Origin of the sequence: Rahnella sp. PD12R, assembly GCF_019200965.1 — a bacterium.
Lineage (GTDB): Bacteria > Pseudomonadota > Gammaproteobacteria > Enterobacterales > Enterobacteriaceae > Rahnella > Rahnella laticis.
The window spans coordinates 57,672-115,342 of sequence record NZ_JAHTMS010000007.1 but is presented as its reverse complement, the minus strand read 5'-3'; the positions used below and the strand labels follow the sequence as shown (position 1 = coordinate 115,342).

Sequence of the window (57,671 nt, the reverse complement as noted above, 5' to 3'; positions counted from 1 at the left end):
CGAAAGTGGAAGCGGCTGATGACATCAATGCAGTCAATGCAGTCAAAAAACCATAACTTTCTCTCTGCAAAGCCGGAATGTTGCGGGATATCGTTATTTATTTGCAGCTATTGAAAAAAATCCCGCCATGAACGATAAATAAATGTGAAACAACTCACGGTTATGAACGCCTGTGTTGGCGATTTTTCGCAGTCAGGTTAATTTCCTGTCATCAGAATATTATGCTTTGTTTTGTCGTGGAGTGGAGTCGATATGCGTGTGGTGATTTTAGGCAGTGGTGTGGTCGGTGTCGCCAGTGCATGGTATCTGGCTAAGGCGGGACATGATGTGACGGTTATCGATCGTCAGTCCGGGCCTGCGGAAGAAACCAGTGCGGGGAATGCGGGGCAGATCTCACCGGGCTATGCTGCACCGTGGGCGGCTCCAGGCGTTCCTGTAAAAGCAATCAAATGGATGTTCCAGAAGCATGCGCCGCTGGCAATTCGTCTGGACGGAACCCAGTTCCAGCTGAAATGGATGTGGCAAATGCTGCGTAACTGCGACATGAACCATTATCAGACCAATAAAAGCCGCATGGTCCGTCTGGCGGAATACAGCCGCGATTGCATGAAGGCGTTGCGCGAAGAAACCGGTATTCAGTACGAAGGCCGTCAGGGCGGTACGTTGCAATTGTTCCGTACGGCGCAACAGTTTGAGAGCGCGGCGAAAGATATCGCGGTACTCGAGGACGCCGGTGTCCCGTATCAGTTGCTGGAATCGAGCCAGCTGGCGACGGCAGAACCGGCTCTGGCGCAGGTCGCGCACAAGCTGACCGGCGGCCTGCGTTTGCCTAACGATGAAACCGGCGACTGTCAGTTGTTCACCCGCACGCTGGCGGACATGGCGCGGCAGGCTGGCGTGAAATTCGAATTTAACCTGACGGTCGATAAACTGCATGTTGAAAACGGCGAGATTACCGGCGTGCAATGTGGCGACGAGCTGGTGAAGGCGGAGGCTTATGTGGTGGCATTCGGTTCTTATTCCACCGCTCTGCTGGCAGATCTGGTTTCCATTCCGGTGTATCCGCTGAAAGGCTATTCGCTGACAATTCCGATCACTGATCCGGCTTCTGCACCGGTTTCTACCGTGCTGGATGAGACCTATAAAATTGCGATTACGCGTTTTGATAACCGTATCCGTGTCGGCGGGATGGCAGAAATTGTTGGTTTTAACCTGAAGCTGGCGCAGGCGCGTCGCGAAACGCTGGAAATGGTGGTTAAAGATCTCTATCCGAACGGCGGCAACGTGGAGGCGGCGACTTTCTGGACAGGCTTGCGCCCGATGACGCCTGACGGCACGCCGATTGTGGGCCGTACGCGCATCAAAAATCTGTATCTGAATACCGGCCACGGCACGCTCGGCTGGACAATGGCCTGCGGTTCCGGTCAGCTGTTATCGGATATTATGTCCGGCGTGACACCGGCTATTCCGTCTGATGATTTATCGGTTGAGCGTTACAGCCCCGGTTTTATCGCCCGTCCGGCTGGCCCGCATAAAATGCACCCGGTGGCTTAAAAACCGGTTTTCCTTCCCCCGCGCGGTGGCTGACGCCGTGCGGGCGTTACTTTGCACTTTGCCGGAGCTGGTATGCCTCGCCCGATTTCAGCCACATTATCTCTGTCTGCGTTATCCCAAAATCTCAATGTTATCCGCGGTTTTGCCCCCAACAGCAAAGTCTGGTCGGTGGTGAAAGCCAACGGATACGGCCACGGAATCTCCCGTATCTGGAAAAGCCTGTCGGCCACGGAGGGTTTCGCATTACTCGATTTCAACGAAGCAATATTACTGCGTGAATCCGGCTGGCAGGGGCCGATCCTGCTGCTGGAAGGCTTCTTTTCTCCCGCTGATTTAATCACAATTGACCACTATCGCCTGACGACGTCTGTACACAGCGACTGGCAAATTCAGGCGCTGGCACAGGCAAACCTCAGCCAGCCGGTGAATGTTTATCTGAAAGTGAACAGCGGTATGAACCGTCTGGGATTTGCACCGGCGCGCGTCAGCGATGTCTGGCATCAGCTGCGTGAGCTGAAGCAGGTCGGGGAAATCACGCTGATGAGTCACTTCGCCACGGCGGACAGCGTTGAAGGCGTTGATGCGCAGATGGCGGCCGTAAATCTGGCCGGGCAAAATATTTCCGGCCCGCGCTGTCTTGCCAATTCGGCGGCAACACTCTGGCATCCGTCGACGCATTATGACTGGATCCGCCCGGGGATTATTTTGTACGGCGCATCACCGAGCGGGCAGTGGCAGGACATCGCCCAAACCGGGCTGCAACCGGTGATGACGCTGAAAAGTGAACTGATCGCCGTGCAGGCGCTTAATGCAGGTGACCGCGTCGGGTATGGCGGGCGTTATCGTGCCGGACAATCTCAGCGTGTGGGCGTGGTGGCCTGCGGTTATGCCGATGGCTATCCGCGGCATGCGCCTTCCGGCACGCCGGTTTGGGTGGATGGCGTGAGAACAGAAACAGTAGGAACGGTTTCGATGGATATGCTGGCGCTGGATTTAACGCCGTGTCCGCAGGCACAAATCGGTGCGCCGGTCGAACTGTGGGGGAGTAATTTGCCGGTAGATGATGTGGCGACGGCTGCCGGTACGCTGGGCTACGAGTTGCTGAGTGCGCTCGCACCACGCGTACCGGTAAACACCGTCGGGTAAGGTATTTTAGTTTTCCAGACGGGTCAGCTGGCCCGTCGATTTCTTACTGGCACGACGCGCCAGCATTGCCAGACATCCTCCCGCCAGCATTACCAGCGCAAGGCTCAGCTTAGGTTGTAACGGCAACGCCATCGCAATAAAGCCGAGCAGTGCGCCACCGGCCATCTGCACCGAACCGACCAGCGCAGACGCCACACCGGCTTCACTTGAGAACGGCTCCAGCGCGTAGCTGGTGGCTGGCCCCATCAGGAACGCTAAACCTGCACAGGCGCTGGCAACCGGCAGCATATATAACCAGGTCGCGGTTTGTTCTGCCGGTGGCACCAGCGTGATCCCGGCAATCAGCCCCAGACAACCGATAAACATCAGGATACCGCCGGCTTTCAGACACACCGGGCGTCCCACTTTGCGGATAATACGGTTGGCAATAAAACTCACTGCCATAATCCAGAAGCCGTTTGCACCGAACACAATGGAAAATTCTAACGGTGTGAGGCCTGCGACGTTCATCAGCACGGTCGGCGCGAGCGAGACGTAGGTCAGCGCCATGCCCATCGCACCGGCGTTAACTGCGGCAAAAGTGATGAAACGTGTATCCGACAGGATCCGCGCGTACTGGCGAAACGGCAGGCCGGAGTTGGTTTGGGTATCCGCCGGGCGGGTTTCCGGCAGTTTGAAAATGACCAGCAGCATGACCGCAACGGTGTAACCGGCCAGCGCCCAGAACGGCGCACGCCAGCCATAATATTGCGCAATCAGGCCGCCAATCAGCGGTGCAAGCGCGGGGATAATATTGAGCGTTCCGTTGAGGAAACCGTAGGCGCGGGCGGCATCGTTGCCGCTCATGCGGTCACGCACACCGCTGAAAATTACCACCGACGTACAGCACACGGCCAGCCCCTGAACCACACGGGATAACAGGAACATCCACGGCGCAACCGACGTTGCCGCGATAATTGCGCCCGCCAGATAAACCACGATGCCGATAATCGCGATCGGGCGACGTCCAAACTTATCCACCAGCGGACCGGCGACCAGTTGCCCTAATCCCATCACCAGTATGAATAACGAAATCGAAGACTGAATTACCGCTTCGGTGCTTTGCAAACCGAGGGCAATCGCCGGGATGGCGGGCAGGTACAGGTCGATACCCAGAGGGCCGAGCAATACCAGGCTCAGCAGCAGAAAAAGGAATTTTTGCATTGGAAACATCACTGTCAGTCAGTCCGGAAGGGGACTAAGGGTAATGATTTCGTTAATGAATGGAAAGTAACTTGTGATTTCAGAGCCGAAAGGGAGACACCGGTAGAATAAACGGACACGGAATACGTGCCCGTTACAGAGATTGCCGACAGAAATTACTTTTTCTTCCAGAAATCATCGAACACCGTGATCGGCGGCTGACGTTTATGTTCAGTGCGCAGATACCAGCCTTCGATAATCGCCGCGACGCTGTCATCCACTTTTTTGCCTTCAAGATAATCGTCGATCAGCTCGTAGGTCACGCCCAGCGCAACTTCATCCGGCAGGGAAGGACGGTTTTCTTCCAGATCCGCAGTCGGTGCTTTGGTGTACAGATGCTCCGGGCAGCCCAGCGTTTTGAGCAGTGCTTTGCCCTGACGTTTGTTCAGGCGGAAAATCGGGTTGATATCCGTGCCGCCGTCGCCGTATTTCGTGAAGAAACCGGTAACGGCTTCGGCTGCGTGATCCGTCCCGACGACAACGCCATTTTTCATCCCGGCGATGCTGTACTGGGCTTTCATTCGCTCACGGGCTTTCTCATTACCTTTGATAAAATCGCTCAGCTCAATGCCAATTTCACGTAACGTCGCTTCGCTCGCCAGCACCGCATTTTTAATATTTACGGTCAGAACCAGATCGGGCTGAATAAAAGTGATGGCGTCCTGACAATCGGACTCGTCAGCCTGCACGCCGTACGGCAAACGCACGGCGATGAACTGGTAATCATCTTCTTTCGTTTCCGCGCGTAATTCGCTAATTGCTGTTTGGCAAAGTTTGCCGGTAAGAGTAGAATCTTGCCCGCCGCTGATACCCAGAACCAGTGTCCTGATGAACGGATGGGCCAGCAGGTAACTTTTGAGAAAATCGACGCTGACGCGGATTTCCTGTGCGGCATCGATATGCGGTTTAACGTGCAATGCCTGAATAATCTCTTTTTGTAAAGCCATGACCACTCCTCCTGAAGGCTGCCTTCGAGGAACCCGAGGCAAAAATAAGATGTTATCGGGATAAAACTACCCCGCATCGCTCAAAAGGACAAGATTCAGCGACGAGTTCGGCGGAAATCTGTACGTCGCCGGCTCGCAAGCTCTCTGACGAGAGCGGCAGGGCAAGAAGTCAGTTTGGCGCACCAGGAATGATTACAGAACTGCATTGAAATAAAAATCAATGAAAGAGAACGTAATGATTTTGTATGTTTCTATTGCCGGAAATATATGTCATTCGGAACTATCTAAAAAAGCCGCTTTATTAAGATATCCCGTGCTGAGTGCGTTATATTTGTTGCGGTAAAAATATTTGTATGTATGTGCCATCGAAACGGAGTTGTCAGGCTTGATTAACGGATCCTAATTAATGGCATAAATCGTGTGGTCTACTCTCGTTATTTGCCTTAAGTCTTATTGGGGAAACAAAATGTTTTTTCGGGTTGTACGTCGTTTACCAGCTTGTGCCGTAATTTGCGGTGCAGCGCTGTATAGTATTTCAAGCCTTGCAGACACCACCATTTTCACTGCGCTCGATGATCCTGCTCAGGCGAAGAAGCCATTCGTAGGCAATGTGCAGGCGGGTTACAGTGCACAAACCGGTAACACCAGCAACTCCACGCTGAATGCTGATACCACCATGACCTGGTTTGATACCAACACGGCTTACAGCCTGTGGGGTTCTGCGCGTAACACTTCTTCTTCCGGTGTCCGTTCATCCGAGAAGTATCAGGCGGGCGGTCGTACCCGTTATAATCTGGATAACGCGAACTACGTCTTTGGTCAGGCGAGCTGGTTGAGCGACCGTTATAACGGCTATCGCGCGCGCGATGTCGCAACCATCGGTTACGGTCGTCAGATCTGGAGCGGTCCGGTTCATACGCTTAATCTGGAAGCTGGTCCTGGTGTTCGTCACGATGAATTCGAGCAGGGGGGCCACCAGACCCGTGCTCTGGCCTACGGTTCAGGGACTTACGGTTATCAGATCAGCGATACCGCACGTTTCACGCAGGGCTTCTCCGTATTAGCCAACGATGAAACCACGCTGAACTCAGAAACGGCGCTGACTGTTGCTATCAATAGCCACTTCTCGCTGAAAGTTGCGTATGACGTGACTTACAACACCAAACCACCAGCCAGTGCGCCGGATAAAACCGACACCGTCACTTCTGTGAATCTGGTTTACGGCATGTAATTTCCTTCGCGAAATTATCGAAAAGGCCAGGGGAGAGATCCTCTGGCTTTTTTTATGCACCGGGCCGTTCTGACCTTAAATATAATGACTCACCTGAGTCTCAATTCTTGCCGCTGTGGTTTTAAATTCTTTTGCCAGTAAAGCAATAAACGCATCGCGGTCGATATGCTCTACCTTTCCCTCGTGATAACCCTCTGAATATGAAACATAAAGCCCGTCTACGAACCCGATCTCTACAGGTCTATCTTCAATACGAATTTTTTCCATAATGTATTCCTCAACCTTTGTTAAAACAACAATAAAAGAAGGCAACATCACAGGTGATTGGGGTCTTAAATTTATGGAAGATAGTGTGACGCCGGACGGGAACGTAATCTGTGATCGTGGGCGAATAACCTTATGCGTAGCAGGTTCTTATGCGGATAATACCCGTAAAAAAGCCGGCGAGGATTGCCGGCTTTTTAATTAACGTCGAACATTAACTGTTCTCAGTTTGCTTATGGAAGAGTTCCCGGAAGACCGGATAAATATCTTCCTGTTCGCGGATATGCTGCATGGCGAAATTATCGAATTTCTCCTGCAACACTTCATATTCACGCCACAGCGTCTGGTGGGCGCGGCGGGTGATTTCGATATAGCTGTAATAACGCACCATCGGCAGGATCTTCTGTGCCAGAAGCTGGTGGCACAGAGGGGAATCGTCAGCCCAGTTATCGCCATCGGAAGCCTGCGCGGCATAAATATTCCACTGCGCCGGGTCATAGCGTTCCTGAATGACTTCATCCATCAGTTTCAGTGCACTTGAAACGATAGTCCCGCCGGTTTCCTGAGAGTAGAAGAACTCCTGTTCATCCACTTCTTTGGCTTGTGTATGGTGACGGATATAGACCACGTCGACGTTTTTATACGTCCGGCTCAGGAACAGATAGAGCAGAATATAGAAACGTTTGGCCATGTCTTTGGTTGCCTGATCCATGGAACCGGAGACATCCATCAGACAGAACATCACGGCCTGGCTTGAGGGCTCAGGGCGACGCTCGTAGTTGCGATAACGTAAATCAAAGGTGTCGATGAACGGCGTTTTGGCGATTTTCGCCCGCAACTCGGCGATTTCTTTACGCAACCGTTCTTCTTCCAGTAATTGTGCCGGTTCACTGTGTTCGACCTCGGTCAGCGTCGATTCCAGTTCACGCAGCTCCCGTTTTTTCCCCGCGGTCATCGCCGTGCGGCGAGCCAGGGAATTTTGCAAAGAGCGCACCACACTGATATTCGCCGGTACGCCGTTAGACGTATAACCGGAGCGGTGGGTTTTGAATTCAGTCAGCTGCTTATGCTGATTTTTTCTCAGGTTAGGAAGCGCCAAATCTTCAAACAGCAGATCGAGATATTCGTCTTTGGAGATCTGGAAAGAAAACTCGTCTTCGCCTTCACCGTCCTGACTGGCTTCGCCCTGACCACTGCCGCCACCACCGCCCCCTTGCGGTCGTTCGATACGGTCATTCTGCACAAAGTGGTCATTGCCGGGGTGAACACGGTGGCGTAAGCCACCGCGGCCCTGATGGAACATGGGTTCGTTGATATCTGCATTGGGGATCGAAACCGACTCCCCGCTGTCCACGTCGGTAACCGAACGCTTGTTAATGGCCTCGGCAATCGACTGTTTGATTTGCGACTTATAGCGACGCAAGAAGCGCTGGCGGTTCACCGCGCTCTTGTTTTTGCCATTCAGCCGTCGGTCAATAAAATACGTCATATTTCCCCCAAACGACGTTGCCAACGATCCCCTGTTACGAGGATTTTCTTACGCGCAGATACCATTCACACAGCAGGCGAACCTGTTTGCGTGTATATCCTTTCTCCATCATTCTGTCGACAAAATCATCATGTTTCTTCTGTTCATCGGTCGACGTCTTGGCGTTAAACGAGATAACCGGCAGTAATTCCTCGGTATTTGAGAACATTTTTTTCTCAATAACCGTGCGCAGTTTTTCGTAACTGGTCCAGTTTGGATTGCGGCCGCTGTTGTTGGCGCGGGCACGCAGCACGAAGTTGACGATTTCGTTACGGAAATCTTTTGGATTACTGATCCCCGCCGGTTTTTCGATTTTTTCCAGCTCTGCGTTCAGGGATTCACGGTCAAACAGCTGGCCGGTATCCGGGTCGCGGTATTCCTGATCCTGGATCCAGAAGTCAGCGTAGGTGACATAACGGTCGAAAATGTTTTGCCCGTACTCTGAATAGGACTCCAGATAAGCGGTCTGGATCTCTTTGCCGATGAATTCAGCGTATTTCGGGATCAGATAGCCTTTCAGGTGTTCCAGATATTTTTCCGCGATGTCCTGCGGGAATTGCTCGCGCTCGATTTGCTGTTCCAGAACATAGAACAGATGGACCGGGTTGGCGGCGACTTCCACATGATCAAAGTTGAACACGCGGGACAGAATTTTAAACGCGAAACGCGTCGACAGCCCGTTCATGCCTTCGTCCACGCCCGCATAATCGCGGTATTCCTGATAGGACTTGGCTTTCGGATCGGTGTCTTTCAGGCTTTCGCCGTCATAGACGCGCATTTTGGAATAGCTGCTGGAGTTCTCCGGCGTTTTCAGACGCGAAAGAATTGAGAATCGGGCCAGCGTTTCTAACGTGCCCGGCGCGCAAGGAGCATGCGCCAGTTCACTGTTGCTGAGCAGTTTGTCGTAGATTTTCATCTCTTCAGAAACGCGCAGGCAGTAAGGCACTTTGACGATGTACACACGGTCAAGGAACGCTTCATTATTCTTGTTGTTGCGGAACGTCACCCACTCAGATTCGTTGGAGTGCGCCAGAATAATGCCGTTGAACGGCAGGGCAGAGATCCCCTCAGTCCCGTTATAGTTACCTTCCTGTGTGGCGGTCAGCAGCGGATGCAGCACTTTAATCGGTGCCTTAAACATCTCGACGAATTCCATCACACCCTGGTTTGCCCGGCACAGTGCGCCGGAATAACCGTAAGCGTCCGGATCGTTCTGCGCGTGGTTTTCCAGCTTACGGATATCCACTTTCCCGACCAGCGCGGAGATGTCCTGATTGTTTTCATCGCCAGGCTCAGTTTTGGCGATAGCAATTTGTTCGAGAATTGACGGCCAGACTTTCACGACTCTGAATTTCGTGATGTCACCGCCAAATTCGTGCAGACGTTTTGCCGCCCATGGCGACATGATGGTGCCCAGATAGCGCGGAGGAATGTTGTATTCTTTTTCGAGAATATGCGCATCTTCCTGCGGATTAAACAGGCACAGCGGATGATCGTTTACCGGGCTGCGTTCGCCGTTGGCGCTCAGCACATAAATCGGTACACGTTGCATCAGGGATTTCAGCCGTTCGGCCAGTGACGATTTACCGCCACCCACCGGGCCCAGTAAATAGAGGATTTGTTTCTTTTCTTCCAGACCCTGCGCGGCGTGTTTCAGATAGGAGACGATCTGCTCGATGGCCTCTTCCATGCCGTAAAATTCTTCAAATGCAGGGTAGCGTGCAACAACACGGTTCGAGAATAAACGCGACAGGCGTGGTTCAAGCGCGGTATCTACCATCACTGGTTCACCGATTGCCATCAACAGACGTTCCGCCGCATTGACATAAGCACTGCGATCTTGCCGTGCAATGGTAAGAAATTCCTGCAGTGTGAACTCTTCGTCCTTGGCAGCCTCATAGCGCTGGCGATAATGGTCAAATATGTTCATACGATGCCCGTCCTTCGTTATTTTACCTTTCGTTTTGAAGCGTTAGCGCAACCTCAAAGACTTGGGTATAGCACAGGTTAATGAGAGCTAAGCCCCCGGAAGAAAGATCTCCCACCTGAATACAGCAACCCTTATGCCAACTTGCAGAACCCCTTTGACGCTGACAGTTGCGATGATTTGAAAACTGTCATAAATCGGTGGGACGGGCTACCGTTCAGGCTAAGTCTTTCATCTATTTATAAGCGTAGTTTGGCATTAGAAAAATTTCCTCTCTGGTTTTGCCGTTTTTTAAGTCATTTCAATGACTCAGTTGTCCGGAATGCTCTGAAAAGCCTTGCAGGACGTGCCTTACAGACCGGAAGTTGTTTCTTTAGTCATTTTTATTTCATATTTTGCAGATAAATTGTGCGATCGCTTCGATTTTTCAGGGTAAGGTTTTTTGAGAACGAGAAATGCTAAGCGGGACACTTACGCTTCATTTACACTACCGACAATTTTTTACTTAATGGAATTAAGACAATGAAGATTTTGAACCTCAAAACACTGTCCATCGTGGGCTCGGCAGTGCTTTTCAGTCATGCAGCTGTCGCAGGAACCTGGCAGTTGGGTGCTTCTGCTTTAGTTGCGCCTGATCCGTACCGTGGCAACAACGACCATGTATACCCGGTGCCCATCATTAATTACGACAATGATGATTTCTACTTCCACACCCTGATGGCAGGCTATTACCTGTGGAACGATGATGCGAACAAGCTGAGTGTCACCGCAAGCTACTTCCCGTTAAGTTTCGACCCAAGCGACAGCGATGATAAGCGCATGAAGCGTCTGGATAAGCGCCACTCAACGCTGATGGCGGGTCTGGCTTATTCGCATAATGCTCAGTGGGGGACAATCCGCGCCAGCTTCAATGCAGATACGCTTGATACCAGCAACGGCATGACCGCTGATCTGGCTTACCTGTATGCCATCAAAGGGGCAAACTGGGCGGTTGTACCGGGCTTTGGTGTGACCTGGTTTAGCTCGAATCTTAACGACTACTATTACGGCGTTACAAAAGACGAATCCCGTCGCAGCGGTTTCCACAGCTATTCTGCGGACGACAGCTTCAGCCCGTATGTTGAAATTTCAGCCAAATACAACTTCACGGCGGACTGGCAAGGTTTCGTGACCGGCCGCTATTTGCGTCTTGCCAGCGAAGTGACCGACAGCCCGATCATTGAAAATGACTGGACTGGCGTATTGTGGACCGGCGTGACCTACAGCTTTTAATTAAGTGGGCACTTTCCTGGTGCGCACTCTGCACATTCATGGGGCGTTTCGCCCCATTTGCACATTTATAGTTCATCACGAGTTCATCACTTATTTTGAAGACCCGACAGGAGGAAACAGATGAAAGCGAAAACCGTGCAATTTCCTGATGGCACAAGCGTTCCCGCAATCGGACAAGGCACCTGGTTTATGGGAGAACAACGCAGTGAGCGGCGCGCCGAAGTGGATGCACTGAAACAAGGGCTGGATGCCGGTATGACCCTGATCGACACTGCAGAAATGTACGCGGACGGCGAGGCGGAAAGGGTAGTCGGCGAGGCAATAGCCGGACGGCGTGATGAAGTGTATCTGGTCTCAAAAGTCTATCCGCATCATGCCGGAGGGGAGAAGGCCATAACCGCCTGCGAACAAAGCCTCAAAAGATTGCAAACAGATTGTATAGACCTGTATCTGTTGCACTGGCGTGGTTCGATTCCGTTACATGACACCGTTGCGGCGATGGAAAAGTTGCAGCAATCAGGCAAAATCCGCCGCTGGGGCGTGTCCAATCTTGATACCGATGATATGCAGGTATTGTGGAAGATCCCCGGCGGCCAGGAATGTATGACCGATCAGGTTTTATATCACGCCGCTTCACGGGGCATCGAATTTGACCTTTTGCCGTGGTGCGAAGAACACGCTATCCCGGTAATGGCGTATTGCCCGCTGGCACAGGCTGGAAAATTGCGTCATGACGTGCTGGAAAATCCGGTGATGCAGAAAATTGCCACCGCCCGCGGCGTGAGCAGTTCGCAAATCGCGCTGGCCTGGGTGACGCGTACCCGCAACGTGATTGCGATTCCTAAAGCCGTTCAGCCACAGCATGTCAAAGAGAATGCGGCAGCGCTGACGCTGTTTCTGACGGATGAAGAAATTGCGATGATCAATGCTGCCTTCCTGGCACCACGTGGGAAAACCTCGCTGGATATGGTCTGAATTCGCTCAATCTGACGCAGACAAAAGGGGCCAGATGGCCCCTTAGTTTTTACGACTGGGTTTTTACGACGGGAAAATCTGTCCGGTTATTTGCGGATTGAGAATGTCACCGCAAGACGTGCCGGTGTAGCGGCGGTCGAAACATGCTTGTTTGACACCTGCGCCGTTTCAACACAAACCATGGTTTTGTAACCGTCGTCTGGCATATCGGCCATGCTTACGGACAGCGCAGAACCCGGGTTCCACGCCACAACGTCAGCGTTGTTTTCGTGCGCAACAACCAGCGTGCGTTTCAGCACCGGATCCACGATTTCACTGGTCGCCTGAGGCCGGGTGTAGATGCGGTCAGTCTGCCCGGTAAAGGTCAGATCACCGGCCTCTTCTTTCAGTTTCGCGCCATCGACTTTATCAATGAAGCTGGCACCGAGGCCTTTAACGGTGGCATCCGCGATATCGCCGATGTTGAAATAGGTGTGCAGGGCGCTGTTGGCTTCGAAGTCACCGGCAGATTCCAGCTCAATGTGGCAGGTTGCGCCGAGAGTGAAGCGTGCGGTCAGCACAAATTCATGTGGCCACAGTTCCAGGCTTTCTGGTGAGCTTTTCAACGTCAGCGTCAGAACAACGCCTTCAGCGCTTTCTTTGTGATCGGTCAGGTTCCAGGCGAAGTTACGCGCAAAGCCGTGAGACGGTTTACCCGCCGGGCCAAACCACGGCCAGCAGATTGGAATACCGCCACGAATTGCGACGCCTTCTTTGAAAGCGCTGGCGCTGCTCATCCACAGCACAGGCGCTTCGCCTTCAGGCTGCCAGGACAATAAATGTGCGCCTTGCAAGGCTACAGCCGCTTTTACTTTGGGATGAGAAACAACGATCACCGGCAGTTCGTCAATCTGACGCTGGCTGATAGTGGTTGAAATTTGGTTTACGACCGGAAGAGAAAAGAGTTGTTCTGTCATTATCTAAAGTCCTGTCAGGGTTTTAACAATTACGAAGATAAGAACCAAGACTACAGATGAACGTCATCAATCTGTTTGATCGCACTCATGTGCCTGATAAAAAATGTGCGACTGACAGAAAGCAAAAGGGCGACTTGCGTCGCCCTTCAATCAGTTCATCAACATTGCCAATTATTTGGAAACGTGAGAAATCAGATCCAGTACTTTGTTTGAGTAGCCAGTTTCGTTGTCGTACCAGGAAACCAGTTTCACAAAGTTGTCATTCAGCGCGATACCTGCTTTAGCATCGAATACTGAAGTCAGTTTTTCGCCGTTGAAATCGGTAGAAACAACGTCGTCTTCGGTGTAACCCAGAACGCCTTTCAGGTCGCCTGCTTCAGAAGCTGCTTTGATTACTGCGCAGATTTCTTTGTAGGTTGCTGGTTTTTCCAGACGTGCAGTCAGATCAACAACAGAAACGTTAGGAGTAGGAACGCGGAACGCCATACCGGTCAGTTTACCGTTCAGAGCAGGGATAACTTTACCTACTGCTTTAGCTGCACCGGTAGAAGAAGGGATGATGTTCTGAGATGCGCCGCGACCGCCGCGCCAGTCTTTGTGAGACGGGCCATCAACAGTTTTCTGAGTTGCGGTAGTTGCATGAACAGTGGTCATCAGTGCTTCAACGATACCGAAGTTGTCGTTGATAACTTTAGCCAGTGGTGCCAGGCAGTTAGTGGTGCAAGATGCGTTAGAAACGATTTCCTGACCTTTGTATTCTTTATGGTTAACGCCCATAACGAACATAGGGGTGTCATCTTTAGATGGACCAGTCAGAACAACTTTCTTAGCGCCTGCAGTGATGTGTTTACGTGCAGTTGCGTCGTCCAGGAACAGACCAGTCGCTTCAGCAACAACATCAACGTTAACTTCATTCCATTTCAGGTTAGCTGGGTCACGCTCAGCGGTAACACGGATGGTTTTGCCGTTAACAACCAGGTGACCGTCTTTAACTTCAACAGTACCGTTGAAACGACCATGAGTTGAGTCGTACTTCAGCATGTATGCCATGTATTCTGCGTCTAACAGATCGTTGATTGCTACGATCTCGATGTCAGAACGTTCCTGAGCAGCACGGAAAACAATGCGACCGATACGGCCAAAACCGTTGATACCTACTTTGATAGTCATATATTCCACCAGCTATTTTTTTAGTGAATAAAAGGTTGGTTGTAAAATTACAAAAACCTTGCTGAGCGTCAAGCGGAATCGTGTCAATTATTGCTGTAAGTCAAAGCGACGACCTACTGTTGCTCGCTTATTGCACGTTCCGTTTTTTTAATCGGCTCACAACCACATGGGGGCGAAAAACAGAATATAAAGGGCAAGAAGATCAGGAGTGTGATCGCCATCACAAGTTGGAGCTGGCTAACGCTGATGCCATACAGTTTAGGACAAAACAGGCTGAATTGTTGTTAATTTTTTGTTATTATAAACTGTTAATTTAGTTGTAATTTAAATTCGTCAGAGAACGATAATCATGAGCAATGCATCCAAATCTGCTTCTGCATCCGAACAACTCACTGAAATTCAACGTTATGTCACCCAAGAACACGGAACCGAGCGTCCGTATACGGGAAAACTGCTGCACAACATTCGCCAGGGCATTTATCATTGCGTAGTGTGTAACGCGCCTCTGTTTTACTCCGAGACTAAGTATGAATCCGGTTGCGGATGGCCAAGTTTTTATCAACCTGTTGACCACGATGCGATAAAATATCTTACTGATAATACGCATAATATGGACCGCGTTGAGATCCGCTGTTCCAGCTGCGAGGCGCATTTAGGGCATGTTTTCCCGGATGGCCCGCAACCAACAGGTGAACGTTACTGCGTAAATTCTGCTTCGATGAGTTTTACCGACAGCAAAAATGGCGAAAAAACGGCCGGTTAGGCTGCGCTGTAATCTTACCGACAAAATCGATTCAGCTATTATTCAAAACCTTTTGAATAATCGTGTTCAACAGAGGTGCCAAATGGAAATTAATCAACTCATTGATGTAATGACGCCGGAAATCTACGCACGTCTGGCGCTGGCCGTAGAGCTGGGGAAATGGCCCGACGGTGTGGCGCTGACGCCAGAACAAAAAGAGCACAGTCTGCAGGCGGTGATGCTGTATCAGTCACGTCACAACGTGGATGCCCAGCACATGAGCATCGGCACTGACGGGCAGATCGTGACCAAAAGCAAACAAGAGCTGAAACAGCAGTTCGCTCAGGACGCCCTGATCAGACTCAAACCGGAGTAATGGAAAGGGGGTTGTCTGAGGTATAAAAAAGGCGCATAACGCGCCTTTAAAAAATAATCGTCAGTGGGTTACGCAATCTGTTTGTAGATCAGGTTATCCGTGCGCTGGTTATAGACAACGCAATCATTAGGAACATTTTTATCTACGAAGCTCATCGCACCGATGGTGACATTATTCCCGATGCTTATATCGCAACCGATAATGCAACTGTTCGCACCAATGATGACATTGTCCCCGATATAGATCTTGCCGCTCTGATTGTCATATTTGATACCAATTGTCACATTTTGCTTAATGTTCAGGTTCGAGCCTATTTCGCAACAATCGGCAACCACAATACCAACGAAATGAGAAATCTTCATTCCTGGACCAATATCAGCGCCCAGATTGATATCAGTGCCATATTTATTTCTTAATCTTCTGTTTACAGATATTGCGTATTTTCTGGAAGCCTTACCGCCTGTTTTATACAGATAATTAGCGATTCGCCACCAGAAGTAGAAACGCCTCCCCGGGCATTTTATGGCGCGATGCAGCGTGCGGAACCAGGAAAATTCTTTCTCTGAATCCATCACTTCACGCTGAAGACAGCTTTTTAAAATTTGATATTGGTATTCTTTCAATCTGATAATCCTTAAGGGTTAGCCTGCTCATCCTAAGCTTTAGTTATTCATTTAATAAAAAGCGGCGCCATCTTATTGGTACGACCACGCATAGTCCATTCATTATTTATCGATAAAGAATAACGTACACATTGCAGAGTCATTTGCATGGCATGTCAGTCATAAAATTATCATGGAATACAGCCGGGTGATTAATGATAGTGTGCTATTTATAACGTATTACGCATAACCAAAACGAGATCTATTACGTGAACTTTTGTAAAAAATGAATTTGTCCGGAATTGAACAAGTTACGGCGGGGACGTGAAGGTAATCGGGATTTCTAACGCGCGATGTCAGGGCATAAAAAAGACGCATAACGCGCCTTTTTTGCATCTGAAGGCCCGGAGGAATCAACCGTTCAGTGCGCCTGCCGTTCCGATTTGTGCGCCAGCCTCACGCATTGCTTCAACAGCTTCAGCACTATCGTGAGGTTCGATGTTCACGCCGCGGCAGCCATCGGTCAGCAGCGTAACCTGATATCCCTGCGCCAGCGCGTCCAGCACCGTGAACTTCACACAGTAATCTGTCGCCAGCCCCATGACATAAAGATGTGAAATTTTTGCGGCCTTCAGCCAGTCGTTCAGCACGGTGGCGGCGCGGTGGCCGTTATCGAAGAATGCGCTGTAACTGTCGATTTCTGCGTCTGTACCTTTCTGCACGACAAAATCTAAAAGACGCGTATTCAGTGACGGATGGAATTCTGCGCCGGGTTCCTGTTGTACGCAGTGAACCGGCCACCAGACCTGCGGCAGCCCGTTCAGTTCGCCCGATGTCCAGGCATCCTGATGCGAGTTTGCGGCAAAACTTTTGTGTCCGGCAGGGTGCCAGTCTTGCGACGCCACCACAGGAATACCGCGGCTTTTACACCACGACATCATCTGATTGGCGACGGCAATAGTTGCATCCCCGTCATTAACGGCCAGCGCGCCACCGCGGCAAAAATCGTTTTGCAAATCGACAAGCAACAACGCAGATTTCATATCGCCTCTCATACGGACAACTATTCCGTCAGCTCGCCACGCAGATTCTGCTGCATCAGCTCGCGGATTTCTTCCGGGGTATGCGACTGGCTGAGCAGGTAATGCAGCTTAGTCAGCGCGGCTTCCACCGTCATATCAAACCCGCTGATCACGCCGGAATGCGCCAGCGCGTTGCCCGTTGCATAACCGCCCATGTTGACACGTCCGGAGATGCATTGCGTCAGATTCACGACCACAATGCCGCGCTCAGAAGCGTCCTTCAGCACTTTCAGCAAATCGCCTTTTTGCGGGGCATTGCCGACGCCATAAGAGCGCAGAATCAGCGCTTTCACCGGCTGCATCAGAAAGTTTTGCACAACTTCTGCGGAAATGCCGGGGTAAATTGTCACCACGCCGATAGGCTGCGGGGTGATGTGATGCACTTTCAGCGTCGAAGCAGGAACAACCGGCAGCGACGGTGTCGACAGGCGGCGGATATGAATGCCTGCTTCCAGCAGCGGAGAAAGATTGGGTGACGCAAATGCATCAAAACCGTCGGCGTGGGCTTTGGTGCTGCGGTTGCCGCGATACAGACGGTTGTTGAAAAACAGGGTGACTTCGTTAACCGGATGATTTGCCGCGATATACAGCGAGTTCAGCAGGTTAATCTGCCCGTCGGAGCGCAGGGCTTCCAGCGGGATTTGTGAACCCGTGACGATCACCGGCTTGCTCAGATTTTCCAGCATGAAGGACAGCGCAGAGGCCGTGAAGGCCATGGTGTCCGTGCCATGCAGAATCACAAAACCGTCGTAATCGTCGTAATGCGCCTGAATGTCGTCTGCGATGTGCTGCCAGTCTTCCGGCGTCATGTCGGAAGAATCCATCAGTGGCGCGTATTCCTGAATCGTGAATTCAGGCATTTCAGGGCGGTGGAATTCAGGCATCAGCGCCAGCTGGCGTTGTAAATGGCCGGATACAGGAATGTAACCCTGCTCAGAACGCTGCATACCGATGGTGCCGCCGGTATAGGCAACGTAAATAGATTTTTTAGTCATCGAAGATGTTCTTTTTTTAGAAAGGTGAAAGCAACTGCGCTAAGTATAAAGGCTTCGCCGCCGCTGTCCCACCCAAAAAGCGCCGCGCCACAAAAAAGCCCGGCGTTCTCAGGGAGAAGCGCCGGGCGGATTTTCATGCAAGAGTGGCTAACGGAATTACTTCACGTCACCACACGTCAGGCAAAGTGCATAACGGTTTTGCGGATCGTTCATATTGCTAAACAGGTCAGCCTGTGATTTCAGCTCCATCGCCATTTTGCTCACCGGCGCAGGCAGATAGGCCTGAATAGCGGCAGGCAGCATGGCGTGAACGGACACGCTAACCTGAGAGAACAACATATCGCTCAGGCTTGGCTCGCTGACATACCAGTTCAGCTGCCATTTTGGCATTTTCGCCAGATCTGCGGCTTTCTTCACTGCGTCATCGAAATCACCCAGCTCATCCACCAGACCGTTGGCCTTGGCGTCAGAACCAATCCAGACGTGTCCCTGTGCAATCTGATCAATCTGCTCCGGCGTTTTATGGCGGGAATCCGCCACCAGGCCCAGGAAGGTTTTATACCCATTCTCGATGTTCAGCTGCATCATTTGCGAGAACTCCGGCGGCAATGCTTTGGTCGATGCAATATCGGCCAGCGGGGAGGTCGCCACGCCGTCAGTATGTACACCGGCGTAATCCAGCGTGTTCTGATACGTATTGATCACACCAAAGATACCGATGGAACCGGTCAGCGTGCTCGGGCTGGCAATGATGTAGTTCGCAGGCGTTGAAATCCAGTAACCCCCGGAAGCCGCCATTCCACCCATTGAAACCACAACCGGTTTACCCGCGGCTTTCGCGGCGGCCAGTTCTGAACGGATCACTTCAGACGCGCTGACGCTGCCGCCCGGGCTGTTAACGCGCAATACAATCGCTTTCACTTTCGGATCCAGACGGGCATCGCGAATTTGCTGTGCGGTAGTATCGCCGCCCACGGCACCCGGTTGTTCTTCGCCATCATTGATGGCACCGGTGGCGAAGATCACTGCGATTTGCGGATCGTTGTTATCCGGTTTTGGCTTCGGTGAATAATCGTAAATGCTGGTGTAGTTAAAGTCTTTGGTGGTTTTATTCCAGCCAAACGCTTTCACCATGTCATTGTCCGCTTCGGTACGCGACGCCAGAGAGTCCACCAGTTTGGCTTTCAGCGCGTACTGCGCCATATCGCCGCCGGTGGCCTGCATGCCTGCAAGAATGCCCGCTGCACCCGGGAACAGTTGCTCAGGCGTAATCTGGCGGTTAGCTGAAACGGTATTGAGGTAGTTACTCCACAAGCCACCAATCCAGCGGCTGTCCGCCTCGCGGGCTGCAGGGGACATATCATCACGGATCAGCGGTTCAACGGCGGATTTATACGTTCCGACGCGGAAGATGTTGGTGGTGACTTTCAGCTTATCCAGCAGAGATTTGTAGTACAGATTATTGGTCGCAAAACCGTGCAAATCGACCGCGCCCTGCGGCGACAGATAGATTTTATTGGCGTAGCTCGCCAGATAATATTGCGACTGATTGTAGCTGTCGCCGATGGCGTAAATCGGTTTACCGGCATCACGGAATTCGCGCAATGCTTTACCGATATATTGCATGGATGACTGATCGGTGCCGGTGAAATCGGTCAGCTGCAACACGATACCGGTGACGTTTTTGTCATCTTTTGCGGAACGAAGGGTATCGACCAGATCAAACAGGGAGTTTTCCTGCAACCGGCTGCTGGATGTCCCCAGAAGCTCGCGGCCCCACTGGCGGACTTTATTGTTCACGGAAGGTTTATCCACCACCGAGCCGCTAAGATCGACCAGCAGCGCGCCTTTCGTGGTTTCAACCGGCTTATCCTGCACGGCATACCAGATGCCGACGCCGGCCAGAATGATCAGAATAAGAAATACGTTGAGAATGAATTCTCTGACGAAATTAAGAAGACGCCAGGTCCACTTAAAAAAACCGGCGATAATTCGCCACAATGTGCGCATGGTCTCTCCAATAAGACGGTTAAGTCTCGCTATCCTAATGACCTGCCGGAGAAATGTCAGCTTTAAATCATTTCAGAATTTGGCGGTGACGCATTATCCGAAAGCCAGCCGGAGGTTGGAAAAATGCGTTGTGCCTATGTTAACGTAAGGTAAATAGCAATTATTCTCAGGAGATTAAAATGGACGCACTGGATTTGTTACTCAACCGCCGTTCTGCATCCCGTCTGGCGGCTCCCGCACCGGCAGGGCAAGCGTTGCAAAATATCATCAACGCAGGGATGCGTGCGCCGGACCACGGTGCGCTCCAGCCGTGGCGCTTCGTGATTGCAGAAAATGATGGTCTGACGCGTTTCAGTGAGCTGCTGCGCACGGCGGCCATCAAAGACGGCGCGGACGAAAAAGCCGTTGAGAAAGCCACGCAGGCTCCGCTTCGCGCCCCGCAGATCATCACCGTGATTGCGGCCTGCAAGGAAAGCCCGAAAGTGCCACAGTGGGAACAGCTGTTGTCAGCCGGTTGTGCCGTGCAGGCGATGCAGATGGCAGCGCTGGCGCAGGGGTTCAATGGTATCTGGCGCACCGGCGCGTGGACCGACCATCCTGATGTCCGCAAAGCCTTCCATTGCGGCGAGAACGATAAAATCGTCGGTTTCCTGTATCTCGGCACGCCGCAGCTTAAGGCCAGTTTGCAGGTCATCCCGGTGGACAGCGCGCCTTTCGTGACGCATTTTTAAGCCATTTCCTCATGACAGGCAGACCGGTTTTTCAGCAGAATATGTTCAGTTCATTCTGATAAACCGGTTTTTCGCTGCCTTTGTGAGCGACCGCCATCCCGGATGTCTCTGCCCATCTTACTAATTGCGTCGCCAGCGGATAACATAGCCACCTCTGGATGATGAGGACGTTGTGAATGAAGGATGGGACGATGGAAATTTTTGTAGCGATCACACTCGCGGTCACACTTCAGGCCGGTGCGGTCTGATGCGTCTGTTTATTGCCGAAAAACCCAGCCTTGCCCGCGCTATTGCGGATGTCCTGCCGAAGCCTCATCGCCGCGGCGACGGATATATTGCCTGTGGCAACGATCAGGTGGTGACCTGGTGCGTCGGTCACTTACTGGAACAGGCCCAGCCGGATGCTTACGACAGCCGCTTCGCCCGCTGGGCGCTGGCTGACTTACCGATCATTCCCAATAAGTGGCAGCTCCAGCCGCGTCCTTCCGTAGCCAAACAGCTTAATGTCATCAAACGTCTGCTGCTGGAGGCCTCTCAGGTTGTCCACGCGGGTGACCCGGATCGCGAAGGACAACTCCTGGTGGATGAAGTGCTGGATTATCTGGAGCTGACGCCGGAAAAGCGTCATGCGACCCAGCGCTGTCTGATTAACGATCTCAATCCACAGGCCGTCGAACGTGCCATTGAACGCCTGCGCGACAACCGCGATTTTATTCCGCTGTGCGTTTCTGCACTGGCCCGCGCCCGCGCTGACTGGCTTTACGGCATCAACATGACCCGAGCCTATACGATTTTAGGGCGCAATGCCGGATACAACGGCGTGCTTTCCGTTGGCCGCGTGCAAACGCCGGTGCTCGGGCTGGTGGTACGTCGTGATGAAGAGATCGAAAATTTTATACCGAAAGATTTCTTTGAAGTGAAAGCGCACATCGTCACGCCTGCCGAAGAACGCTTTATCGCGCTCTGGCAACCGAGCGAATCCTGCGAGCCGTATCAGGATGAAGAAGGGCGTTTGCTTCACCGCCCGCTGGCGGATCACGTGGTGGCGCGCATTGCCGGGCAACCGGCGATGGTCACCGGGTATAACGACAAACGTGAAAACGATATCGCGCCGTTGCCGTTCTCGTTATCCACCCTGCAGATTGAAGGGTCGAAAGCCTTTGGTCTGAGCGCACAGCAGATTCTGGATATCTGCCAGAAACTCTATGAAACGCACAAATTGATTACGTATCCGCGTTCGGATTGCCGATATCTGCCAGAAGAACATTTTGCCGGACGTCACGCCGTACTGAATGCCATCGGCGTTCACCGCCCGGATTTAATGCCGCAGCCAGTCGTTGATACCGATTTACGTAACCGTTGCTGGGACGACAAAAAGGTCGATGCGCACCACGCGATTATCCCGACGGCGCGCAGCAGTAACGTCAACCTGAGCGAAGACGAGCGCAAAATTTACGGTCTGGTGGCGCGTCAGTACCTGATGCAATTCTGCCCTGACGCGGTTTACCGCAAATGCGTTATCGATCTGGATATCGCCGGTGGCAAGTTCATCGCCAAAGCGCGTTTCCTGGCTGAGGCAGGCTGGCGAACACTGCTTGGCAGCAAAGAGCGTGACGAAGAAAACGAAGGTACGCCGTTGCCGGTCGTGGCGAAAGGCGATGAATTACTGTGCGAGCGCGGAGAAGTGGTGGAGCGCCAGACGCAGCCGCCGCGCCCGTTTACCGATGCGACGTTGCTTTCTGCAATGACCGGTATTGCGCGTTTCGTGCAGGATAAAGAACTGAAGAAAATTCTGCGCGCCACGGACGGCCTGGGCACAGAAGCGACGCGCGCCGGGATTATTGAACTCCTGTTCCGCCGCGAGTTTTTATACAAAAAAGGGCGTTATATTCATTCCAGCGACACTGGCCGCGCACTGATTCATTCGCTGCCGGACATTGCCGCAAGGCCTGATATGACGGCTGACTGGGAATCCACGCTGACGCGTATCAGTGAAAAAAGCTGCCGCTACCAGGATTTCATGGAACCGCTGGTCGCCACGTTGCAGAACCTCATCATTCAGGCCAAAACGAACCGGGTGTCTTCGGCATTCCGCAGCCTGCCTTCTAAGCCCGCTGCGGCGGCGAAAGGTAAAAGCGCACCTAAACGGCGTAAAGCCAGCCCCAAAGGGAAGGAAGCAAACAGTGATGAATAACGTACTGATGAATAAGAAGTTGATGCATAAAGCGCTGATGGCGTTACTGGTCAGTTCGTCATTGCTGTCGGCTCCGGTGATGGCGGAGCGTTACGGCAACGGCGCGGACGTCGTGGTGCCGCTGCCGCCGCAAATCTGGGAAAACAGCGGCAACAGCAATAGTAACAGTGCGCCGACCTGCCATAACTGCTGCATCTACAACAACCAGAGCTACAGCGAGGGCGCGGTGGTCACGGCGGACAGCGTGGTGCTGCAATGCTCGCGCGACCCGAACGTGGTTGGCACCAATGAACTGAAATGGGAAGTGCTGAAAAAATAACCCGGCCCTGAACAACAAAAAGGCGCGGAAACAGTCACCTGTCCGCGCCTTTTTTTATGGAGAAGCGCTAAGCTGCGCCGTGGCTACAAGGCCCGCAGATAGGCGTCAATCAGCGGAATATCCGCTGGTGCCAGTTCAAAGGAACGAACCTCCTGCGGCGCAACCCAGCAAACTTCCGAGTGACACTGTAACGAAATCGTTCCTGTGAAACTGCTGACGCGCCAGCCATGCAGGCGGATCAGGCGTTCCGGCTGATGCAGTTCGCTGGTCGCGACAAAACCGGCAACCTGCGCGGTGATGTTCATCTCTTCGCGTAACTCACGTATCAGCGCGGCGGGCTGGCTTTCCCCGGCTTCTACTTTCCCGCCGGGGAATTCCCATAAACCGGCCTGATCGCTGCTGGCATCGCGCCGGGCGAGGAGTAATTTTCCCTCACGTTCTATCAGCGCGGCGACCACATCAATCGTTTTCATCTGTATTACTTCAGGTCGAACGTTGCCCAGATTGGCGCATGGTCAGACGGTTTTTCCATTCCGCGAATATCGTAATCGATACCGGTCGCTAAACAGCGTTCAGCCAGCGGATTGCTCGCCAGGATCAGATCGATGCGCAGGCCGCGGTTTTCATCAAAGCCGCGTGAACGGTAGTCGAACCATGAGAATTTATCGGTCGCTTCCGGGTTAGCGGCGCGGAACGTATCAACGAGTCCCCAGCCTTTCAGGCGATCCATCCATTCGCGCTCTTCCGGCAGGAAAGAACATTTACCGGTGCGCAGCCAGCGTTTACGGCTGTCTTCGCCGATACCAATGTCCAGATCGGTCGGGCTGATATTCACGTCGCCCATCACAACTACCGGATTATTCACTGACAAACTGGTGTTCAGGTAATCCTGCAAATCGCGGTAGAACTTCTCTTTGGCCGGGAATTTGGTCGGATGGTCGCGGCTTTCGCCCTGCGGGAAATACCCGTTGATGACCGTCAGAATGCCCTGTGGCGTTTCAATGTCGGCCATGATGATACGGCGCTGGGAGTCTTCATCGTCTCCCGGGAAACCACGGCGTACAGCCACCGGTTCCTGTTTAGTCAGCATAGCCACGCCATAATGGCCTTTCTGACCATGATAAAACACGTGGTAGCCGTACTGGCTGACATCTTCCAGCGGGAACATGTCGTCGTGAACCTTAGTTTCCTGCAAACCGATCACGTCAGGCTGATGCTGTTCAATAATGGCGGCGAGCTGGTGTGGACGCGCGCGCAATCCGTTGATATTAAAGGAGACGAACTTCATAGTCGGGAACCATTTGGCGATGAAATCAGAAGGGCGATAGTAGCAGAAAAAGGCAGGGATGGCGAAATCCGCGCACCCGAAAATAACAGCAAAAATCACTGCAAAAGCAAAATGCTTACCCGGTCATTGTGGCAAGGCGATTTCCACCCGGGAATTATTTTGTCAACTTTTCGTGACAGTCTCTTCTTCCCGTGTACATGAAAGAGTATTATCCCCCCAGCGATTTCCGCACCGGCAGAAAAAGGTCAACACTGATGCGTCTGGAAGTTTTTTGCGAAGACCGCCTGGGGCTCACCCGGGAACTACTCGATCTACTGGTTTTACGCAGTATTGATTTACGCGGGATCGAGATTGCCTCGATTGGCCGCATTTACCTTAATTTTTCCCAACTGGATTTTGATACTTTTCGCGCGCTGATGGCAGAAATCCGCCGTATCGACGGCGTGACGGATGTCCGTACTGTTACGTTCATGCCATCTGAGCGTGAACACCGCGCCCTGCGTGCGCTGCTGGTCTCCATGCCGGAGCCGGTTTTCTCCATTGATATGAAGGGCAAAATCGAGCAGGCCAACCCGGCGGCGATGGCGTTGTTTGAACTCGATGAAGAGAAAATCCGCAACGTCACGGCGGCAAACCTGATCACCGGTTACAACGTCACGCGCTGGCTGGAAAGCGATAATGCTCAGCCGCATTCCGAGCGAATTGTCATCCGCAGTCAGGATTTCCTGATGGATCTCACGCCGATCCACATTGAGGATGAAAACGAAAAAGGCGGTATCGCCGGAGCCGTGGTCATGCTCAAATCGGCCGCCCGTATGGGCCGCCAGCTGCAGGATCTGACGGTCAACGACGACAGCGAGTTCGACCACATTGTCGCGGTCAGCAGCAAAATGCGCCACGTGCTCGATCAGGCGCGCAAACTGGCGATGCTGGATGCACCGTTGCTGATCGTCGGTGATACCGGCACCGGCAAAGATTTGCTGGCGCATGCCTGCCACCTGCGCAGCGCGCGCGGCAAAAAGCCGTTCCTGGGCCTCAACTGTGCTTCGCTGCCGGATGATGTCGTTGAAAGTGAACTGTTCGGTTATGCCGCTGGCGCGTATCCGAATGCCCTGGAAGGCAAAAAAGGCTTCTTCGAACAGGCCAACGGCGGTTCGGTATTGCTCGATGAAATCGGTGAAATGTCGCCGAGAATGCAGATTAAGTTGCTGCGTTTTCTCAATGACGGCACGTTCCGCCGCGTCGGCGAAGAGCATGAAGTGAAGGTGGATGTGCGCGTGATGTGCGCCACGCAGAAGAATCTGGTGGAACTGGTTCAGCGCGGAGAATTCCGTGAAGACCTGTATTACCGTCTGAACGTGCTCAGCCTGACGCTGCCGCCGCTGCGCGATCGTCCTGCGGATGTCATGCCGCTGACCGAGCTGTTTGTGGCGCGTTTCTCCGATGAACAGGGAATGCCGCGACCGAAACTGTCCTCGCAGCTGGCAAATTATCTGACGCATTACGGCTGGCCGGGCAACGTCCGTCAGCTGAAAAACGCCATTTATCGTGCGCTCACCCAGCTGGAAGGCGGCGAACTGCGCCCTCAGGACATCGTTCTGCCAGACTTTGATGCCGAAGTGACGATTGGCGAAGAAGCGCTGAACGGTTCGCTCGATGACATCAGCAAGCGTTTCGAACGCTCGGTACTGACCCGTCTTTATCGCACTTATCCAAGCACGCGAAAACTGGCGAAACGTCTGGGTGTTTCACACACGGCGATTGCCAATAAATTGCGCGAATACGGCCTCAGCGCCCGTCGCGGTGAAACCGGCGAAAGCGAAGAGTAATGCCTGTTGGTCAGTAAATTTTTCATTAAATAAGAAGCAATAAAAAAGCAACTGACTCAGCCGTTGCTTTTTTTTCGCCTGTCATCCGCAGATGACAAAACTCAGATCCTTATTTCAGGACAGCCAGCGCAGACTCGTAGTCCGGTTCGGTGGTAATTTCGTTCACCAGCTCGCTGTACAGCACGTTGTCCTGACCATCCAGAACGATAACGGCACGCGCAGTCAGGCCAGCCAGTGCGCTGTCGGTGATCGCGACGCCGTATTCAGATTTGAAATCACCGCCACGCAGGGTGGACAGCGTGGTGACGTGGCTCAGGCCTTCCGCACCGCAGAAACGGGACTGCGCGAATGGCAGGTCAGCGGAGATGCACAGAACCACAGTGTTCTCAATTTCGCCCGCCAGCTGGTTGAATTTACGCACTGACGTCGCGCAAACGCCGGTATCAATGCTTGGGAAAATGTTCAGGACTTTGCGTTTGCCCGCGAAGCTGCTCAGGCTGACATCAGAGAGATCTTTAGCGACCAGGCTGAACGGCTTGGCGACGTCGCCTTTTTGTGGGATTTTGCCAGCAACGGTGACCGGGTTGCTCTGAAAGTGTACTGTCTGGGTCATGATTATTTCCTATGGACATTGGAGTCAAACGGCTTTCAGTTTAGGGGAACAATTGTAGATTGGATATAGATTAAATGCTAAATACTTGTATATCTTATATATGCCCGTTTGAGTATATACCGAGGAGCTGTTATGAGAAGTGTTCGCTTTTATCCGGAAGCCTGGCCGTTGCATACGGCATTTGTGATCTCCCGCGGCAGCCGCACTGAAGCACGCGTAGTCACTGTCGAAATCGAAGAAAAGGGCATTCGCGGCGTGGGAGAATGCACGCCGTATCCCCGCTATGACGAAAGCGAAACCTCGGTGATGGCGCAAATCGCCAGCGCCGTCACGGCGATTGAACAGGGCGCAACACGCGAACAATTGCAACATTTGCTTCCCGCCGGTGCCGCCCGAAATGCGCTGGATTCGGCGCTGTGGAATCTTGAAACGCAACTCACCGGCCAGACGCTCTGGCAACTCACCGGCACTGAACCGCTGGCGTCAATCAGCATGGCGCAAACCGTCAGTATCGGCACGCCGGAAGAGATGGCGGAAGCCGCGCTCGCGCTGCAACAAAAGGGCGCAACGCTGTTAAAAATTAAACTCGATGACCGGCTGATAGCCGAACGTCTGGTGGCTATCCGCGCCGCCGTGCCCAAGGCGTCCCTGATTGTGGATGCCAATGAAGCATGGCAAAGCGACGGGCTGGCGGCCCGCTGCCAGTTGCTGGCCGATCTCGGCATTCTGATGCTCGAACAGCCGCTGCCTGCGGGCGAAGATTCCGCGCTGGAGAATTTCATCCATCCCCTTCCAATTTGCGCCGACGAAAGTTGCCATACGATTGAAGGGCTTCCGGCGCTGAAAGGGCGTTATGAGATGGTGAATATAAAACTCGATAAAACCGGCGGGCTGACGGGCGCACTGCGGCTGGCGCAGGCGGCGTACGCGCAGGGCTTTGAAGTCATGCTGGGCTGCATGTTATGCACCTCACGCGCGGTGAGGGCGGCACTTCCGCTGACGGCGGGCGCAAAGTTCATCGATCTTGATGGGCCGACCTGGCTGGCGCAGGACGTTGAACCCGCGATGAAGTTTCATTGTGGCGGAGTCGACATCGCCGGTTCCGAGTAATTTCTCGCCTGTTGCCGTTGTTTTGTGCGCGAAGGCAAATCTGTAACGATTTCCTGTAGGGGATTGCGGTAACAAATGATAAAACTCCTGAATATTTCAGGGCTGGCCCCTTATGTGTTCAGGAGAATTTATGCCGCAGGGAAAATCGTTTCCTCTCTTATCGTATTCCGCCTGTGCCGCGCTGGTGGCACTGATTTCCGGTCAGGCCATGGCCGCTCAGGTTCCCGCCGGTACGCAACTTGCCGCCAGACAGGAAATCGTCCGTCATATCAAAGATGAACCCGCTTCGCTGGATCCGGCAAAAGTCGTCGGCCTGCCGGAAGCGCAGGTGGCGCGTGACCTGTTCGAAGGTCTGGTGAATCAGGACGCTAACGGGAAAAGCATTCCCGGCGTCGCCGAAAGCTGGCAGAACCAGAACAATCAGGTTTTCCTCTTCACATTGCGTAAAGACGCCAAATGGTCGAACGGCGATCCGGTGACGGCGCAGGATTTTGTTTACAGCTGGCAGCGTCTGGTTGATCCGAAAAGCTTAGCAACCGGTTCATGGTTTGCGGCGCTGGCCGGTATCGCTAACGCCGATGCGATCATTGCCGGGAAAATGCCGGTTGATAAACTCGGTGTTACCGCCATCAGCCCGACGCAACTGCGCGTTACGCTCGACCGTCCGGTGCCATTTTTTGTCAGCCTGCTGGCGAACTTCAGCCTGTTCCCCGTGCATAAAGCCACGGTGGAAAAATTTGGCGATGACTGGACCAAGCCCGGCAATCTGGTGGGCAACGGCGCATATGTGCTCAAAGAGCGCGTCGTGAACGAAAAACTGGTGCTGGAGCCGAACCCGAATTACTGGGATCACGCGCGTACTGTACTGACGAAAGTCACCTTCGTCCCCATCAATAAAGAATCCAACGCCACAAAACGCTATCTGGCCAATGACATCGACATCACCGAATCCTTCCCGAAAGATCAGTACAAAAAACTAATGCACGATATTCCGGGGCAGGTCTACACGCCGTATCAGCTCGGTACCTATTATTACGCGTTCAATACCCGCCGTGCGCCGACCGACGACGCCCGTGTGCGTCTGGCGCTGTCGCTGAGTATTGACCGCACCGTGATTGCCGAAAAAGTGCTGGGTACCGGCGAAAAACCGGCATGGCATTTTACGCCTGACGTCACCAACGGTTTCAAAGCCACGAAAAGTGAAATGCAGGATTACTCGCAGGAAGAGCTGAATGCGCAGGCAAAAGGGCTGCTGGCGGCGGCGGGTTATGGCCCGAACAAACCGCTGCATCTGACCTTGCTGTACAACACCTCGGAAAGCCATCAGAAGATTGCCATCGCGGTGGCCTCGATGTGGAAAAAGAATCTGGGGGCGGATGTAAAACTGGTTAATCAGGAATGGAAAACCTATATCGACAGCCGCAACACCGGCAATTTCGATGTGATCCGTGCGTCATGGGTCGGCGATTATAATGAAGCGTCAACCTTCCTGTCCCTGCTGACGTCCACGCACACCGGTAACATCAGCAAATTCAGCAGCGCCGATTACGACAAAGTGATCGCTGAAGCCAGCCGTGAAACCAGCGACGCGCGCCGTAACGATGACTACAACAAGGCCGAGCAAATTATCGCCAGCCAGGCACCGATTGCGCCTATTTATCAGTACACCAATGGCCGCCTGATCAAACCGTGGGTGAAAGGCTATCCGATCACCAACCCGGAAGATGTCGCTTACAGCCAGGAAATGTACATCATTAAACACTGATTATGGCGGTTCTCCCCCAAATGCAAAAAGCGCCAGTCACGGCGCTTTTTGTTTTTATCTGACAGTCAGCTTTTACGGCTGAACAAACGGACCAGCAGGGCGGCGGCCGCCGCAACGGTGGCCAGCAGAACCACACCCGTCCAGCCACCGGCTTCCAGCGCTTTACTGCCCAGCGCGGCACCGGCGGACATTCCGATAAACACGACGGTAAACAGCAGGGCGTTCAGTCTGCCGCGAGCCGCAGGTTCGAGGCCATAAACCAGTGTCTGATGGGCAACCAGCGTGGCCTGAATGCCTAAGTCAAAACCGATGGCACTCGCCACAATCAGCGCAAGTTGCGCATGCGGCGACAACAGCGGCAGCAGGAACATCGCGGCGAATGACACCATCACCAGCGCAGAACCCATTTGCGTGACCCGCGCCGGGCCTTTTTTATCGGCTAATGCGCCTGCCAGCGGAGCCGCCAGCGCACCGGCTGCACCGGCCAGCCCGAAAGCACCGGCCACCGCGCTGCCCAGATGGAATGTATCGTTGAGCATAATCGCCAGGGTTGACCAGAACGCGCTGAATGCGACAGACAGCAAACCCTGAGCCAGCGCCGCGTGGCGCAGCGTTTTATAGTGCTTCCACAATCCGAACATGGAGTGCAGCAGTCGGGCATAGCTGATGCACGTGTCCGGCGTAAACCGTGGCAGAACCCGCCACAGCGCAAAACCAATCAGCGCGACGCTCACCGCTGCCAGCTGATACATCACCCGCCAGCCAAAATACTCCGCAACAAAACCGCTGACCACGCGGGAAAGCAGGATCCCGACCAGCAAACCGGTCATTACCGTCCCGACCGTTTTACCGCGCTGCGCCGCCGGAGCAAGATGCGCGGAAGCGGGCACGATATCCTGCGCCATGGTCGCGCCGATACCGGTGATCAGACTGGCGGCCAGTAAGCCGTGAATGCCCGGCACAAAACCACACAGCAGCAGTGCAACGGCCAGCAAAATACTCTTGAGCAGGATAATTGTCCGGCGGTCGTGACGGTCACCGAGCGGGATCAAAAACAGAATGCCCAGCGCGTAACCGGCCTGCGTCAGCGTCGGGATCAGCCCGACTGACGTGGTGCTGGCCTGCAAGTTTCCGCCCATAATGCCGAGCATTGGCTGGCTGTAGTAAATCGATGCCACGCTCAGCCCGGCACCGGCGGCCAGCGTAAAAATGATTTTGCCGGAAAGCGCCGGTTCAGCGGCGGTTGCAGAAGTTTGGGTGATGTCTGACATGATGTTTTCCTGATGAATACGTGTGTTGTGTGGATGTCATGGCACGCATTCTTCACCCGAACGGTTATAAGTGGTAGCCTGCACAAAGGTAAAACTGTTATACGTGAGGCGTATGAATACACCACTCACCAGCGGTATTGACCGCATCGACTTAATGCAGACGTTTGTCCGTATCGTTGAAAGCGGCAGTTTATCCGCCGCCGCCGCCCAGCTGGGCACCAGCCAGCCAACGGTAAGCCGCCGCTTGCAGTCGCTGGAGAAAATGCTCGGCGCCCGACTGATTCTTCGCACCACGCACGCCATGAAACTGACCGACGACGGCGAGCGGTGTTATGCGCAGGCCAAATTATTGCTCGAACGCTGGGCGTCGCTGGAAGATCAGTTACACGGCGCGGGAGATGAACCGGTGGGTACCCTGCGCGTGCGTGCGCCGCATGCATTCGGGCAGGATCAGCTGATCGGGCCGCTGACCCGCTATTTAAAGCAGTATCCGAACCTGACGGTGGACTGGATGCTCAACGACCGCACGCCGGATTTTCTCTCCGAAGATATCGACTGCGCAATTCAGGTCGGGAACGTTGCGGATCCGTCGATGGTGGCGGTTTTGCTGGCTGAAGTGCCGCGTATCGTGATCGCCACGCCCGAATTACTGCAACAGCATCCGGTGACGCAGGTCAGCGAGCTGGCGAGTTTACCCTGGGTCGCCCTCAGCACTTTTTACCGTAATGAAGTCATGCTGCGCCACGATACCGACGGCAGAATGGAAAGCTGCACGATTGCGCCGCGCATGGCGACAGACAGCTTATACGCCGTGCGCAAGGCCGCGCTTTCCGGGCTGGGCGCGGGCATTGTGTCGGCGTGGGTAGTGCAGGACGATCTCGAGCAAGGGCATTTACAACGCGTCTTGCCCGGCTGGAACGCGCTGCCGCTGCCTGTCTATCTGGTGTATCCGTATTCCAGCTATTATCCGGCGCGGCTGCGTAAATTTCTGGAAGTGATGCGTGGCGTTATGCCGGATCTGGCCGAAATGCAGGCACCGGGCAGTCAGAAATACTCTGGAAAATTGTGAAACAGTAAAGCGGGCGCTGTTTACATTTTTCCCGCGAACTCATGGCATGATCGCTTCAGGATATTGAGGTGAAGGGTTTTCACCTGAGTTGTGTTTTGGAACTTCAAGCACTTAACGCTAAACTTAGAAAAGATAACGCAGAAAAAGCGAGGAACATCGTGGAAGTGATAAAGGGAAATGAACTACAGGTTGCCGACGCCGTTTATTCATTCCAGATGAACGGCGAGGGCGGTGTGAACGAAATCAGCCCGCAGTGCGTGGCGAGCGATGAAAAGCCGTGCTGGCTGCATCTGGATTACACGCGGCCTGAAAGCGAACGGTGGATCAGCAATACGCCGGTGTTGCCCGATACCGTGCGCGAAGCGCTGGCCGGTGACAGCGTGCGGCCAAAAGTGGTGCGCGTCGGCGAAGGGACGTTAATCACCCTGCGCAGCATCAATCTGAATGCGGATGCAAGACCGGACCAGTTGGTCACGATCCGCGTTTATCTGACCGATAAAATCATCGTCTCGACCCGTCATCGCAAGGTGTTCTCGATGGAAGAGATGATCAACGATATGCAAACCGGCAGTGGCCCGAAAAATACCGGCAGATGGCTGGTCGAAACCTGCGATGCGCTGACCGATCACACCAGCGATTTCATCGAAGACCTGCACGACAAAATCATTGATATCGAAGACGACCTGATGGAACAACAGGTGCCGGAGCGCGGTCAGATGGCGTTGCTGCGCAAACAACTGATCGTCCTGCGCCGTTATATGGCGCCGCAGCGTGATGTCTTCTCGCGTCTGGCGAGCGAACGTCTGCCGTGGATGAATGACGACGACCGCCGCCTGATGCAGGAAATCTCCGATCGTCTGGGGCGCGGGCTCGACGATCTGGATGGCAGCATTGCGCGCACCGCAGTGCTCTCCGATGAAATCAGTTCACTGCTGGCGGATTCCCTCAACCGCCGCACGTACACCATGTCGATGCTGGCGATGATCTTCCTGCCAACCACCTTCCTCACCGGGCTGTTTGGTGTGAACCTTGGCGGGATCCCCGGCAATACGTCGCCCTTAGGTTTCGGGATTTTCTGCGGATTTCTGATGCTGCTGGGGGTTGTTGTGGCGTGGTGGCTGAAGAAAAGTCGCTGGCTGTAATGTACTAATTGCCTGAAAAAAGGCAAAAAAAAGCCGGTCATAAGACCGGCGTCGTTCGAATTAAATTGTGCTATGCATTAATTCTAAAAATTTGGAAATAAGACAATATGGAGCACAACGCCCATCGCTTGACGTTGCATTCACCTGCGGAATAGATACTGCACCCAATCAACGGTTCTAATGTTGATTTCGCTCAATCTTTTTGAGGTTTATGCCCTGCAAGGTGCATTCACAGGCACTTTTGCCGGAACGATCTCATTTTTGCTTACCCAGGAGTTTGTCTTGCATACCGCCGAAATGATTCAAAAAGCGTATGACGACGCGACCCGCAGAACGCTGGAAATCTGGAGTTCTCACCCGGAATCCGGCGTTGTCCGTTCAGAACCGTTCTACCATCCCACCCGTCTGGCGATCACCAGCGGAAACCGCGCCGGGCCGGCCATGGCAGGGCTGATATCGGAACTGGAAGCGATGACGCAGGGCGATCCGCTGGCAGACGTCGCGCCGCCTGACGGCATGCATTTTACTTTTTTTCCCGTCACGCAGGCGCTGTATGGCAAACCGGAAGACGCACCGGGAACCGGTGAATTAACCGCTATTTTCAGAAAGCACTGCGACGGTCATATCATGCACATCCGCGATTTGCGGCTGATTGCGTTGCCGGATCAGCTGCTGCTCGCCGGATTTCCTGATGAACAAAGCCAGCGTGTCAGACAATCGCTGGTGGATGATTTGATGAAAACGCCGTGGGCAGAAAAAATCCGGGAGCGGTTTCCTCATACGGAGATCCCGCCGATTTTCTGGCACAGCACGCTGCTGCGTTACAGCGCACAATACCTGCCGGAACCGCTGCGCGTCTGGTTTCATGAAAATCAGCATCGAAACTTCGGAGCGCTCAGCCTGCCGGTCAGACTGGTGATGACCAACTACAACTGGACCGAAACGTTCACGCTGGTCTGAAAAGCAAAAAGCCCGCATCAGCGCGGGCTTTTCAAACGGTGACTTCCGGACGAAATTTTACTTAATTTCCAGCACGTTCAGACGTTCAACCGGCGCAGCCGTTTCGTCGTCTTCAGGCTGCCAGCCCGCAGGCTGCATCGGGATCTCTTCACGGTCAAACGCCAGATCGCCGCCATCAACCACTTCACCGCCATGTTTAATCCCTTTGAAATCAAAAAGATTCATGTCGTTCAGATGTGAAGGCACCACGTTTTGCATCGCGCTGAACATGGTTTCGATACGGCCAGGGTATTTTTTATCCCAGTCGTTCAGCATGTCGCCGATTACCTGACGTTGCAGGTTTGGCTGCGAACCGCACAGGTTACAAGGGATGATCGGGTATTCGCGCGCAACGGCAAAACGCTCAATATCTTTCTCACGGCAATACGCGAGGGGGCGGATCACGATGTGTTTACCGTCGTCGCTCATCAGTTTTGGTGGCATACCTTTCAGCTTGCCGCCGTAAAACATATTGAGGAACAACGTTTGCAGCATGTCGTCGCGATGATGGCCGAGGGCGATTTTGGTACAACCCAGCTCAGTCGCGGTGCGGTACAAAATCCCGCGACGCAGACGCGAACACAGGGAGCAGGTGGTTTTGCCTTCCGGGATTTTGTCTTTCACGATGGCATAGGTGTCTTCGGTGACAATCTTGTATTCCACGCCCAGCTTTTCCAGATATTCCGGCAGGATATGCGCCGGGAAGCCCGGTTGTTTCTGGTCAAGATTGACCGCCACCAGGGAAAAATTCACCGGTGCGCTTTTTTGCAGATTGCCCAGAATTTCCAGCATGGTGTAGCTGTCTTTACCACCGGACAGGCAAACCATAATGCGGTCGCCTTCTTCGATCATACCGAAGTCACCGATCGCTTTACCGACTTCACGGCGCAGGCGCTTTTGTAATTTATTCAGGTTGTACTGAGCTTTTTTATCAACTGATTGAATTTCTGACATTAATAGTAACTCTGACTCAAAAAGGGGCACCAGAAGGGCGTGGTCGTCATAGCGCGAGTTTAGCATTGTGCGTTTCTGTCTGCGCGCAGCTCATGTCTTCCGGCCGGACGGCGTTGTGGCGCGTATGATACGGATTACGCCGCCGAATGTCAGCGCGTTTTATAGCAGATTAAGAAAGGGAAGGTTTGGCGCTACCGGTGACAGCAAGTTAAAAGCCTGCTGGCTAACCCGTTTAATTGCTACCCCGCAGATTTGTGTTGTATCAATGGTTTTTTCTTGTTCAATCTCTTCATATAAATTGCCGGCACCGCGGGGCATTACCGCCGTTTCCCGGTCTGATTTCATAAGGGAAAATGATAGATTGGGATGTTTCTATAACCGAAATTTCTGCTACCCTGAGGGTCTAAACACGCTCCTTTTGGAAACACCCGATGCTTTTAACCCTCGTTTACCGCAGCCATATCAGTGAGCATGTTCACTCTGCTTCACTGGTCGACATGGTGTCACAAGCCAACGTTAACAACGGACTGTTGAGCATTACCGGCATTCTGCTTTTCGACGGGATGCACTTCTTCCAGTTACTGGAAGGGCCGGAAGAGGCAGTGGACGCACTCTACAGTACGATTTGCCAGGATCAACGTCACCATAACGTGGTGGTGCTTATGCGCGACTATGCGCAGTCGCGTCGCTTCGGCAATGTGGGGATGGAGCTTTTTGACCTCAGGCATCATCACGAAGATGAGGTGCTTCAGGCGGTGCTCGATAAAGGTACATCGAAATATCGTCTCACTTACGAAGACCGGGCCCTTCAATTTCTGTGCACCTTTGTGCAGGCTCGTGAGAAGGAAAATTATCTCGAAATTCTCCCGGCTGATTCCTGGTCTTTCATCGCCGATGAAACCCTGAAAGCAGAAGTAGAATTTATCTTTCCCGAGATGCAGGACTACAGTTTTGCATTCCAGCCGATTGTTGACCCGCTGAGCCGCGAGATTATTTCTTATGAAGCGACAATCCGCGGGCCGGAAGGTGGATCAGCGATGGAGTATTATTCCCGTCTGTCCGGAACAACGATCTATGAGGCGGATCTCAAATCCAAAAAGCTGGCTTTTGCCATGGCGCAGAAAATGGGGATCGGCGAAAAAACGATTTCAATCAAGCTTTTGCCTATGACACTTGTCATGGTGCCCGATGCTGTGGAGTCCCTGATTAATGACATCATCGCCGGCGGGCTGGTTCCTGAACAGATTGTGGTGGCAATCACAGAAAACGGCGTCATAACTCGTGAGGACAAGTTTTCCACGGCGATGAAACAACTTAAAGCCTCGGGAATGCGTCTGGCGATCGATGATTTTGGTGCGGGTTCTGCGGGATTGCTGCTGCTGACGCAATGCCAGCCGGACAAAATTATGATTGATCGCAATATGATTTGTGACATCCATACCAGCGGACCGAAACAGGCCGTCGTGCAGGCCATCATCAGGTTCTGCTCGGCGTTAGAAATCTCTGTTATCGCGACAGGCGTTGAAAAACCTGAAGAGTGGATGTGGCTGGATGCGGCAGGGGTGTGTAATTTTCAGGGCGAGCTGTTTGCTGAGCCAAGGCTGAAGGGCACGCCGGTAGTGGCCTGGCCGGAAGTCAGCTACGAGTATCAGTCAGGTCATCAGGCTCTCTGAGAGCTTGCAGGCGGCATGTAAGCTTTAAACGCATGAGCCCGGCAGATAATATTTGCCGGGCTCATTTCAAAATGATTTTCTGTGGATTTATACAATATCATCGTCCGGTGTGCGGTAAACGACGTACTCAAGTGCTTCCAGATAAATATCTTGCTTATCGGTATCACTTTCCTGCTCAATCTTCTGAATCAGACAAAGAATAATATCTTTGTGCGTCACCACTTCTTTTTGATTCTTTAAGTTTTTATAAATACGGATGACCGTTTCGTTTTCAACCAGAAGTTCAGGGTCTTCTGTCAGAATATAATCAGCCAATGTGACATGAGTATAAGACACGTCTTGCATTTTAATACCCTCCGCGTTTGTAATTAGAAAATATCATTTAATATCCCGCGCCTGTCTGCAATGACTGAGCGGGAGGCGAATAATAGAAAAGCGGATCTTTCTTTAAAGATCAGAATCCGTAATCATCCGGCGTCATGCCCACCACCATTTCAAGTGCACCGCGCAGAATATCCAGCTGCACAACGTCAGAAGTGGTTTCAAGCTGATTAATCAGGTGCAGCATGATGGCCTTATTGGTCACCGTACCTTTATTCGCATGAATAAGACGAATTGCGGCACCCAGAACTTCTGCTTCGCTGGAGTAAAGTTCACCGGCTTTAGCGAAATGTTTATAAATGCCAGAACTGTTGACGGCGTCTGACATCGGCTGAGATGGATTTGATACAACCGAATCGCTGTGACTTAATGCACATTGGTTTGATGTATCAATGTTTTTTCTGGTCATCGGACGGCCCTTCAGCATTGAAAAAGTGTCGTACATTGTCGACATCCCGGACTTCATAACTGACACGCGCACGCTTATCAGCCTGATCGTGGCGCATCTCATTAATGATCTGCTCCAGGGCACTTTTTCGATTTAGATTTTCAGCACTCGCAGCCATAAACTGTAACTGCTTAATGAGTCTGTCGATTGATATTGGACTTTTCGATTTAAGTAAGGAAATGACTGCCTCACCAATCAGTTTGTCCGTTAATTTTTCTTCAGTACTTCTATACATATTATCAGCCTCTGAATATATGCTGGCCAAAAGTCTGGGCAGAGTAGCTTCAGGTTCAGAGTTATTGCTTCATACCATTGGGAATTACGCTAAGGGAAATAAAGCATTGGTAGGCGATGAATTAATCAAGCCCGCATAATATGTCAAACCGAATTTCTATGAAGCTAATTTTTACTCTGTCAACTTATCAGATCATGAATCACGTTCGAGAACCAGACGGATAAGCTTCATATAATGCTTTTCCTCTTCTTCGCTGCCAGCGGATTCAACACGATTCAACAGTTTCGAACACAACGCTTTGCGATTAAGGTTCCTGCCTGCTTCCAGAATTTCAACCACAACGCGTCCCATTGTTTCCTCTTTAGAAAAACCCTGAGTGTAGAGAGAAGGGGAGGTTTCTGGTGACAATCCATCGTGCTTATTCTGACGCATGACATATCCTCTTGTTAATGTGTGCGTAGTTAATGATTACTTGTGTGACTATAAAGTTATACAAGATGTAGAAAGTTGTACAGGTATTTTTAGGAATAAATGACAGGAATACAGAATATTCTTAAACGAGGAGTTGCTGAATCGCGACAGTTTTTCACCGGCAGAGGCGTACTTTCTCAGAAAATTTCCGTTTGTCCTATTTTTCAATGCCTCCGGGAAGAGTGCCTATACTTACCTGACTAATTGTTAAGACTGAACCCCTTTCAGGAGGAAATGTATGAACAGGAAAAACCTTATTGCCGCGTCGCTGGCTGCTGTTTCCATTTTATTCGTAGCCGGTTGTGCGTCGAATCAGGCGATTAAAACCACGGACGGAAAAACCATCGTTACGGACGGCAAACCTCAGGTTGACAGCGATACCGGCCTGGTATCGTACAAAAATGCTGAGACAGGAAAGACTGAGCAGATTAACCGCGATCAGGTTAAAAACATGAGCGAACTGGATAACTGAGTTGCTCAATAATCGTCAGACAGGAGAGAAATATGAACAGGACTTTGCTTTTGCCAGTAGCCGCATTAATCAGCGTCGCAGCCTTATCGGGCTGTACACGTACGAGTTATGCCATTCAGACCAATGACGCGAGAACCCTCATCAGCGACGGTAAGCCAAAAGAAGCGCCTACCGGATTGCTTGAATATACTGATGCCAATGGTGTGAAACAGCAAATCAACAAATCCGAAGTGAAACAGGTAACGGAGTTGCCTAAATAAGCCCGGTGTTTCTGATTCAATTTCCTGATTATTTCTTAAAAACCCGCTGATAAAGGCGGGTTTTTTATTTTTGCGCAGCACCTCTCATCTCTTCCCGACGCCCGCCACAGCGACGCCAGATTATGGTACTTTTTAGCGCGCACAATAGTCTCAAACAAAGTCTTAAAACAAGGAAAGTCATCATGCGTCAAAGAACTATCGTTTGTCCGTTGATTGAACATGAGGGAACGTATCTGCTGTGTAAAATGGCCTCCGGGCGCGGCGTTTTCCCCGGCCAGTGGGCGCTTTCCGGCGGCGGAATGGAACCGGGCGAAACCGTTGAGCAGGCGTTATTGCGCGAAGTGCGGGAAGAGTTGGGCGAAGCACTGGAACTGACGCATATCACGCCGTGGACGTTCCGCGATGATATCCGCCTGAAGACGTATCCCGATGGAACTCAGGAAGAAATCTACATGATTTACCTGATTTTCACCTGTCAGGCGAAGAACACGACGATTACGCTTAACGACGAATTTGAAAGCTACGCCTGGGTGCGTAAAGAAGATCTGCTGAAGTTCGATCTCAACGAAGCCACACGCATCACGTTAAAACAGCGCGGACTGATTTAAACGAGAAACAGGGCATTCCATTCAGAATGCCCTGTATTCGTTTTCTAACTGCGCTGTTACCGCTGTGATGTCGCGATGTTGCGTTTCGCCGCTTTCCCTTCTTTTACGGCTTTCATACCTTTCTCCGCACTGCGATGTAAAATCCAGCCGAAGATAAGTATCGACAGCGCGCAAATCAGGAACAGAACGCGGCCCCATAACGGGTTCGGCACCAGCACCATCAGCAGTAAACCGGCGCCCATATACATGGATATCCGGCCAATTTTATCGCGCTGCAATCGGTCAAATTCATCCTGTTCATTATCGGCATACACCGGCGTTTCCATATCGGTGAAAAACTGCTGACGCTGAGTTTCACGGGCCGTCGCATTCTCGCGGTAGAACAGGGTAGTCAGGCAGAAGAACCCGCCGGTGAAGACCAGATGCGAGAAGATATTCCACATAATCGCCACATCCAGCATCTCGCGCGCGGTCAGCGTGATACCCAGTAAACGGGCGACATCTGGCGCGGTAAACACGTTAGCGACGATGTAAGACACGACTAACCCGAACAACACCGTGACCCACGCCGCCCAGTCCGGGGTTTTGCGGATGAACACACCCAGAAACAGCGGCACGATAATCGGCGCCTGCATCAGCGTGCCGACTTTCATCATCAGGTCGAACAGGCTGACGGTCTGCATCGTGTGCATATATTGCGCCACCAGGATCACCAGAACGCCGTTGACCACGCACGCGGCCTGACCGACGCGCAGCTGATACTTGTCGCTGCGTTCTGCGTTGCGGTTAACAATGGGCGTCCAGAAACTGCGCACAAAAATCCCCGAATTGCGGTTCAGCGCGCAGTCCATCGACGACATCGTTGCGGCAAATAATCCCGCCATCAGCAGGCCAACGGTGCCCATCGGCATCGCGCGTTCCGCGAAAATCAGATACACCGCATCGGTGGCATTTTTCCCCAGTTCGGGGTGTGCGGTTGCGGCGTCAGGATAAAGAATGGCCACCGCCCACGGCGGGATAAACCAGATCACCGTGCCAATCAGCATCAGAATCAGCGCAAACAGCGCCGCTTTTTTGGCGTTAAAACTGTCTTTAGCGTTCAGAAAACGGTAAGAATCTTGCAGGTTATTAATGCTCTGCACGTTCTTGATAAAGAAAAACAGGAAACAGGCGACCAGCAGGGAGATGTAATGCGGGCCGACGTCAGGGCCGGTGAAAAAGCCGGACGGGAATTCTGTCACCAGTTTGACCGGGCCACCGACCTTGAACAGCGCAACCACCGCACAGGCAATCGAAATAATCGCCACCACCAGCGTCTGCACAAAATCACTCGCCACCACGCCCCATGCACCGCTCAGTAACGAAATCACCAGTACCACCAGACCGGTGACCCACAGCGTCAGCGTAATGTCGTGCTGGAACACCGCGCTGGCAAACACCGCCAGACTGTTCAGCCATACCCCGGCGCTGAGAATGCTCAGCGGAATAATCATCCAGGTGAAAAACTGTTCGTTACCTTTGCCGAATCGATGGTTGATGGCCTCTGTGGCAGTATCGACCCGAAGCTGGCGAAAGCGGGCGGCGAACCACCACCACGCCACCAGATAGCCGAACACGTTACCGGCGAACACGCTCACCACGTTGAAACCGTAGCGGTAAGCCTGTCCGGCGGCACCGGTGAAGGTCCAGGCGCTGAACTGAATCATGAACGCGGTGGCGCCCACCATCCACCAGAGCATGCGCCCGCCGCCGCGGAAATAGTGGCTCGATGAGCCGGAAGCCATCTTTTTGAACGCGTAACTGATGGCAATCATTAAGACGAAGTAACCGATCATGACCAGAACATTGATATCCATTGTCGTTACTCTCTCGTTTGCAGGGGAGGTTTTTGGTTATGTATTGAGCAAGCGTAGAAGAGGAGATTTAAATTAAAAGTCCGACAAATAAGAAATGCTTAGTTTGTTATCGATTTGTGAAGCTGGTCACTTGTCGGGCTATTTGTGTGCTTTTAAGCCAATTCCAACTGGCGCTTCGCATCATTCATTGCTTTATTTGTATTACTAAAGCGCGCTAACCCTTTTTAATTCCGGAGAAAGCATGACGTTTATTCAGTGCCGTACCGTTGATGTTAAACAGCTCGCCGTCGTGGCGATGATGGCGTTTTGCAGCGCAGGTGCGCTGGCGGCAGAACCGGCATTTCTGAACACGGCCCAGCTGAACGTGGTTCGCCAGCAATTGCATGAAAACACTGCGGCTCCGCAAACGCAGGACGCTTACCGGCATCTGCTGGCGGCGGCGGATTCCGCTCTGAAAAAGCCCAACCTGAGCGTGACTGACAAAGGCATGACGCCGCCCTCCGGCTCGAAGCACGATTATCTCAGCCTGAGCGCTTACTGGTGGCCGGACAGCAGCAAAGCGGACGGTTTGCCGTGGATCCGTAAAGACGGGCGCGTCAATCCGGCGAGCAAAAACGAGCAGAGTGACGGCGTGCGGCTGGCGGATTTCACCGCGCGGGTGCAGAACCTGACGCTGGCCTGGTACTTCTCCGGCGAACAGAAATATGCCGATAAAGCTGCCAGCCTGCTGCGGGCGTGGTTTATTACGCCGGAAACGCGCATGAACCCGAACCTGAATTATGCGCAGGGCGTGCCGGGTATTTCTGCCGGACGAAACGCCGGTGTGCTGGACGGGCGTTACTTCTCCACGCGCATTGTGGATTCACTGGTTTTGCTGCACGGAAATCCGGCATGGACTGACAATGACGATCAGCAAATCCGCGTCTGGATGCAGGATTATCTGACCTGGCTTCAGGGCAGCAAAATCGCCAAAAAAGAGGGCCGCACGCAGAACAATCACGGTAACTGGTATGTTACGCAGGTGTCCGGCATTGCGTGGTATCTCGGCGATAAAGCGGTGATCCGCGATATGGCAAAACTGATGGAAAGTAAGCTGGATATCCAGCTCAAACCCGACGGCACGCAGCCCGCTGAACTGGCGCGCACCCGTTCGTTCCATTACAGCTATTTCAATTTGCAGGCGATCAGCATGATGGCGGTGCTGGCGCAGAAAAACGGCATCGATCTCTGGCACTACAAAACGCCACAAGGCGGCGGGCTGCTGACCTCGCTGGATTTTATGGCGCGTTACACGGACCCGTCTGTGCCGTGGCCGTATAAAACCATCGACCAGATCCGCGTGCGCCCTGTGCCGCTGCTGTCGTGGGCGGATAACGGCACCGGCGGGCAGCGTTACGAGCAGCAAATCCGCCGTGCCACGTTTGAACTGCCGCCTGCCGTAAAACCCGCTGCGGGTGGGTATCATGAAGACGTCACGCGCGGCGCGGTGATGGAGGCGGAACGCGAAACCTGGCTGTTATCGCTGCCCGCGTTTGCGGCCGGTTATGTCGCGCCGCAGGCCGCCGGAGGCAAAAAATGAGCCTCTGGAAACCGCTGCTGATAAGCCCCGACGATGCCCAACAATTACGGGCGCAGCGGGACGCCGAAACGCTGCCAGGCGCGGTGCTTCGCGAAAATATCGCCGCACTGGAAACATTCATGGCGCAACCGGCGCAGGTGCCCGGTCACGGCGAAGCGGGCGGCGCGGAACATCATCAGCACAAGCAAAATTACGTTTACATCAATCTGGCCGGACGACTTTTTTTGATCACCGGCGAGCGGCACTACCGGGATTTCGCGCTTTCATTGCTGAACGGTTACGCCGATATTTACCCGACCCTGGGCAGCGCGACCAGTAAAGACAGCAACGCGCCGGGCCGGATTTTCCATCAGACGCTCAATGAAAATATGTTCTGGCTGTACGCCGTCGAAGGCTATCACTGCCTGATGCCGTCGCTCAGTCAGCCTGAGCGTGCGCACATCGAAGACCACCTGTTTCGCGTGATGGCGGATGACGCACTCAGCCGCCATGCGAAAGATTTCGATATCGTACATAACCACGGGATCTGGTCGGTCGCCGCCGCCGCCATCAGCGGGTACGCGCTGGAAGATGATTCGTTGGTTGAAAAGGCGCTGTACGGGCTGAAAGGCGACAGCGCAAGTGGCGGATTTTTTGCGCAGCTCAGCCAGCTGTTTTCACCCGACGGTTATTACATTGAAGGGCCGTATTACCATCGTTTTGCGCTGCGCCCGTTGTTACTGCTGGCGGAAGTGATTGAACGCCGGCAGCCGGAATTGCAGATCTTTCAGTTTCGCGACGAGATTATCCGCAAAACCTGCGAAGCATTAATCCTCACCGCGTTCCCCGACGGCACCTGGCCTGCGCTCAATGATTCCTCGAAAACGATCAACATCTGCGACGACGGCGCGGTGATTGCCGCCAGCGTCTGTTATCACCGTTATCATCAGGATCCGCGCTGGCTCGCCGTCGCTCAGAAACAGCAAACCGTCTGGCTGAGTGCCGCCGCGCTGGCGCTTTCCGCCGCGTTATCGGATTCCCCTGCGCAGCCGTTAAACCGGGAAAGCGTTGAACTTCGCGACGGGCCGGAAGGGCAGCACGGCGGGATCGGAATTTTGCGCAGTGGTGAGGAAAACCAGACCATGGCGCTGATGTGGTACGGACAGCATGGCAGCATTCCGCGCCTGCATTCGGCACTGAATCACGGGCATTTCGACGGGCTGCATCTGAGCCTGTTTAATCACGGGCGCGAGTTTTTGCGCGACTACGGATTTGGCCGCTGGGTTAACGTCGAGCCGAAATTCGGCGGGCGCTATATTCCCGAGAACAACACTTACTGCAAGCAAACCGTCGCGCACAATACGGTCGTCGTCGACGGTCAGAGCCAGAACGGCGGGCAAAGTCTGGAGGCTGAAAAGCGTTCCGGCCAGCGGCATTTCTTTGTCACGCAGGCTCAGGCCGGGCAGGGAATGAGTGCGCGTTTGCACGATTACAGCCCCGGTGTTGAACAGCAACGCACCGTGCTGCTGCTCGATTTACCGGAGTTTCCATCCCCGCTGATCGTCGATGTTTTCCGTCTTACCAGCGACGAGCCGCATCGTTACGATTATTGCCTGCATCATCACGGCCAGTTTGTGCGCAGCGATATCACGCTGAAAACCGCAAGCGAATTAAAACCACTGGGCGAAAACTACGGCTATCAGCATCTCTGGGATTGTGCACGCGGCGCAGTGCCCGCCGGTGATTCTGCGCTGTTCAGCTGGCTGGACGGCGGAACTTACCGGACGCTCGTCAGCGCATTCCCCGACGGCGGCGAACTGATTGTTGCCCGCACCGGCGCAAACGATCCGCATTTCAACCTGCGCAGCGAACCGGCGTTGCTTCTGCGCACGCACGGTTCTGACGCCATTTTTGCCAGCGTATTCGAAACCCACGGTTATTTTGACGAAGCGACTGAAACCTCGCTCGACGCAAGAGGGAAAGTCTTACAGGTCCGCGTGGTCAGCCACGACGACCGTCAAACCGAACTGAATATTCTCTGCTCCGGCAACCGGACATTAAACGTCCGCATCAGTAACGGTCCGACACCGGATGCGGAAAACGCCTTCAGCGCGGTGTGGCGGGCCGTCTCATCTCTGAACATTTCCGAGTCATAAAGGAGTCATCATGTTTAACGATCTGAAAGACAAGCGAGTTCTGATTACCGGTTCAACGAAAGGCATCGGTCTGGCAGCGGCGCAGGCCTTTGCGGCGGCAGGGGCGAAAGTCGGGATTAACGGTCATCGCCACGACGCGAGCCTCGATAAACTGGCGGCCGGTATTGCCAAAAATGGCGGCGAAGTGGCGTACTTTGGTGCCGACGTGACGAAGTCTGCGGAATGCGAAGCGCTGGTCGCCAATTTTGTCGAACGTTTTGGCGGCATCGACGTGCTGATTAATAATGCAGGCGGGCTGGGCGGCCGTCAGGGTTTAGAAAATATCGATGACGAATTTTATGATCACGTGATGGATCTCAACGCCCGCTCGGCGCTGATGGTGACGAAATTCGCCATTCCGCATTTACGCCATGCGGCAAAACAAAGCGGTAAAACCACGTCAGTGATCAGCACCGGTTCGATTGCCGGACGCGAAGGCGGCGGGCCCGGCGCGAGTTTGTACGCGGCGTCCAAAGCCTGGCTGCACAACGTACACCGCAACTGGGTGAAGGAATTCACCAAAGACAATATCCGCTTCAACGTCATTGCACCGGGCACTATCGATACGGTTTTCCACGCAGATAAAAGTGCGGAAGTCCGTGAGAAAATCGCCGGTTCTATTGCCATGGGGCGCTTTGGCACCAGTGAAGAACTGGCACCCAGCTTCCTGTTTTTTGCATCCCATGCGTGCAGCGGTTACATCACCGGCCAGATATTAGACGTCAACGGCGGGCAGATGGCGCCATAGCGCACAGTTCGTGAGTTTAGCGCGACGCCCGCATGCAGCGCGGCGTCGCCTGAACTATGATGTCGGCAATCTGCACAGAAAAAGGGAAGCGAATGACGATGCAGTTTGAAACCGCCGCAGGCATGACCCGTGGCCTCAACACTCACATTGCCCGCGATATTGCCCGCAAAATCCTCTCCGGCGAACTGGCACCCGGCGCCATTTTGCCCAGCGAAATCGAGCTCGGCGAACAGTTTGGCGTCAGCCGCACCGCGCTGCGTGAAGCCCTGAAACTGCTGACGTCAAAAGGTCTGCTGGAATCTCGCCCGAAAATCGGCACCCGTGTTAAAGAGCGCCCGCAGTGGAACATGCTCGATCCGCAACTGCTGGAATGGATGCAGGGTATGGAAGCCACGGAAGAGATTTACCATCAGTTTCTCGAATTCCGCAAAGCGATAGAACCGCATGCCACGGCACTGGCAGCGGTGAACGCCAGTAAAGAGCAACGCATTGAGCTGTCACGAATTTACCGCCAGATGTGCCACGTTTCGGAGAATTTCGATGCGCAGGCGTGGGTAAATATCGATACCCAGTTCCACCGGATGATCTTCATCTCCTCCGGAAACTGTTTTTATGTCCCGTTCGGTAATGTGCTGACGACGATTTTTAAGTGGTTTTTCGAATACTCGTCGAAGGAAGGCGGTATGTGCCTGAATGAGCATAAAAAAATTTACGAAGCGATTATGGCGGGGGATGAGGGAGCCGCGTATTCGGCTTCGCTGGGGCTGATGAAGGGGCATAAGCACCGGCTTCAGCGGGAGTAATTTGGGTTTTCTCTCATAAATCAAGACCTTGGATTGCCACCCAAACCGGCCTCAAGGAGCGCCTGTCGCCGCGCCCCTTGAGAATCCCGGGCTCTTAAACTGCGCGCTGCCGCTCGCTGGCTATTTTCCAGCGGCTCCGGCTATTGCCGCAAAATCCCGCCGCTGCGCGGTTCCTTCCAGTCGGATTACAAACCGCACGAAAAGATATGCGGTTTTCCACCTCTCCTTACATCGTGATTTTTGAAAACGGCCAGGTGCTTTTTAGTTCACAACCTCACCACTACTGGTCGAAAAAATGCAGTGCGATTATATCTTTTTTAAAGTCACTGGCCGCTTTCAGAAAGCTTGCTGAATGAGTGTTTCGAGACCTTAGTCTCGAAGACCGAAATGAAGAAACCGCGCAGCGGCAAGTTTTCGCGGCAATGACTGTGGTTGCTGAAACATAGCCAGCCAGCGATAGCGCGCAGTGAAAGAGCCCGGGGGTCTTGGGGGCGGCGGCGATATGCCGCCCCCAAGTCGGTGTGGGCCGATGCCCACGACCTTGACGTTATTAAAACGAGCCCCGCTCCCCGCGATCCTACCGCCTCACCAGACCCCACAAAAACCACGGTCCCCCGAGCAATGCGCAGAGCATTCCGGCTGATACCGGCCACGGCCAGGCAATATTGCGGCCCAGCCAGTCGGCGATCACCATCAGCAATCCGCCATACAGCGCGGCGAGCAGGCATTGCGCACGAAAACGGTTCGCGCCGCTGTAGCGGGCAAGCTGCGGCGCAATCAGGCCGACAAAACTCAGCGGGCCAATCAGCAGCGTGCCGCCTGCGGTCAGCGCGGCGGCGAGCAGCAAAATCAGCATATTGCTGCGCCGCACGCCGGCACCGAGCGCCCGCGTGGTCTGCTGCCCGAGGCTCAGCAATGTAATCCGGCGCTGCAATAACAACGCCAGCGGGATCAGCACAAGCGCCTGTCCCGCGCCCCACATCGCGCGTTCAGGCGTGATCCCGGCGGTCGAACCGGTGCTCCAGTTGAGCAGCATCATCGCGCGCGGGTCGCCGCTCATCAGCAACAACATGCTCAGCGCCATACTCAGGTTGGTCAGACACAGCCCGACCAACACCATCGATTGTGGCTGGAAACGCGAGCGCATGCCGAACATAAACAGTGTGAAAATTGCCAGCAAACTGCCCGCCAGCGCGGCGGGGAAAAGCTGCGACAGCGGCTGATTAAACAGGATCACCAGCAATACCACCATCAGCGATGCGCCGCTGCTGATACCGAGCAGTTCCGGGCTTGCCAGCGGATTGCCGCTCTGGCGCTGGATCAGCACACCGGCCACCGCCAGCATCGCGCCCGCGCTGAGCGCACCGAGCATCCGAGGCCAGCGCCATTGCAGAAGTGAACCGGCCGCCGCCGCGGTATCGGGCGTACGGTTGACGAGCAGCGAAAGCGCGATGCCGCCCGCGAGCATCAGCATCAGAACCGCAACCCTGTGGCGCGTCAGCGTGCGTAACACCGGCATGCTCAACGTTTGCGGGGCGATATACGGATTGCGCTGGCGGAACAGCAACATCAGCATCAGCGGAGCGCTGAGTAATCCGGCGAGCGCACCGGTCGGCAAATCCCCGCCTGCGGGTGAGAGAAATTGCGCCAGCTGATCGACGGCGGTCAGCAGCCCGGCACCGGCCAGCGGCACGAAGACCAGCTGATGCGTGAAGCGCCGGACGCCCGACAGACGCACCAGCGCCGGAGCGGCCAGCCCGATAAAACTGATGATGCCGACCTGACTGGTGATGAGCGCGCTGAGCGCCACGGCAACGGCGAGCGTGGCGATGCGGATTTTCACCACCGAAACGCCCAGCGCACCGGCGCTCTGATCTGACAGACCTATCAGCATCAGCGGTCTTGCCAGCAGCGCGCTTCCCGCCATCAGACACAGCACCGGCAACAGTAAAAACTGCGTGACTGGCCAGCCGTTCTGGTTCAGCGAACCGGCCTGCCAGCTGAATAAATCACTCAGATAATCATGGTTGAATAGCACCATCAGCGTGTTCACGGAATTGCCGTACAGGCTGATGACCATGCCGGTCAGAATGATTTTCAGCGGATCCAGCCCCTGACGGGCGATCAGCAGATAAAGCACCAGCGCGGTCAGCGCCGCACCGGCCAGCGCCAGATTCGTCAGGCCGAAAACCAGTAAACCGGGAAAAACGATAATGCCCGCCGACATCGCCAGATTGGCACCGGCGGCAATCCCTAAAGTGGCCGGTTCCGCCAGCGGATTGCGCAAAACCTGCTGGAAAAGCAAACCGGCGGTTGCCAGCGCCATGCCCGCCAGCGCGCCGGTCGCCAGCCGTGGCAGAAAACTGTAATGCAGTAACAGGCTTGCTGTGGAAGGAAGATTACCGGCATGAAGGCGACCGAGATTGCTGATTAACAGCAGGGCACACAGCAGCGCCAGCGGCAGGATAATCAGCCAGGGTAACAGAGAAAATTTACGCATGAGAGTCAGGATCCGTGAGCGCTGTCGTGATGTGCTGCGCCAGACCAATGGCTGTCGTCAGGCCGCCAAACGGAAAGAAATGCGTCAGTTCCCGTGCGCGTCCGCCCGCAACCAGCGGCAGTTGTTGCCATAATCCGTCCGGCTGGCGAAGGCGGGAAACCTGCGTCAGCGTCGTCGGTAATTCGGTGTAAAACAGCCAGTCAGCGGGCAATGACGCCAGCTTTTCAACGCTGACGTTTGCCGTGCCCATCGCGCCAACCGGCTGCGTCCAGGCGTTACTCAGGCCGAGGCGGGTGAGAATGACGTCCGGCAGGCTATTCCGGCCATACACCGTGGCGTATTTGCCGTCCTGACTGCGCACCGCCACCAGGATCCGCTGACCGGCCACGCGGCTGAGCCGTTGCTGGCCTTCACTGAGGGCACGGGTGGCGCGGTTTATCAGCTGCGCCGCCTGCGCGGATGCGGAGAATTTTTTGCCCAGACCGGCAGTAAAACTGACTAATGCCAGCCAGAGATCGCCCGCAGCGGGATAAACCGAAACGACCTGCACCGGCGCGATGCGTTGCAGGCTGTCGAGAAGGGCGGGCGCGATCATATCGCTGAGGATCAGCGTGGGTTTCAGGGCGGCGATAAGTTCGATATTCGGTTCCCAGTACGGGCCGATATCCTGCACCTTTTCCGGTAAAATGGGTTCGGCGATCCGCCGGTGGAAATACCCCACATCGGAAACGGCCAGCGGCGTAATACCCAGTGACAGCAGGGTTTCCGCCGCCAGCCAGTTAATCGCGATAATACGATCTGCGCCTGCCGTTAAGGGCTGGGATGAAGCGGCCAGCGCCGCCGGGGTATTCACCCACGGCAGCGCCAGCAACGCTTTCAGACAGTCACGACGACTGAGTAAAAAAGCGGACATCAGAAGCTATATTTCAGCGAGCCGATAAACGTCCGTTCCTGCCCCGGATAGCAGCTGGTGTCGTCGTCACAGGTGCCGACATAGTGGTGATCAAACAGGTTCTGAATGTTGAATCCGACCGTCACATGCTGGTTCACCTGATATTTCGCACCCGCATCCACCAGCGCGAAGTTCTTCACCGGAATGGTGTTGGCGTTATCGCCATACATGCTGCCGACATAGCGCACGCCGGTGCTGAGCAGCAGGCCGTCGAGCACGCCCTGATGGAAACCGTAGTTCAGCCAGGTCGAGGCCATATGTTTCGGCACGTTAGCCTGTTGTTTGCCGCGATCGCCGTTGTTGCTCTTGGTGATTTCCGTTTCGGTGTAGGTGTACGACGCCAGCGCATCCAGATTCTCCGTCAGCTTCACCGTGGTTTCGGCTTCAATACCGCGCGAACGTACTTCGCCGGACGCCACCTGATAACCGGTAATGACGTTATTCACGATCTCATTGGTGAGCACATTGCTTTTGGTGATATCGAACGCCGCCAGCGTCATCAGCAGCGTGGGATCCGGCTGATATTTCACGCCGACTTCATACTGGTGCGCCTGGCTCGGATCAAACGTACGGTTCTTGCTGTCGGTGCCGCTGTTTGGCACAAAAGATTCGGCGTAGCTGATATACGGCGCAAGTCCGTTTTCGGCCAGATAGGTCAGACCGGCGCGCCCGGTCCAGGCGCCTTTGTCCACCCAGCTGGTGGTGTCAGTCAGGTTATTTTCGGTACGCATACTCACGTCATCATGACGGCCGCCCAACGTCAGCAGCCATTTTGGCGTCAGGGAAATCTGATCCTGCATGTAAACGCCGAGCTGTGCGGTGGTCTGATCGTTGTCATTGAGCGCGTAGGTCGGATCCGCAATATCCAGCCCGTACACCGGATTGTAGATATCCAGCGCCGGAGCGGCTGCGCCAAAACGTTTGGCGTTGCCGTCGAGGCGGCTGTAATCCAGCCCGGTCAGCAGGCGGTGCGTCACCGGACCGGTGGCGAAATCGGCCTGCAACTGGTTATCCATATTGAACGCGCGCATGTGTTCATCAAAACGGATGGCGTTACGTGACACGGTGCCGGTGGTGAAATTGACGTTGCCCGGCAGCAGGTTGTTAAGAATGGTGTCAGTCTGGCCATAACGCACGTTCTGGCGCACCTGGAAAATGTCGTTGAACTGATGGCTCAGCTCATAACCCACGGTGAACTGTTCCTGACGAAAATGGTTGTAATTGTAATCGCCGAGCAGGGTGTCGGTGACATTGCCGCCCGGTTTGGTGAGCACGGAAACGGTACCGCCGGACGTATCACGCAGGTAATCTGCACGCAGGGTCAGGCTGGTCTGATCGTCTGGCAGCCAGGTAAACGACGGCGCGAGATACAGGCGGTTGTCTTCCACGTCCGGCCCGTTTTTGTACTGAAATTGCGTGTCGCTGTCGCGGGCGAGGCCAATGACGCGGTACAGATAGTGGCTGTCATCGTCAATTTTGTCGCTCATATCAAACTGCGCCTGACGGCGGTTGAAATTGCCCAGTTCAACCTGAACGTCATGCACGCCCTGCGCGGACGGCAGTTTGCTGACGCGGTTCACAATCCCGCCCGCATCGCCCAGCCCGAAAAGGGTGGATGACGGCCCGCGCACGATATCAATGCGTTCCAGCGCGTAAGGCTCGGTGCGGAAATAGCTGTAGCTGTTGTTGAGCTGACGCAGGCCATCGCGGTAATCGTTGGTGGTCAGGGCATTGAAGCCTCGGATATAAATCCAGTCATAACCTTTAGGATCGACACCGTAGGTTTCGGTTTTCACGCCCGGCACATAACGCAGCGCTTCCGTCACGCTTTGCACGTTCTGGCGATCCATACGTTCGCGCGTCACCACAGAAACTGACTGCGGCACTTCAAGCAGCGGCGTGTCAGTTTTGGTGGCGGAATTGCTTTCCTGAGGAACAGTGGTCCACGCGCCGTATTGCCCGTTTACCGTCATGGTATCGGAACCGGCAGCAGGCTGCGGGGCGACGACAACCGTGTCATTTTCAATACTGAAACTCAGGCCGGAGCCTTGCAGCACGCGGCCAAGTGCGGTTTCCAGCGTCATCGTTCCCTTCACGGACGGTGCCGTTTTTTGCGCCACAGAGTCGGGGGCGGCAATCAGCTGCACGCCAGCCTGCTGTGCCAGCGTATTCAGCGAAGCGATCAGCGGCTGAGCCGGAAGTGAAACGGTGAGCGTGGCCGCCGCAACGGCGAGCGGAGAACAAACCGCCAGCGCGATGGCGGTCAGGCCGGTTTTGAAACGGGCACCCTGGTAAATCGTCGAAATGGTCATGCAGTTATCCCCAGAAAAAACCAAATAAGAATCATTATCCTTTCTGAAGACGAGACCGACGCCAAAACCCTGACGTCGTCTCCTGAAATTTTTTAAACTTTTTTTAGCGGGGGTAAATTTTTGTGACGATCAGCGCCGCGATATCTGCGTTTCGCCGGTCTGCGTGCTGATTTTTACCGGCAACACTTTAGGCAATGCGCGGACGAAGCTGTCCGGGCGGTGAACGTTAAAACTGCCGCTGATGCGCAGCGCGGCGACGTCCTGCGAGGCCGCGTGGTAAGGCATTTCGCCGTAACGCGAGAATTCGGCCAGCGCCAGACTGAGCGGGGTGTTATTAAAATTAATCCGCGACTGCCGCCAGTCGGCAATGGTGTCCGGCGCGACAGACGCCTGACGCGTCAGTGCGCCGCTGGCATCGCTGGTCGCCCGTTGCGTGGCGCGAAGCACCATCAGATGGCGGTTTTGCGGATCCTGCCGCAGCGTAGCCATCACGCGCCAGTGCATATTTTGCAGCCACGAACGCGGCCCGACACGCACCGCGCCGCTGCTTACAGCAACGTCCGTGCCATCGCCGCTCATCGATTTCGGAATGTACCGTACGCTGAAATGAGTCCCCAAAACCGTCACGCGGGAAGGGCCGCTGAAAACGATAAACGGCTTATCTTCCAGATGCTGCACCTGAAAATAGGCCTGACCTTTGATCAGCGTGACTTCGCGGCGTTGCTCAAAATACGCGACCTGCAACTGCGTTTCGGCATCAAGGCTGACGAGCGTGCCATCGGGCAACGTGAGTTGTTCTAATTCTCCGCGACCGGTATGAAACGCGGTGGTCATGACCGGCGGCGCAAACCACTGCCATGCGGGCCACATCAGCATCACGCAAAGCAGCGCGGCAACCGGGGCTGCAAACCAGAAAGGACGACGCGCCTGCGGCTTTTCCACCGGCAGCGAAGCCCGCAACCGGGCAATATTTTCCTGCGGCAAATCGCCGACGCGCTGCCACACGGCCTGCATCGCCTGAAATTCCCCGGCATTTTCGCCCTGCGAGAGCCACTCATCAAACTCGCGCTGTTCGCGTGCCGACAAACCGGCCTGTTGCCGGCTCAGCCACCGCGCGGCCTGTTCGCTGGCGGACATCTGCGCATCGGAGATGTTATTCATCGCGGGCATCCTTTTCTGCGTGACCGGCGGCTTTCGGGGTGTGATGTTCCTGCTGCCAGGCGTCATTGCTGTTCCGGCAGGCAATCATGGCGCGGATAATATGCTTCTCGACCATATTGATGGATATTCCCATGTGGCTCGCGACATCCTTTTGCGACAATCCGTCAAAACGATGCAGGATAAAAGCTTCCCGGCATCGTGGCGGCAGGGCTTCGATGGTGCGGGTCATCAGCGCATTATACTGATTTTCTTCAATGAGTTCGTAAGGTTGCAGATAAGACGGTGCGGCAAAATGCGCGCCATCGGTTTCTTCAGACGCCTCATCCAGCGGAAGTTCGGGGCGGCGATAATGATCGACCAGCAGATTTCGCGCGATGCGATACAGCAAACTCCGGTGCGACCGGACCGGCTGCGTGACAGACAAAGCCCGGATAAACGTCTCCTGCGCCATGTCTTCTGCATGCTCGCGGTCACGAAGCTTACGGTTAATAAACCGATATAATTCAGTGTAATATTTCTCGAAAGCCGGCACTGGATTCTCAGATAATGAAAGACAGGGAACTTATGCGATGCCTATTTTAGACATAAATCCCACAATCATTCATTCACAAATGATAATCATTCTCGAAATAAATTAACCTCATCCCTCCATTTGCCTTAAGTAAAAAATGAGGCGTTCTGTTAAAGATCCTCTTTTGACGTTTATCTTTTTTGAAATATTACCCTGGCGCGCTCAGAAATTTTGCTGACCGGAAGTTCGAGACCTGTGGCTCGAATCTTTGGGGAAGGAACCGCGCAGCGGCAAGATTTCGCGCCACACACCGGAGCGACAGAACATGTCCGTCGTTCCGGCGACAGCGCGCAGTGAGAAAAACGCAGGATTGTTAAGGAGCGCGTTTACGCTCCTTAACCCGGTGTGGGCCGGCGCCCACGACCTTGACCTTGACCTTGACCTTTGGCCAGCTTGGGCGGCGAGCCTTAAATCTTACGACTCAGACTCGCTTTTCTTCCCCGCCAGCAGCGCCAGAAAGTCATATTTCTGCTGCAATTCCTTCTCCGCCGCCGCATACAACTGCGTCGCCACTTCCGGTTGTTGCGCATTCAGCCTTCTGAAACGCTGCTCATTATTGAGCGTATCGGTCAGCCCGCTGGAAGGCGGCCTTGAATCGAGCGCAAGCGCCGGTTTGCCTTCTTCCACGCGACGCGGATCAAACCGGTACAGCGGCCAGAAACCGGTGGTGGTCAGCTGTTTCATCTGATCATGGCTGAGCGCCAGATCGTAGCCGTGTTCTTCGCACGGGCTGTACGCGATGATAAGCGACGGCCCCGGATAGGCTTCGGCTTCCTGAATCGCTTTCACCGTCTGGTTGAGCTGCGCGCCGAGGGAGATTTGCGCCACATACACATGACCGTACATCATCATGCTCACACCCAGATCTTTACGAGATTTGCGCTTGCCCTGTTCGGCGAATTTCGTGACCGCACCCAGCGGCGTGGCTTTCGACTGCTGCCCGCCGGTGTTGGAATAACACTGGGTATCGAGCACCAGCACGTTGACGTTTTCCGTCAGGCTCAGGACGTGATCCAGCCCGCCGAAACCGATGTCATACGCCCAGCCGTCGCCGCCGATCAGCCAGATGGATTTATCCACCAGATAATCCGCGTCGGTCGCCAGCTGGCGCGCGTCCGGTGTATCAATGTCGGCCAGAATCTTGCGCAGCGCGGTGACGTGCCCGCGTTTAATTTCCGGGGTAGACGTTTCATCGCGCAGGCCGCCCAGCACATCGGCCGGAATATGCGGTTCCAGCGATTCCACCAGACGCAGCACGCGGCGGCGATGCTGATCGACCGTCAGACGAAAGCCCAGCCCGAACTCGGCGTTGTCTTCAAACAGAGAGTTCGCCCACGCCGGACCGCGGCCATCGGCGTTGGTGGTGTACGGCGTTGACGGCAGATTCCCGCCGTAAATGGATGAACAACCGGTAGCGTTGGCAATCAGCAAACGGTCGCCATACAGCTGCGTCAGCAGTTTGATGTAAGGCGTTTCGCCACAGCCGGAACAGGCACCGGAGTACTCAAACAGCGGGGTAATCAGCTGCGAGGTGCGGATATCAATGCGTTCCAGCGTGGTTTTATCGATTTCCGGCAGCTTAAGGAAGAAGTCATAGTTGGCGCGTTCTTCTTCCAGATGTTCGATGCGGTCGGCCATGTTAATGGCTTTGATGGACGGATCCTGACGGTCTTTCGCCGGGCAGACTTCAACGCACAAATTACACCCGGTGCAGTCTTCGGGGGCGACCTGCAACACGTATTTCTGGCCGCGCATGTCACGGGATTTAACGTCCAGCGATTGCAGTGCGGCAGGAGCGTTTTCCATGGCGTCCGGCTGAACCACTTTGGCGCGAATGGCCGAGTGCGGGCAGGCGGCGACGCAGTGGTTACATTGCGTACACAGATCCGGCTTCCAGATCGGCACTTCTTCAGCAATGTTACGTTTTTCCCACTGCGTGGTGCCGGTCGGCCAGGTGCCATCCGGCGGGAAGGCGGAAACCGGCAGGGCGTCGCCAAGCCCGGCCAGCATGGTGGCGGTGACAGTTTTGACGAAATCCGGCGCGGCGTCCGAAACAATAGGCGGACGTTTACGCGGATTTTCCGGAATGGCCTGCAACGGCACGGCAACCAGTTCTTCCAGCGTGGCGGCCAGCGCCATCCAGTTGCGCGTGACCACGTCCTCGCCTTTGCTGCTGTAACTGCGGGCAATCGCGGCCTGCAATTCTTTCAGCGCTTCGTCGCCCGGCAGGATTTGTGTCAGGTGGAAGAACGCCATCTGCATGACGGTGTTAATGCGCGCGCCGAGTTTGCACTCGCGGGCAATTTTCGCCGCGTTAATCACGTAGAAACGGGCTTCGCGCTGAATCAGCGTCGCCTGCACTTCCAGCGGCAAACGCGCCCACACTTCATCAGCGCTGAACGGCGTGTTAAGCAGGAAAATCCCGCCATGACGCAGACGTTCTGCCATCTGATACAGATCGATAAACTGCCACTGGTGGCAGGCAACGAAATTCGCCTGACTGACCAGATACGCGGATTTGATCGGCCTTTCACTGACGCGCAGATGCGAAACCGTCAGGCCACCGGCCTTTTTGGAGTCGTAGACGAAATAACCCTGCGCATACATCGGCGTGCTGTTACCGATGATCTTAATGTTGTTCTTGGTCGCTGATACAGAACCGTCACTGCCCAGCCCGTAGAACAGGGCTTCGAGTGAGGCGCGCTCAGGCAACTCTTCTTCAACCACCGGCAGGGAAAGCCCGGTGACGTCGTCATAAATGCCGACGGTAAAGCGCGGGCGCGGTTTGCTGAGCGCCAGTTCGCGGAACACCGACAGTACGCAGTCCGGCCCGAATTCTTTTGACGATAATCCGTAACGGCCGCCGATCACTTTCGGCAGCGAATCGCGCTCGCCGCTGTTATAGGCTTCAGCCAGCGCGGTCATGATATCGAGATACAGCGGTTCGGCCAGCGCGCCCGGCTCTTTAGTGCGGTCCAGCACGGCAATGCTTTTCACGGATTGCGGCAGCACGGCCAGCAAATGTTCAGCGCTGAACGGACGGTATAAACGCACTTTCAGCACGCCGACCTTTTCGCCGCGCGCATTCAGGGTTTCGATGACTTCTTCGGCGGTGCCGATCCCGGAGCCCATCAGCACGATCACGCGTTCTGCCTGCGCATCGC

51 protein-coding genes (1 of these 51 only partly in view) are annotated in these 57,671 nt (G+C 54.0%); 24 read left to right on the top strand and 27 right to left on the bottom strand.

What is annotated here, in order from left to right; all coding sequences use genetic code 11:
• The first annotated feature begins 252 nt into the window (after positions 1–252).
• The gene (locus KWG64_RS15150) at positions 253–1,554 is read left to right on the top strand and encodes a D-amino acid dehydrogenase (protein ID WP_218522345.1); all 1,302 of its coding nucleotides are present in this window, start codon (positions 253–255) and stop codon (positions 1,552–1,554) included.
• 72 nt (positions 1,555–1,626) lie between these two features.
• On the top strand, positions 1,627–2,700 hold the full coding sequence (gene dadX / locus KWG64_RS15145; RefSeq protein ID WP_218522344.1) for a catabolic alanine racemase DadX: 1,074 nt from the start codon (positions 1,627–1,629) through the stop codon (positions 2,698–2,700).
• A 6-nt stretch (positions 2,701–2,706) separates the two neighbouring features.
• Here dadX and KWG64_RS15140 read toward each other — a convergent pair whose 3' ends face one another.
• Both KWG64_RS15140 and nadE read right to left on the bottom strand, forming a co-directional pair.
• A complete protein-coding gene (locus KWG64_RS15140) occupies positions 2,707–3,903 on the bottom strand; it encodes a multidrug effflux MFS transporter (RefSeq protein WP_218522343.1) in 1,197 nt (398 codons plus the stop codon).
• A gap of 155 nt (positions 3,904–4,058) precedes the next feature.
• Entirely contained in the window at positions 4,059–4,889 is an 831-nt protein-coding gene (nadE, locus tag KWG64_RS15135) for an ammonia-dependent NAD(+) synthetase (RefSeq protein WP_218522342.1), read from the bottom strand.
• Positions 4,890–5,355: 466 nt separating this feature from the next.
• Here nadE and KWG64_RS15130 point away from each other — a divergent pair, with 466 nt between their 5' ends.
• A complete protein-coding gene (locus tag KWG64_RS15130; protein ID WP_195815259.1) occupies positions 5,356–6,120 on the top strand; it encodes a YdiY family protein in 765 nt (254 codons plus the stop codon).
• 75 nt (positions 6,121–6,195) lie between these two features.
• On the opposite strand, the gene KWG64_RS15125 is transcribed toward KWG64_RS15130, so the two are convergent.
• The 3 genes from KWG64_RS15125 to yeaG form a co-directional block, all read right to left on the bottom strand.
• Positions 6,196–6,387 carry a hypothetical protein gene (locus tag KWG64_RS15125; RefSeq protein ID WP_218522341.1) on the bottom strand — a complete coding sequence of 64 codons (192 nt, stop codon included), beginning with the start codon at positions 6,385–6,387 and terminating at the stop codon, positions 6,196–6,198.
• Between the two features lie 211 nt (positions 6,388–6,598).
• Positions 6,599–7,873 carry a YeaH/YhbH family protein gene (locus KWG64_RS15120; protein ID WP_195815261.1) on the bottom strand — a complete coding sequence of 425 codons (1,275 nt, stop codon included), beginning with the start codon at positions 7,871–7,873 and terminating at the stop codon, positions 6,599–6,601.
• 34 nt (positions 7,874–7,907) lie between these two features.
• Entirely contained in the window at positions 7,908–9,842 is a 1,935-nt protein-coding gene (gene yeaG / locus KWG64_RS15115) for a protein kinase YeaG (protein ID WP_152327088.1), read from the bottom strand.
• 519 nt (positions 9,843–10,361) lie between these two features.
• Here yeaG and KWG64_RS15110 point away from each other — a divergent pair.
• On the top strand, positions 10,362–11,111 hold the full coding sequence (locus tag KWG64_RS15110) for a MipA/OmpV family protein (RefSeq protein ID WP_195823168.1): 750 nt from the start codon (positions 10,362–10,364) through the stop codon (positions 11,109–11,111).
• Between the two features lie 120 nt (positions 11,112–11,231).
• On the top strand, positions 11,232–12,086 hold the full coding sequence (locus KWG64_RS15105) for an aldo/keto reductase (RefSeq protein WP_218522340.1): 855 nt from the start codon (positions 11,232–11,234) through the stop codon (positions 12,084–12,086).
• Between the two features lie 86 nt (positions 12,087–12,172).
• On the opposite strand, the gene KWG64_RS15100 is transcribed toward KWG64_RS15105, so the two are convergent.
• Together KWG64_RS15100 and gapA are read right to left on the bottom strand one after the other, a co-directional pair.
• The gene (locus KWG64_RS15100; RefSeq protein ID WP_218522339.1) at positions 12,173–13,042 is read right to left on the bottom strand and encodes a D-hexose-6-phosphate mutarotase; all 870 of its coding nucleotides are present in this window, start codon (positions 13,040–13,042) and stop codon (positions 12,173–12,175) included.
• A gap of 171 nt (positions 13,043–13,213) precedes the next feature.
• Complete coding sequence (gene gapA / locus KWG64_RS15095; RefSeq protein ID WP_193333173.1) at positions 13,214–14,212, bottom strand: glyceraldehyde-3-phosphate dehydrogenase; 999 nt, start codon at positions 14,210–14,212, stop codon at positions 13,214–13,216.
• Between the two features lie 349 nt (positions 14,213–14,561).
• Here gapA and msrB point away from each other — a divergent pair, with 349 nt between their 5' ends.
• Positions 14,562–14,975, top strand: coding sequence for a peptide-methionine (R)-S-oxide reductase MsrB (msrB, locus tag KWG64_RS15090; protein ID WP_218522338.1), 414 nt, complete (start codon positions 14,562–14,564; stop codon positions 14,973–14,975).
• 82 nt (positions 14,976–15,057) lie between these two features.
• Positions 15,058–15,330, top strand: coding sequence for a YeaC family protein (locus tag KWG64_RS15085; RefSeq protein ID WP_195823172.1), 273 nt, complete (start codon positions 15,058–15,060; stop codon positions 15,328–15,330).
• Positions 15,331–15,398: 68 nt separating this feature from the next.
• Here the strand turns inward: KWG64_RS15085 and KWG64_RS15080 are convergent, their stop codons facing one another.
• The 4 genes from KWG64_RS15080 to sppA all read right to left on the bottom strand — a co-directional run bounded on the left by KWG64_RS15080 (position 15,399) and on the right by sppA (position 20,019).
• Positions 15,399–15,953, bottom strand: coding sequence for a serine acetyltransferase (locus KWG64_RS15080; RefSeq protein ID WP_218522337.1), 555 nt, complete (start codon positions 15,951–15,953; stop codon positions 15,399–15,401).
• Between the two features lie 392 nt (positions 15,954–16,345).
• On the bottom strand, positions 16,346–16,975 hold the full coding sequence (gene pncA / locus KWG64_RS15075) for a bifunctional nicotinamidase/pyrazinamidase (RefSeq protein WP_218522336.1): 630 nt from the start codon (positions 16,973–16,975) through the stop codon (positions 16,346–16,348).
• Between the two features lie 20 nt (positions 16,976–16,995).
• Entirely contained in the window at positions 16,996–18,009 is a 1,014-nt protein-coding gene (gene ansA / locus KWG64_RS15070) for an asparaginase (protein ID WP_165057761.1), read from the bottom strand.
• A gap of 156 nt (positions 18,010–18,165) precedes the next feature.
• A complete protein-coding gene (gene sppA, locus KWG64_RS15065) occupies positions 18,166–20,019 on the bottom strand; it encodes a signal peptide peptidase SppA (RefSeq protein ID WP_218522335.1) in 1,854 nt (617 codons plus the stop codon).
• A 179-nt stretch (positions 20,020–20,198) separates the two neighbouring features.
• On the opposite strand from sppA, the gene KWG64_RS15060 reads away from it, so the two are divergent.
• From KWG64_RS15060 to KWG64_RS15050, 3 genes are all read left to right on the top strand, one after another.
• Positions 20,199–20,750, top strand: a complete 552-nt coding sequence (locus tag KWG64_RS15060) for an NAD(P)H nitroreductase (protein ID WP_218522334.1) — start codon at positions 20,199–20,201, stop codon at positions 20,748–20,750.
• Between the two features lie 247 nt (positions 20,751–20,997).
• Positions 20,998–22,944: a DNA topoisomerase III gene (locus KWG64_RS15055; protein ID WP_218522333.1), complete on the top strand. Its 1,947-nt coding sequence runs from the start codon at positions 20,998–21,000 to the stop codon at positions 22,942–22,944.
• Positions 22,945–22,966: 22 nt separating this feature from the next.
• Entirely contained in the window at positions 22,967–23,263 is a 297-nt protein-coding gene (locus KWG64_RS15050) for a DUF1496 domain-containing protein (protein ID WP_218522476.1), read from the top strand.
• Positions 23,264–23,346: 83 nt separating this feature from the next.
• On the opposite strand, the gene KWG64_RS15045 is transcribed toward KWG64_RS15050, so the two are convergent.
• Positions 23,347–23,736, bottom strand: coding sequence for a pyrimidine (deoxy)nucleoside triphosphate diphosphatase (locus KWG64_RS15045; protein ID WP_218522332.1), 390 nt, complete (start codon positions 23,734–23,736; stop codon positions 23,347–23,349).
• 5 nt (positions 23,737–23,741) lie between these two features.
• Entirely contained in the window at positions 23,742–24,551 is an 810-nt protein-coding gene (xthA, locus tag KWG64_RS15040) for an exodeoxyribonuclease III (RefSeq protein WP_195823178.1), read from the bottom strand.
• Positions 24,552–24,805: 254 nt separating this feature from the next.
• Here xthA and tyrR point away from each other — a divergent pair, with 254 nt between their 5' ends.
• The gene (gene tyrR / locus KWG64_RS15035) at positions 24,806–26,380 is read left to right on the top strand and encodes a transcriptional regulator TyrR (protein ID WP_195823179.1); all 1,575 of its coding nucleotides are present in this window, start codon (positions 24,806–24,808) and stop codon (positions 26,378–26,380) included.
• A 109-nt stretch (positions 26,381–26,489) separates the two neighbouring features.
• Here tyrR and tpx read toward each other — a convergent pair whose 3' ends face one another.
• On the bottom strand, positions 26,490–26,993 hold the full coding sequence (gene tpx / locus KWG64_RS15030; RefSeq protein ID WP_152327103.1) for a thiol peroxidase: 504 nt from the start codon (positions 26,991–26,993) through the stop codon (positions 26,490–26,492).
• Positions 26,994–27,125: 132 nt separating this feature from the next.
• Here tpx and ycjG point away from each other — a divergent pair, with 132 nt between their 5' ends.
• Entirely contained in the window at positions 27,126–28,103 is a 978-nt protein-coding gene (gene ycjG, locus KWG64_RS15025) for an L-Ala-D/L-Glu epimerase (RefSeq protein ID WP_218522331.1), read from the top strand.
• Positions 28,104–28,311: 208 nt separating this feature from the next.
• A complete protein-coding gene (locus KWG64_RS15020; RefSeq protein WP_305079900.1) occupies positions 28,312–29,868 on the top strand; it encodes an ABC transporter substrate-binding protein in 1,557 nt (518 codons plus the stop codon).
• Positions 29,869–29,933: 65 nt separating this feature from the next.
• Here KWG64_RS15020 and KWG64_RS15015 read toward each other — a convergent pair whose 3' ends face one another.
• Positions 29,934–31,139 carry an MFS transporter gene (locus tag KWG64_RS15015; RefSeq protein WP_218522330.1) on the bottom strand — a complete coding sequence of 402 codons (1,206 nt, stop codon included), beginning with the start codon at positions 31,137–31,139 and terminating at the stop codon, positions 29,934–29,936.
• Positions 31,140–31,251: 112 nt separating this feature from the next.
• Here KWG64_RS15015 and KWG64_RS15010 point away from each other — a divergent pair, with 112 nt between their 5' ends.
• From KWG64_RS15010 to KWG64_RS15000, 3 genes are all read left to right on the top strand, one after another.
• Entirely contained in the window at positions 31,252–32,208 is a 957-nt protein-coding gene (locus KWG64_RS15010; protein ID WP_218522329.1) for a LysR family transcriptional regulator, read from the top strand.
• 158 nt (positions 32,209–32,366) lie between these two features.
• Positions 32,367–33,350 carry a zinc transporter ZntB gene (gene zntB, locus KWG64_RS15005; protein ID WP_218522328.1) on the top strand — a complete coding sequence of 328 codons (984 nt, stop codon included), beginning with the start codon at positions 32,367–32,369 and terminating at the stop codon, positions 33,348–33,350.
• Between the two features lie 282 nt (positions 33,351–33,632).
• Positions 33,633–34,310, top strand: coding sequence for a hypothetical protein (locus tag KWG64_RS15000; protein ID WP_218522327.1), 678 nt, complete (start codon positions 33,633–33,635; stop codon positions 34,308–34,310).
• Positions 34,311–34,367: 57 nt separating this feature from the next.
• On the opposite strand, the gene ttcA is transcribed toward KWG64_RS15000, so the two are convergent.
• Positions 34,368–35,303, bottom strand: a complete 936-nt coding sequence (gene ttcA / locus KWG64_RS14995; RefSeq protein ID WP_195815280.1) for a tRNA 2-thiocytidine(32) synthetase TtcA — start codon at positions 35,301–35,303, stop codon at positions 34,368–34,370.
• A gap of 431 nt (positions 35,304–35,734) precedes the next feature.
• Between ttcA and KWG64_RS14990 the strand changes: the two genes are divergently transcribed.
• Positions 35,735–36,976 carry a diguanylate phosphodiesterase gene (locus tag KWG64_RS14990; RefSeq protein WP_218522326.1) on the top strand — a complete coding sequence of 414 codons (1,242 nt, stop codon included), beginning with the start codon at positions 35,735–35,737 and terminating at the stop codon, positions 36,974–36,976.
• Positions 36,977–37,063: 87 nt separating this feature from the next.
• Here KWG64_RS14990 and KWG64_RS14985 read toward each other — a convergent pair whose 3' ends face one another.
• The 4 genes from KWG64_RS14985 to ycgZ all read right to left on the bottom strand — a co-directional run bounded on the left by KWG64_RS14985 (position 37,064) and on the right by ycgZ (position 38,472).
• Entirely contained in the window at positions 37,064–37,321 is a 258-nt protein-coding gene (locus KWG64_RS14985; protein WP_195815282.1) for a biofilm development regulator YmgB/AriR family protein, read from the bottom strand.
• Between the two features lie 109 nt (positions 37,322–37,430).
• Positions 37,431–37,766 carry a biofilm/acid-resistance regulator YmgB/AriR gene (locus tag KWG64_RS14980; protein WP_326838664.1) on the bottom strand — a complete coding sequence of 112 codons (336 nt, stop codon included), beginning with the start codon at positions 37,764–37,766 and terminating at the stop codon, positions 37,431–37,433.
• Positions 37,747–38,040: a hypothetical protein gene (locus KWG64_RS14975; RefSeq protein WP_195815284.1), complete on the bottom strand. Its 294-nt coding sequence runs from the start codon at positions 38,038–38,040 to the stop codon at positions 37,747–37,749. Before KWG64_RS14975 ends, KWG64_RS14980 begins: the two co-directional genes overlap by 20 nt.
• Positions 38,041–38,232: 192 nt before the next feature.
• Positions 38,233–38,472 (bottom strand): regulatory protein YcgZ, encoded by a 240-nt coding sequence (ycgZ, locus tag KWG64_RS14970; protein WP_152327116.1) that lies wholly within the window; start codon positions 38,470–38,472, stop codon positions 38,233–38,235.
• 277 nt (positions 38,473–38,749) lie between these two features.
• Between ycgZ and KWG64_RS14965 the strand changes: the two genes are divergently transcribed.
• The 3 genes from KWG64_RS14965 (at position 38,750) to nudI (ending at position 39,851) form a co-directional block, all read left to right on the top strand.
• Entirely contained in the window at positions 38,750–38,983 is a 234-nt protein-coding gene (locus KWG64_RS14965) for a YgdI/YgdR family lipoprotein (RefSeq protein WP_195815285.1), read from the top strand.
• A 32-nt stretch (positions 38,984–39,015) separates the two neighbouring features.
• The gene (locus KWG64_RS14960) at positions 39,016–39,243 is read left to right on the top strand and encodes a YgdI/YgdR family lipoprotein (protein ID WP_218522325.1); all 228 of its coding nucleotides are present in this window, start codon (positions 39,016–39,018) and stop codon (positions 39,241–39,243) included.
• A gap of 182 nt (positions 39,244–39,425) precedes the next feature.
• Positions 39,426–39,851, top strand: a complete 426-nt coding sequence (gene nudI / locus KWG64_RS14955) for a nucleoside triphosphatase NudI (protein ID WP_195815287.1) — start codon at positions 39,426–39,428, stop codon at positions 39,849–39,851.
• Positions 39,852–39,907: 56 nt separating this feature from the next.
• On the opposite strand, the gene KWG64_RS14950 is transcribed toward nudI, so the two are convergent.
• A complete protein-coding gene (locus KWG64_RS14950; RefSeq protein WP_218522324.1) occupies positions 39,908–41,707 on the bottom strand; it encodes a transporter in 1,800 nt (599 codons plus the stop codon).
• Positions 41,708–41,948: 241 nt separating this feature from the next.
• Here KWG64_RS14950 and KWG64_RS14945 point away from each other — a divergent pair, with 241 nt between their 5' ends.
• The 4 genes from KWG64_RS14945 (at position 41,949) to KWG64_RS14930 (ending at position 47,011) form a co-directional block, all read left to right on the top strand.
• Positions 41,949–43,286: an alginate lyase family protein gene (locus KWG64_RS14945; RefSeq protein ID WP_218522323.1), complete on the top strand. Its 1,338-nt coding sequence runs from the start codon at positions 41,949–41,951 to the stop codon at positions 43,284–43,286.
• Entirely contained in the window at positions 43,283–45,421 is a 2,139-nt protein-coding gene (locus tag KWG64_RS14940) for a heparinase II/III family protein (protein WP_218522322.1), read from the top strand. Before KWG64_RS14945 ends, KWG64_RS14940 begins: the two co-directional genes overlap by 4 nt.
• A gap of 10 nt (positions 45,422–45,431) precedes the next feature.
• On the top strand, positions 45,432–46,208 hold the full coding sequence (locus KWG64_RS14935; protein ID WP_218522321.1) for an SDR family NAD(P)-dependent oxidoreductase: 777 nt from the start codon (positions 45,432–45,434) through the stop codon (positions 46,206–46,208).
• Between the two features lie 92 nt (positions 46,209–46,300).
• Positions 46,301–47,011, top strand: coding sequence for a FadR/GntR family transcriptional regulator (locus KWG64_RS14930; protein WP_195823196.1), 711 nt, complete (start codon positions 46,301–46,303; stop codon positions 47,009–47,011).
• Positions 47,012–47,588: 577 nt separating this feature from the next.
• On the opposite strand, the gene fhuB is transcribed toward KWG64_RS14930, so the two are convergent.
• From fhuB to nifJ, 6 genes are all read right to left on the bottom strand, one after another.
• On the bottom strand, positions 47,589–49,511 hold the full coding sequence (fhuB, locus tag KWG64_RS14925; protein ID WP_218522320.1) for a Fe(3+)-hydroxamate ABC transporter permease FhuB: 1,923 nt from the start codon (positions 49,509–49,511) through the stop codon (positions 47,589–47,591).
• On the bottom strand, positions 49,504–50,424 hold the full coding sequence (locus tag KWG64_RS14920) for an ABC transporter substrate-binding protein (protein WP_218522319.1): 921 nt from the start codon (positions 50,422–50,424) through the stop codon (positions 49,504–49,506). The genes fhuB and KWG64_RS14920 overlap by 8 nt, the downstream gene beginning before the upstream one ends.
• The gene (locus KWG64_RS14915; RefSeq protein WP_218522318.1) at positions 50,424–52,775 is read right to left on the bottom strand and encodes a TonB-dependent siderophore receptor; all 2,352 of its coding nucleotides are present in this window, start codon (positions 52,773–52,775) and stop codon (positions 50,424–50,426) included. Before KWG64_RS14915 ends, KWG64_RS14920 begins: the two co-directional genes overlap by 1 nt.
• A gap of 129 nt (positions 52,776–52,904) precedes the next feature.
• Positions 52,905–53,936 carry a FecR domain-containing protein gene (locus tag KWG64_RS14910; RefSeq protein WP_218522317.1) on the bottom strand — a complete coding sequence of 344 codons (1,032 nt, stop codon included), beginning with the start codon at positions 53,934–53,936 and terminating at the stop codon, positions 52,905–52,907.
• Positions 53,929–54,468: a sigma-70 family RNA polymerase sigma factor gene (locus KWG64_RS14905; RefSeq protein WP_218522316.1), complete on the bottom strand. Its 540-nt coding sequence runs from the start codon at positions 54,466–54,468 to the stop codon at positions 53,929–53,931. Before KWG64_RS14905 ends, KWG64_RS14910 begins: the two co-directional genes overlap by 8 nt.
• Before the next feature lie 453 nt (positions 54,469–54,921).
• Positions 54,922–57,671, bottom strand: partial view of a pyruvate:ferredoxin (flavodoxin) oxidoreductase gene (gene nifJ, locus KWG64_RS14900; protein ID WP_218522315.1) — the 3' portion only. Its footprint extends 781 nt past the window's final position; 2,750 of the gene's 3,531 nt are visible here — the last part of the coding sequence; the start codon falls outside the window, past its right edge; the stop codon is at positions 54,922–54,924.

What these genes read in the sequence shown, in the direction of transcription:
- KWG64_RS15020 (WP_305079900.1), top strand. Translation starts at nt 28,312, where the DNA reads ATGGCCGCTCAGGTTCCCGCCGGTACGCAACTTGCCGCCAGACAGGAA.
- KWG64_RS14950 (WP_218522324.1), bottom strand. Translation starts at nt 41,707, where the DNA reads ATGGATATCAATGTTCTGGTCATGATCGGTTACTTCGTCTTAATGATT.
- KWG64_RS14935 (WP_218522321.1), top strand. Translation starts at nt 45,432, where the DNA reads ATGTTTAACGATCTGAAAGACAAGCGAGTTCTGATTACCGGTTCAACG.
- KWG64_RS15125 (WP_218522341.1), bottom strand. Translation starts at nt 6,387, where the DNA reads ATGGAAAAAATTCGTATTGAAGATAGACCTGTAGAGATCGGGTTCGTA.
- KWG64_RS15055 (WP_218522333.1), top strand. Translation starts at nt 20,998, where the DNA reads ATGCGTCTGTTTATTGCCGAAAAACCCAGCCTTGCCCGCGCTATTGCG.
- KWG64_RS14985 (WP_195815282.1), bottom strand. Translation starts at nt 37,321, where the DNA reads ATGCAAGACGTGTCTTATACTCATGTCACATTGGCTGATTATATTCTG.
- KWG64_RS14965 (WP_195815285.1), top strand. Translation starts at nt 38,750, where the DNA reads ATGAACAGGAAAAACCTTATTGCCGCGTCGCTGGCTGCTGTTTCCATT.
- xthA (WP_195823178.1), bottom strand. Translation starts at nt 24,551, where the DNA reads ATGAAGTTCGTCTCCTTTAATATCAACGGATTGCGCGCGCGTCCACAC.
- KWG64_RS15100 (WP_218522339.1), bottom strand. Translation starts at nt 13,042, where the DNA reads ATGACAGAACAACTCTTTTCTCTTCCGGTCGTAAACCAAATTTCAACC.
- KWG64_RS15010 (WP_218522329.1), top strand. Translation starts at nt 31,252, where the DNA reads ATGAATACACCACTCACCAGCGGTATTGACCGCATCGACTTAATGCAG.
- KWG64_RS15120 (WP_195815261.1), bottom strand. Translation starts at nt 7,873, where the DNA reads ATGACGTATTTTATTGACCGACGGCTGAATGGCAAAAACAAGAGCGCG.
- KWG64_RS15050 (WP_218522476.1), top strand. Translation starts at nt 22,967, where the DNA reads ATGCATAAAGCGCTGATGGCGTTACTGGTCAGTTCGTCATTGCTGTCG.
- tpx (WP_152327103.1), bottom strand. Translation starts at nt 26,993, where the DNA reads ATGACCCAGACAGTACACTTTCAGAGCAACCCGGTCACCGTTGCTGGC.
- fhuB (WP_218522320.1), bottom strand. Translation starts at nt 49,511, where the DNA reads ATGCGTAAATTTTCTCTGTTACCCTGGCTGATTATCCTGCCGCTGGCG.
- KWG64_RS15130 (WP_195815259.1), top strand. Translation starts at nt 5,356, where the DNA reads ATGTTTTTTCGGGTTGTACGTCGTTTACCAGCTTGTGCCGTAATTTGC.
- KWG64_RS15150 (WP_218522345.1), top strand. Translation starts at nt 253, where the DNA reads ATGCGTGTGGTGATTTTAGGCAGTGGTGTGGTCGGTGTCGCCAGTGCA.
- tyrR (WP_195823179.1), top strand. Translation starts at nt 24,806, where the DNA reads ATGCGTCTGGAAGTTTTTTGCGAAGACCGCCTGGGGCTCACCCGGGAA.
- gapA (WP_193333173.1), bottom strand. Translation starts at nt 14,212, where the DNA reads ATGACTATCAAAGTAGGTATCAACGGTTTTGGCCGTATCGGTCGCATT.
- nudI (WP_195815287.1), top strand. Translation starts at nt 39,426, where the DNA reads ATGCGTCAAAGAACTATCGTTTGTCCGTTGATTGAACATGAGGGAACG.
- ycjG (WP_218522331.1), top strand. Translation starts at nt 27,126, where the DNA reads ATGAGAAGTGTTCGCTTTTATCCGGAAGCCTGGCCGTTGCATACGGCA.
- KWG64_RS14920 (WP_218522319.1), bottom strand. Translation starts at nt 50,424, where the DNA reads ATGTCCGCTTTTTTACTCAGTCGTCGTGACTGTCTGAAAGCGTTGCTG.
- KWG64_RS15015 (WP_218522330.1), bottom strand. Translation starts at nt 31,139, where the DNA reads ATGTCAGACATCACCCAAACTTCTGCAACCGCCGCTGAACCGGCGCTT.
- ycgZ (WP_152327116.1), bottom strand. Translation starts at nt 38,472, where the DNA reads ATGCGTCAGAATAAGCACGATGGATTGTCACCAGAAACCTCCCCTTCT.
- dadX (WP_218522344.1), top strand. Translation starts at nt 1,627, where the DNA reads ATGCCTCGCCCGATTTCAGCCACATTATCTCTGTCTGCGTTATCCCAA.
- KWG64_RS14945 (WP_218522323.1), top strand. Translation starts at nt 41,949, where the DNA reads ATGACGTTTATTCAGTGCCGTACCGTTGATGTTAAACAGCTCGCCGTC.
- KWG64_RS15140 (WP_218522343.1), bottom strand. Translation starts at nt 3,903, where the DNA reads ATGCAAAAATTCCTTTTTCTGCTGCTGAGCCTGGTATTGCTCGGCCCT.
- KWG64_RS15105 (WP_218522340.1), top strand. Translation starts at nt 11,232, where the DNA reads ATGAAAGCGAAAACCGTGCAATTTCCTGATGGCACAAGCGTTCCCGCA.
- pncA (WP_218522336.1), bottom strand. Translation starts at nt 16,975, where the DNA reads ATGAAATCTGCGTTGTTGCTTGTCGATTTGCAAAACGATTTTTGCCGC.
- KWG64_RS14975 (WP_195815284.1), bottom strand. Translation starts at nt 38,040, where the DNA reads ATGTATAGAAGTACTGAAGAAAAATTAACGGACAAACTGATTGGTGAG.
- KWG64_RS15110 (WP_195823168.1), top strand. Translation starts at nt 10,362, where the DNA reads ATGAAGATTTTGAACCTCAAAACACTGTCCATCGTGGGCTCGGCAGTG.
- ttcA (WP_195815280.1), bottom strand. Translation starts at nt 35,303, where the DNA reads ATGTCAGAAATTCAATCAGTTGATAAAAAAGCTCAGTACAACCTGAAT.
- KWG64_RS14910 (WP_218522317.1), bottom strand. Translation starts at nt 53,936, where the DNA reads ATGAATAACATCTCCGATGCGCAGATGTCCGCCAGCGAACAGGCCGCG.
- KWG64_RS15045 (WP_218522332.1), bottom strand. Translation starts at nt 23,736, where the DNA reads ATGAAAACGATTGATGTGGTCGCCGCGCTGATAGAACGTGAGGGAAAA.
- KWG64_RS14930 (WP_195823196.1), top strand. Translation starts at nt 46,301, where the DNA reads ATGACGATGCAGTTTGAAACCGCCGCAGGCATGACCCGTGGCCTCAAC.
- sppA (WP_218522335.1), bottom strand. Translation starts at nt 20,019, where the DNA reads ATGCGCACATTGTGGCGAATTATCGCCGGTTTTTTTAAGTGGACCTGG.
- ansA (WP_165057761.1), bottom strand. Translation starts at nt 18,009, where the DNA reads ATGACTAAAAAATCTATTTACGTTGCCTATACCGGCGGCACCATCGGT.
- KWG64_RS15085 (WP_195823172.1), top strand. Translation starts at nt 15,058, where the DNA reads ATGGAAATTAATCAACTCATTGATGTAATGACGCCGGAAATCTACGCA.
- KWG64_RS14960 (WP_218522325.1), top strand. Translation starts at nt 39,016, where the DNA reads ATGAACAGGACTTTGCTTTTGCCAGTAGCCGCATTAATCAGCGTCGCA.
- yeaG (WP_152327088.1), bottom strand. Translation starts at nt 9,842, where the DNA reads ATGAACATATTTGACCATTATCGCCAGCGCTATGAGGCTGCCAAGGAC.
- KWG64_RS14940 (WP_218522322.1), top strand. Translation starts at nt 43,283, where the DNA reads ATGAGCCTCTGGAAACCGCTGCTGATAAGCCCCGACGATGCCCAACAA.
- KWG64_RS14915 (WP_218522318.1), bottom strand. Translation starts at nt 52,775, where the DNA reads ATGACCATTTCGACGATTTACCAGGGTGCCCGTTTCAAAACCGGCCTG.
- KWG64_RS14980 (WP_326838664.1), bottom strand. Translation starts at nt 37,766, where the DNA reads ATGACCAGAAAAAACATTGATACATCAAACCAATGTGCATTAAGTCAC.
- msrB (WP_218522338.1), top strand. Translation starts at nt 14,562, where the DNA reads ATGAGCAATGCATCCAAATCTGCTTCTGCATCCGAACAACTCACTGAA.
- nadE (WP_218522342.1), bottom strand. Translation starts at nt 4,889, where the DNA reads ATGGCTTTACAAAAAGAGATTATTCAGGCATTGCACGTTAAACCGCAT.
- KWG64_RS14990 (WP_218522326.1), top strand. Translation starts at nt 35,735, where the DNA reads ATGCTTTTAACCCTCGTTTACCGCAGCCATATCAGTGAGCATGTTCAC.
- KWG64_RS15060 (WP_218522334.1), top strand. Translation starts at nt 20,199, where the DNA reads ATGGACGCACTGGATTTGTTACTCAACCGCCGTTCTGCATCCCGTCTG.